69 protein-coding genes and 2 other annotated features (1 of these 71 running past the window's edge) are annotated in these 55,118 nt (G+C 51.3%); of the genes, 67 read left to right on the forward strand and 2 right to left on the reverse strand.

Annotation, left to right across the window (positions count from 1 at the left end):
- Positions 1–261 precede the first annotated feature (261 nt).
- The 9 genes from ACI7RC_RS20355 to pssA all read left to right on the forward strand — a co-directional run bounded on the left by ACI7RC_RS20355 (position 262) and on the right by pssA (position 10,250).
- The gene (locus ACI7RC_RS20355; protein WP_408110035.1) at positions 262–1,374 is read left to right on the forward strand and encodes an MGDG synthase family glycosyltransferase; all 1,113 of its coding nucleotides are present in this window, start codon (positions 262–264) and stop codon (positions 1,372–1,374) included.
- Between the two features lie 3 nt (positions 1,375–1,377).
- Complete coding sequence (locus ACI7RC_RS20360) at positions 1,378–2,049, forward strand: HAD hydrolase-like protein (RefSeq protein ID WP_408110036.1); 672 nt, start codon at positions 1,378–1,380, stop codon at positions 2,047–2,049.
- Between the two features lie 222 nt (positions 2,050–2,271).
- Complete coding sequence (locus ACI7RC_RS20365; RefSeq protein WP_408110037.1) at positions 2,272–2,736, forward strand: CtsR family transcriptional regulator; 465 nt, start codon at positions 2,272–2,274, stop codon at positions 2,734–2,736.
- A gap of 9 nt (positions 2,737–2,745) precedes the next feature.
- Positions 2,746–3,285, forward strand: coding sequence for a protein-arginine kinase activator protein McsA (gene mcsA / locus ACI7RC_RS20370; RefSeq protein ID WP_408110038.1), 540 nt, complete (start codon positions 2,746–2,748; stop codon positions 3,283–3,285).
- A gap of 21 nt (positions 3,286–3,306) precedes the next feature.
- On the forward strand, positions 3,307–4,377 hold the full coding sequence (mcsB, locus tag ACI7RC_RS20375; RefSeq protein WP_408110039.1) for a protein-arginine kinase McsB: 1,071 nt from the start codon (positions 3,307–3,309) through the stop codon (positions 4,375–4,377).
- A 25-nt stretch (positions 4,378–4,402) separates the two neighbouring features.
- Complete coding sequence (locus tag ACI7RC_RS20380; protein WP_408110040.1) at positions 4,403–6,862, forward strand: ATP-dependent Clp protease ATP-binding subunit; 2,460 nt, start codon at positions 4,403–4,405, stop codon at positions 6,860–6,862.
- Between the two features lie 118 nt (positions 6,863–6,980).
- Positions 6,981–8,348: a DNA repair protein RadA gene (gene radA / locus ACI7RC_RS20385; RefSeq protein ID WP_408110041.1), complete on the forward strand. Its 1,368-nt coding sequence runs from the start codon at positions 6,981–6,983 to the stop codon at positions 8,346–8,348.
- 3 nt (positions 8,349–8,351) lie between these two features.
- Positions 8,352–9,428 carry a DNA integrity scanning diadenylate cyclase DisA gene (disA, locus tag ACI7RC_RS20390; protein ID WP_408110042.1) on the forward strand — a complete coding sequence of 359 codons (1,077 nt, stop codon included), beginning with the start codon at positions 8,352–8,354 and terminating at the stop codon, positions 9,426–9,428.
- Positions 9,429–9,521: 93 nt separating this feature from the next.
- A complete protein-coding gene (pssA, locus tag ACI7RC_RS20395; RefSeq protein WP_408110043.1) occupies positions 9,522–10,250 on the forward strand; it encodes a CDP-diacylglycerol--serine O-phosphatidyltransferase in 729 nt (242 codons plus the stop codon).
- Between the two features lie 103 nt (positions 10,251–10,353).
- On the opposite strand, the gene ACI7RC_RS20400 is transcribed toward pssA, so the two are convergent.
- The gene (locus ACI7RC_RS20400; protein WP_408110044.1) at positions 10,354–10,749 is read right to left on the reverse strand and encodes a DUF1573 domain-containing protein; all 396 of its coding nucleotides are present in this window, start codon (positions 10,747–10,749) and stop codon (positions 10,354–10,356) included.
- A gap of 292 nt (positions 10,750–11,041) precedes the next feature.
- Between ACI7RC_RS20400 and ACI7RC_RS20405 the strand changes: the two genes are divergently transcribed.
- The 26 genes from ACI7RC_RS20405 to ACI7RC_RS20530 all read left to right on the forward strand — a co-directional run bounded on the left by ACI7RC_RS20405 (position 11,042) and on the right by ACI7RC_RS20530 (position 37,830).
- Positions 11,042–12,124: a PIN/TRAM domain-containing protein gene (locus ACI7RC_RS20405; protein ID WP_408110045.1), complete on the forward strand. Its 1,083-nt coding sequence runs from the start codon at positions 11,042–11,044 to the stop codon at positions 12,122–12,124.
- A 53-nt stretch (positions 12,125–12,177) separates the two neighbouring features.
- Positions 12,178–12,867, forward strand: coding sequence for a 2-C-methyl-D-erythritol 4-phosphate cytidylyltransferase (gene ispD, locus ACI7RC_RS20410; protein WP_408110046.1), 690 nt, complete (start codon positions 12,178–12,180; stop codon positions 12,865–12,867).
- A 6-nt stretch (positions 12,868–12,873) separates the two neighbouring features.
- The gene (gene ispF / locus ACI7RC_RS20415; protein ID WP_408110047.1) at positions 12,874–13,347 is read left to right on the forward strand and encodes a 2-C-methyl-D-erythritol 2,4-cyclodiphosphate synthase; all 474 of its coding nucleotides are present in this window, start codon (positions 12,874–12,876) and stop codon (positions 13,345–13,347) included.
- Between the two features lie 48 nt (positions 13,348–13,395).
- Complete coding sequence (gene gltX / locus ACI7RC_RS20420) at positions 13,396–14,862, forward strand: glutamate--tRNA ligase (RefSeq protein WP_408110048.1); 1,467 nt, start codon at positions 13,396–13,398, stop codon at positions 14,860–14,862.
- A gap of 15 nt (positions 14,863–14,877) precedes the next feature.
- Positions 14,878–15,142 (forward strand) — a binding site (T-box leader).
- 69 nt (positions 15,143–15,211) lie between these two features.
- Positions 15,212–15,877, forward strand: a complete 666-nt coding sequence (cysE, locus tag ACI7RC_RS20425) for a serine O-acetyltransferase (RefSeq protein ID WP_408110049.1) — start codon at positions 15,212–15,214, stop codon at positions 15,875–15,877.
- Positions 15,858–17,264 carry a cysteine--tRNA ligase gene (gene cysS, locus ACI7RC_RS20430; protein ID WP_408110050.1) on the forward strand — a complete coding sequence of 469 codons (1,407 nt, stop codon included), beginning with the start codon at positions 15,858–15,860 and terminating at the stop codon, positions 17,262–17,264. The genes cysE and cysS overlap by 20 nt, the downstream gene beginning before the upstream one ends.
- Positions 17,265–17,277: 13 nt before the next feature.
- The gene (locus tag ACI7RC_RS20435; protein ID WP_408110051.1) at positions 17,278–17,691 is read left to right on the forward strand and encodes a Mini-ribonuclease 3; all 414 of its coding nucleotides are present in this window, start codon (positions 17,278–17,280) and stop codon (positions 17,689–17,691) included.
- On the forward strand, positions 17,684–18,439 hold the full coding sequence (rlmB, locus tag ACI7RC_RS20440; RefSeq protein ID WP_408110052.1) for a 23S rRNA (guanosine(2251)-2'-O)-methyltransferase RlmB: 756 nt from the start codon (positions 17,684–17,686) through the stop codon (positions 18,437–18,439). Before ACI7RC_RS20435 ends, rlmB begins: the two co-directional genes overlap by 8 nt.
- A gap of 1 nt (position 18,440) precedes the next feature.
- The gene (locus ACI7RC_RS20445) at positions 18,441–18,965 is read left to right on the forward strand and encodes an NYN domain-containing protein (RefSeq protein WP_408110053.1); all 525 of its coding nucleotides are present in this window, start codon (positions 18,441–18,443) and stop codon (positions 18,963–18,965) included.
- Between the two features lie 77 nt (positions 18,966–19,042).
- Positions 19,043–19,693 (forward strand): RNA polymerase sporulation sigma factor SigH, encoded by a 651-nt coding sequence (gene sigH, locus ACI7RC_RS20450; protein ID WP_026074628.1) that lies wholly within the window; start codon positions 19,043–19,045, stop codon positions 19,691–19,693.
- Positions 19,694–19,976: 283 nt separating this feature from the next.
- The gene (rpmG, locus tag ACI7RC_RS20455; protein WP_408110054.1) at positions 19,977–20,126 is read left to right on the forward strand and encodes a 50S ribosomal protein L33; all 150 of its coding nucleotides are present in this window, start codon (positions 19,977–19,979) and stop codon (positions 20,124–20,126) included.
- 33 nt (positions 20,127–20,159) lie between these two features.
- A complete protein-coding gene (gene secE, locus ACI7RC_RS20460; protein ID WP_408110055.1) occupies positions 20,160–20,375 on the forward strand; it encodes a preprotein translocase subunit SecE in 216 nt (71 codons plus the stop codon).
- A gap of 46 nt (positions 20,376–20,421) precedes the next feature.
- Positions 20,422–20,958, forward strand: coding sequence for a transcription termination/antitermination protein NusG (nusG, locus tag ACI7RC_RS20465; RefSeq protein ID WP_408110099.1), 537 nt, complete (start codon positions 20,422–20,424; stop codon positions 20,956–20,958).
- Between the two features lie 177 nt (positions 20,959–21,135).
- The gene (gene rplK / locus ACI7RC_RS20470) at positions 21,136–21,561 is read left to right on the forward strand and encodes a 50S ribosomal protein L11 (RefSeq protein ID WP_019123553.1); all 426 of its coding nucleotides are present in this window, start codon (positions 21,136–21,138) and stop codon (positions 21,559–21,561) included.
- Positions 21,562–21,665: 104 nt separating this feature from the next.
- On the forward strand, positions 21,666–22,349 hold the full coding sequence (gene rplA / locus ACI7RC_RS20475) for a 50S ribosomal protein L1 (RefSeq protein WP_408110056.1): 684 nt from the start codon (positions 21,666–21,668) through the stop codon (positions 22,347–22,349).
- 48 nt (positions 22,350–22,397) lie between these two features.
- Positions 22,398–22,549: a sequence feature (ribosomal protein L10 leader region), on the forward strand.
- A gap of 32 nt (positions 22,550–22,581) precedes the next feature.
- Entirely contained in the window at positions 22,582–23,097 is a 516-nt protein-coding gene (rplJ, locus tag ACI7RC_RS20480; protein WP_408110057.1) for a 50S ribosomal protein L10, read from the forward strand.
- 29 nt (positions 23,098–23,126) lie between these two features.
- Positions 23,127–23,492 (forward strand): 50S ribosomal protein L7/L12, encoded by a 366-nt coding sequence (gene rplL, locus ACI7RC_RS20485; protein WP_408110058.1) that lies wholly within the window; start codon positions 23,127–23,129, stop codon positions 23,490–23,492.
- A 98-nt stretch (positions 23,493–23,590) separates the two neighbouring features.
- Positions 23,591–24,187 carry a class I SAM-dependent methyltransferase gene (locus ACI7RC_RS20490; RefSeq protein ID WP_408110059.1) on the forward strand — a complete coding sequence of 199 codons (597 nt, stop codon included), beginning with the start codon at positions 23,591–23,593 and terminating at the stop codon, positions 24,185–24,187.
- Positions 24,188–24,520: 333 nt separating this feature from the next.
- Positions 24,521–28,060, forward strand: a complete 3,540-nt coding sequence (rpoB, locus tag ACI7RC_RS20495) for a DNA-directed RNA polymerase subunit beta (protein ID WP_408110060.1) — start codon at positions 24,521–24,523, stop codon at positions 28,058–28,060.
- Positions 28,061–28,088: 28 nt separating this feature from the next.
- The gene (gene rpoC / locus ACI7RC_RS20500; RefSeq protein ID WP_408110061.1) at positions 28,089–31,715 is read left to right on the forward strand and encodes a DNA-directed RNA polymerase subunit beta'; all 3,627 of its coding nucleotides are present in this window, start codon (positions 28,089–28,091) and stop codon (positions 31,713–31,715) included.
- Between the two features lie 138 nt (positions 31,716–31,853).
- Entirely contained in the window at positions 31,854–32,108 is a 255-nt protein-coding gene (locus ACI7RC_RS20505; RefSeq protein WP_408110062.1) for a 50S ribosomal protein L7ae-like protein, read from the forward strand.
- A 176-nt stretch (positions 32,109–32,284) separates the two neighbouring features.
- Entirely contained in the window at positions 32,285–32,722 is a 438-nt protein-coding gene (gene rpsL, locus ACI7RC_RS20510; protein WP_019123545.1) for a 30S ribosomal protein S12, read from the forward strand.
- 52 nt (positions 32,723–32,774) lie between these two features.
- Positions 32,775–33,245 carry a 30S ribosomal protein S7 gene (gene rpsG, locus ACI7RC_RS20515; protein ID WP_408110063.1) on the forward strand — a complete coding sequence of 157 codons (471 nt, stop codon included), beginning with the start codon at positions 32,775–32,777 and terminating at the stop codon, positions 33,243–33,245.
- A gap of 70 nt (positions 33,246–33,315) precedes the next feature.
- On the forward strand, positions 33,316–35,394 hold the full coding sequence (fusA, locus tag ACI7RC_RS20520) for an elongation factor G (protein ID WP_408110064.1): 2,079 nt from the start codon (positions 33,316–33,318) through the stop codon (positions 35,392–35,394).
- 128 nt (positions 35,395–35,522) lie between these two features.
- The gene (gene tuf, locus ACI7RC_RS20525; RefSeq protein WP_408110065.1) at positions 35,523–36,713 is read left to right on the forward strand and encodes an elongation factor Tu; all 1,191 of its coding nucleotides are present in this window, start codon (positions 35,523–35,525) and stop codon (positions 36,711–36,713) included.
- A gap of 220 nt (positions 36,714–36,933) precedes the next feature.
- Entirely contained in the window at positions 36,934–37,830 is an 897-nt protein-coding gene (locus ACI7RC_RS20530; RefSeq protein ID WP_408110100.1) for a DMT family transporter, read from the forward strand.
- Between the two features lie 24 nt (positions 37,831–37,854).
- Here ACI7RC_RS20530 and ACI7RC_RS20535 read toward each other — a convergent pair whose 3' ends face one another.
- Entirely contained in the window at positions 37,855–38,256 is a 402-nt protein-coding gene (locus ACI7RC_RS20535) for a globin domain-containing protein (RefSeq protein ID WP_408110066.1), read from the reverse strand.
- A gap of 345 nt (positions 38,257–38,601) precedes the next feature.
- Between ACI7RC_RS20535 and rpsJ the strand changes: the two genes are divergently transcribed.
- From rpsJ to ACI7RC_RS20695, 32 genes are all read left to right on the forward strand, one after another.
- Complete coding sequence (gene rpsJ, locus ACI7RC_RS20540) at positions 38,602–38,910, forward strand: 30S ribosomal protein S10 (protein ID WP_003333796.1); 309 nt, start codon at positions 38,602–38,604, stop codon at positions 38,908–38,910.
- A gap of 206 nt (positions 38,911–39,116) precedes the next feature.
- Positions 39,117–39,743 carry a 50S ribosomal protein L3 gene (gene rplC, locus ACI7RC_RS20545; protein WP_408110067.1) on the forward strand — a complete coding sequence of 209 codons (627 nt, stop codon included), beginning with the start codon at positions 39,117–39,119 and terminating at the stop codon, positions 39,741–39,743.
- A 17-nt stretch (positions 39,744–39,760) separates the two neighbouring features.
- On the forward strand, positions 39,761–40,384 hold the full coding sequence (gene rplD, locus ACI7RC_RS20550; RefSeq protein ID WP_408110068.1) for a 50S ribosomal protein L4: 624 nt from the start codon (positions 39,761–39,763) through the stop codon (positions 40,382–40,384).
- Positions 40,384–40,674, forward strand: coding sequence for a 50S ribosomal protein L23 (gene rplW / locus ACI7RC_RS20555; protein WP_408110069.1), 291 nt, complete (start codon positions 40,384–40,386; stop codon positions 40,672–40,674). Before rplD ends, rplW begins: the two co-directional genes overlap by 1 nt.
- Before the next feature lie 33 nt (positions 40,675–40,707).
- Positions 40,708–41,538, forward strand: a complete 831-nt coding sequence (gene rplB / locus ACI7RC_RS20560; protein ID WP_408110070.1) for a 50S ribosomal protein L2 — start codon at positions 40,708–40,710, stop codon at positions 41,536–41,538.
- A 49-nt stretch (positions 41,539–41,587) separates the two neighbouring features.
- Positions 41,588–41,869, forward strand: a complete 282-nt coding sequence (rpsS, locus tag ACI7RC_RS20565; protein ID WP_408110071.1) for a 30S ribosomal protein S19 — start codon at positions 41,588–41,590, stop codon at positions 41,867–41,869.
- A 32-nt stretch (positions 41,870–41,901) separates the two neighbouring features.
- Positions 41,902–42,234: a 50S ribosomal protein L22 gene (gene rplV, locus ACI7RC_RS20570; protein ID WP_408110072.1), complete on the forward strand. Its 333-nt coding sequence runs from the start codon at positions 41,902–41,904 to the stop codon at positions 42,232–42,234.
- A gap of 13 nt (positions 42,235–42,247) precedes the next feature.
- Positions 42,248–42,910, forward strand: a complete 663-nt coding sequence (gene rpsC / locus ACI7RC_RS20575) for a 30S ribosomal protein S3 (protein ID WP_408110073.1) — start codon at positions 42,248–42,250, stop codon at positions 42,908–42,910.
- Positions 42,911–42,912: 2 nt separating this feature from the next.
- Positions 42,913–43,347, forward strand: a complete 435-nt coding sequence (rplP, locus tag ACI7RC_RS20580) for a 50S ribosomal protein L16 (RefSeq protein WP_019123532.1) — start codon at positions 42,913–42,915, stop codon at positions 43,345–43,347.
- Complete coding sequence (rpmC, locus tag ACI7RC_RS20585; protein ID WP_019123531.1) at positions 43,337–43,534, forward strand: 50S ribosomal protein L29; 198 nt, start codon at positions 43,337–43,339, stop codon at positions 43,532–43,534. Before rplP ends, rpmC begins: the two co-directional genes overlap by 11 nt.
- Before the next feature lie 21 nt (positions 43,535–43,555).
- Positions 43,556–43,822, forward strand: coding sequence for a 30S ribosomal protein S17 (rpsQ, locus tag ACI7RC_RS20590; RefSeq protein ID WP_019123530.1), 267 nt, complete (start codon positions 43,556–43,558; stop codon positions 43,820–43,822).
- Between the two features lie 42 nt (positions 43,823–43,864).
- On the forward strand, positions 43,865–44,233 hold the full coding sequence (gene rplN, locus ACI7RC_RS20595) for a 50S ribosomal protein L14 (protein WP_019123529.1): 369 nt from the start codon (positions 43,865–43,867) through the stop codon (positions 44,231–44,233).
- Positions 44,234–44,282: 49 nt separating this feature from the next.
- On the forward strand, positions 44,283–44,597 hold the full coding sequence (rplX, locus tag ACI7RC_RS20600) for a 50S ribosomal protein L24 (RefSeq protein ID WP_019123528.1): 315 nt from the start codon (positions 44,283–44,285) through the stop codon (positions 44,595–44,597).
- A 26-nt stretch (positions 44,598–44,623) separates the two neighbouring features.
- Complete coding sequence (gene rplE / locus ACI7RC_RS20605) at positions 44,624–45,166, forward strand: 50S ribosomal protein L5 (protein ID WP_408110074.1); 543 nt, start codon at positions 44,624–44,626, stop codon at positions 45,164–45,166.
- 24 nt (positions 45,167–45,190) lie between these two features.
- On the forward strand, positions 45,191–45,376 hold the full coding sequence (locus ACI7RC_RS20610) for a type Z 30S ribosomal protein S14 (RefSeq protein WP_408110075.1): 186 nt from the start codon (positions 45,191–45,193) through the stop codon (positions 45,374–45,376).
- A gap of 27 nt (positions 45,377–45,403) precedes the next feature.
- Positions 45,404–45,802, forward strand: a complete 399-nt coding sequence (gene rpsH / locus ACI7RC_RS20615; protein ID WP_408110076.1) for a 30S ribosomal protein S8 — start codon at positions 45,404–45,406, stop codon at positions 45,800–45,802.
- 30 nt (positions 45,803–45,832) lie between these two features.
- On the forward strand, positions 45,833–46,369 hold the full coding sequence (rplF, locus tag ACI7RC_RS20620; protein ID WP_408110077.1) for a 50S ribosomal protein L6: 537 nt from the start codon (positions 45,833–45,835) through the stop codon (positions 46,367–46,369).
- Positions 46,370–46,402: 33 nt separating this feature from the next.
- Positions 46,403–46,765, forward strand: a complete 363-nt coding sequence (gene rplR, locus ACI7RC_RS20625) for a 50S ribosomal protein L18 (RefSeq protein ID WP_408110078.1) — start codon at positions 46,403–46,405, stop codon at positions 46,763–46,765.
- Between the two features lie 39 nt (positions 46,766–46,804).
- Positions 46,805–47,302, forward strand: a complete 498-nt coding sequence (rpsE, locus tag ACI7RC_RS20630) for a 30S ribosomal protein S5 (protein ID WP_408110079.1) — start codon at positions 46,805–46,807, stop codon at positions 47,300–47,302.
- Positions 47,303–47,319: 17 nt separating this feature from the next.
- Positions 47,320–47,508, forward strand: coding sequence for a 50S ribosomal protein L30 (rpmD, locus tag ACI7RC_RS20635; protein ID WP_019123521.1), 189 nt, complete (start codon positions 47,320–47,322; stop codon positions 47,506–47,508).
- Between the two features lie 30 nt (positions 47,509–47,538).
- Entirely contained in the window at positions 47,539–47,979 is a 441-nt protein-coding gene (rplO, locus tag ACI7RC_RS20640; RefSeq protein ID WP_408110080.1) for a 50S ribosomal protein L15, read from the forward strand.
- Positions 47,979–49,277, forward strand: a complete 1,299-nt coding sequence (gene secY / locus ACI7RC_RS20645) for a preprotein translocase subunit SecY (RefSeq protein ID WP_408110081.1) — start codon at positions 47,979–47,981, stop codon at positions 49,275–49,277. The genes rplO and secY overlap by 1 nt, the downstream gene beginning before the upstream one ends.
- 34 nt (positions 49,278–49,311) lie before the next feature.
- Complete coding sequence (locus ACI7RC_RS20650) at positions 49,312–49,956, forward strand: adenylate kinase (protein WP_408110082.1); 645 nt, start codon at positions 49,312–49,314, stop codon at positions 49,954–49,956.
- Positions 49,957–49,961: 5 nt separating this feature from the next.
- On the forward strand, positions 49,962–50,708 hold the full coding sequence (gene map, locus ACI7RC_RS20655; protein ID WP_408110083.1) for a type I methionyl aminopeptidase: 747 nt from the start codon (positions 49,962–49,964) through the stop codon (positions 50,706–50,708).
- Between the two features lie 60 nt (positions 50,709–50,768).
- Complete coding sequence (infA, locus tag ACI7RC_RS20660; RefSeq protein ID WP_003333772.1) at positions 50,769–50,987, forward strand: translation initiation factor IF-1; 219 nt, start codon at positions 50,769–50,771, stop codon at positions 50,985–50,987.
- A gap of 109 nt (positions 50,988–51,096) precedes the next feature.
- On the forward strand, positions 51,097–51,210 hold the full coding sequence (gene rpmJ, locus ACI7RC_RS20665) for a 50S ribosomal protein L36 (RefSeq protein ID WP_021296640.1): 114 nt from the start codon (positions 51,097–51,099) through the stop codon (positions 51,208–51,210).
- A 23-nt stretch (positions 51,211–51,233) separates the two neighbouring features.
- Positions 51,234–51,602 carry a 30S ribosomal protein S13 gene (rpsM, locus tag ACI7RC_RS20670; protein WP_408110084.1) on the forward strand — a complete coding sequence of 123 codons (369 nt, stop codon included), beginning with the start codon at positions 51,234–51,236 and terminating at the stop codon, positions 51,600–51,602.
- A 16-nt stretch (positions 51,603–51,618) separates the two neighbouring features.
- Positions 51,619–52,020, forward strand: a complete 402-nt coding sequence (gene rpsK, locus ACI7RC_RS20675; protein WP_134686811.1) for a 30S ribosomal protein S11 — start codon at positions 51,619–51,621, stop codon at positions 52,018–52,020.
- Between the two features lie 157 nt (positions 52,021–52,177).
- Entirely contained in the window at positions 52,178–53,122 is a 945-nt protein-coding gene (locus ACI7RC_RS20680) for a DNA-directed RNA polymerase subunit alpha (protein ID WP_408110085.1), read from the forward strand.
- Positions 53,123–53,153: 31 nt separating this feature from the next.
- Complete coding sequence (gene rplQ, locus ACI7RC_RS20685; RefSeq protein WP_408110086.1) at positions 53,154–53,516, forward strand: 50S ribosomal protein L17; 363 nt, start codon at positions 53,154–53,156, stop codon at positions 53,514–53,516.
- Positions 53,517–53,670: 154 nt separating this feature from the next.
- The gene (locus ACI7RC_RS20690; RefSeq protein ID WP_408110087.1) at positions 53,671–54,531 is read left to right on the forward strand and encodes an energy-coupling factor transporter ATPase; all 861 of its coding nucleotides are present in this window, start codon (positions 53,671–53,673) and stop codon (positions 54,529–54,531) included.
- Positions 54,507–55,118, forward strand: the 5' portion of a protein-coding gene (locus ACI7RC_RS20695) for an energy-coupling factor transporter ATPase (RefSeq protein ID WP_408110088.1). The gene runs 264 nt beyond the window's last position; 612 of the gene's 876 nt are visible here — the first part of the coding sequence; it begins with the start codon at positions 54,507–54,509; the stop codon falls past the right edge of the window. The genes ACI7RC_RS20690 and ACI7RC_RS20695 overlap by 25 nt, the downstream gene beginning before the upstream one ends.

Consider the following 55,118-nt stretch of genomic DNA (forward strand, 5'->3'; position numbering starts at 1 on the left):
CATTTCCCTTTGCTTGATTGCGTATCCGGTTTTGAAGGAATAATCATCCGAAAACGAAAAAGCAGGAGAGTTATCCAGAAGGTCTGTTTAAGACTTAAGGATCGCTCTCCTTTTTTACATGATGACCAATGCCCGAAATCGGGCAGTTTTTATGAGTAGTGTAAAATAATCAGGATGATACTTGCGGCTTTTTGTAACGTAGACTAACATGAAGGGGGGAGTGAAAATGGATTTTCATGAAAAAGTAGTGAGGAGACAGAAATGAAGAAGGTCTTGATTTTTTCCGCCTCGATTGGCAACGGCCACAACCAAGCTGCCAGGGCAATGCAGGAAAGCTTGGCGGAAATAGGATGCGCAACAATGATTATCGACACACTGGAATACATCAGTCCTACTTTTCACAAGATCCTCTTGGAGAGCTATACGAATTTGTTAAAAATATCCCCTAAAATGTGGGGAAGGATATACCACAACACAGAGAAGACCCGCTTTTTTGACATGAATGTCATTATGAACAAGTTGTTGGCTAATAATCTAAAAAAACTGATCAACAGTGCCAATCCGGACGCGTTCATAGCAACCCATCCGTTCGCCAGCTGCATGTTGTCGGTGCTCAAGGGCCGCAATGAATGGACAATGCCCATCTACACGATTATTACAGATTACACGATCCACCCCTCGTGGATTAACCATCATATTAATTACTACTTTATTGCCCATGAACAGCTTTACTACCTCGTCGATGTTTATCGTCACGACTACCAGAAGTTTAAGCCGATGGGGATTCCGATCATGAAAAAATTTAGCCTCCCTATAAACAAAAAGGACTTGATGGAGAAGTTCTCCCTGTTTCCTGACCAAAAAACCATCATTCTCTCGGGGGGCGGCCTGGGCCTTGGGCCAATGGACAAAGTTTTGCGCGGCTTGGATCAGATTGAGCAGCCGCTAAAAGTATTCGTGCTGACAGGGCTCAATCAAAAGCTGTATCGCAAGGTGATGAACAGCAGCTTCAGACACGATGTCGTTCCGCTGGGTTACGTCGACAACTTTCACGAGTACCTCGAGGTAACGGATTTGATCATTACCAAATCGGGAGGGTTAACCACTGCGGAGGTCCTCAGCAAACAGGTTCCGATGATCATCTACAACCCCCTGCCCGGACAGGAAGAGCGAAACAGCCATTTTCTGCTGAACAACGGGTGTGCTGTTCACGCCAATATGATTGAACAACTGATATACTTTATCGAAGAGTTGCTGCAAAATCCGACCAAGATTGATTATATGAAGCGGATGGCTCTGACCGTGGCAAAACCGGATGCTGCAAAGCAGATCGCACGATTTATCGCTAGGGATATGGAACTGAAAGGAAGATAGTCGATGACCATAAGGCACGCCATTTTTTTTGATATGGATGGAACATTACTGCAGACGGAGAAGCTGGCTGTTCCGGCTTTTAGGCGAACATTCGACGAACTTCGCGAGCGGAATCTCTGGTCGGATGAAACGCCTGAAGAAAGTCAATTGACCAATGTTTTGGGGATGACACTTGAGCAGTTGTGGGATACACTGCTGCCCGGGGCGAGTGATGAAGTAAAGACTCTCGCTGACGAATTAATGCTGCATTACGAAGTTGAGCTGCTGAGAGCCGGTGCTACAGAACTGTACCCTGGAGTCACAGAGCTTTTGCAGGCGTTTTATGACCAGGAGATAGCCCTGTTTGTCACGAGCAATGGACTGGAACATTACGTAGAGTCGATCTGTGAGCATTTTCAAATAAAGCACCTGTTTACCGATCTCTACTCGGCTGGCAGGTTCAAGACCGCGTCTAAAAAGGACCTTGTAGCTAAACTGCTGCAGGACTATTCAATCCAGGAAGCCGTGATGGTAGGGGACCGCCGTTCTGACGTTGAGGCAGGAAAGGCCAACCGCCTGTTTACGATCGGCTGTGATTTTGGATTCGCCAAACACGGGGAATTAGACGGAGCAGACGTTATCGTTCGCGAATTTGGTCAAATCGGTAACCATATCCCATTTTTTCACCGCGTGTAGACCAAAGGACCATTCCATTAATATGGGATGGTTTTGTTGTTTCAAAAGCCGATAATTCGTAAACAATAGAGGGGAGATAAGGTATTGTCAGGTGAAAAAAAACGTATTATAATTAAAGTCAAATATAGTCAAAGTCAATATGGTGTAAACACTTTCTATATGGCAAACAAGAAAGGTCGGGTTGACCGAAGATTGAAATAAGTTGAATGAGGAGGCAGCACCTTGCGTAACATTTCGGACGTGATTGAACAACATCTCAAGCGGATACTGCAGGAAAGTCCAACGGGGTCGATTGAGATCCAGCGTAGCGAGCTTGCCGATTTGTTTCAATGCGTGCCTTCACAGATCAATTATGTCATCAATACGCGTTTTACGATTGAAAAGGGATATATTGTAGAAAGTAAACGAGGTGGAGGCGGATTCATTCGCATACGCAAAGGGCAAATCGTCAATAGGGCAAAACTGCAGGAGCTGCTGACGGAGGAACTGATCGGAAACAGCATCTCGCAGTCGGTAGGGTACTCCATTATAGACCGGCTGTTGGAAGAAGGGATCATCAACTCTCGGGAAGCGCTGCTGATGAAGACGGCTACATCCCGTTCCGTGCTTGGCGTGGAGCTGGAGCTTCGCGATCAATTGCGGGCCAATATTTTGAAGCACATGATTGCAGTCATCTTGATAAGGTAGGTGAAAGGAATGAATTGCGAAGAGTGTGGCAAGCGTCCGGCAACCTTGCATCTGACAAAGATTATCAACGGTGAAAAAACGGAATACCATATTTGTGAACATTGTGCCAAGGAAAAAGGTGACGTCATCTCCGGTTTTAACAACTTCAGCATTCACAACCTGCTGTCCGGATTGCTTAACTTCGATCCGATGGGAAAAGGAAACGGACAGAGTTCGTCTTCCGCCCAGACGACGGCACAGGCAAAACAGCTTCGCTGCGAAACCTGCGGTCTTACTTACGCCCAGTTCAGCAAAAGCGGGCGCTTCGGCTGCAGTGACTGCTATCAGTATTTCGGCGAGCGGCTCGACCCGCTGTTCAGAAGAATACACGGGAATACCAATCACATAGGCAAAGTTCCGGAGCGGACGGGCGGCCAGATCAAGCTTCGCAAAGAACTGGAACAGCTCAAGACAGCATTGCAAAAGCACGTCTCCACTGAGGAGTTTGAAAAGGCTGCGGAAATTCGCGACCGAATTCGCGCTTTGGAGCAAAGAATCGCTCAGTCGTGACGAAAGGAGGTGAGGCAGCCCATGTCCTTGCAGCAGTTTATTGAGCATCCTTGGAGCAATTGGATGAAAGGCGTCGGCCCTGACTCTGACATCGTGATCAGTACCCGCCTGCGCATTGCGCGAAACTTGCAGCATCACCCCTTCCCTTTGCTCGCTACTGACACCCAGGCGGAAGAGGTGGTCCGCAAAGTATCGGAGGTGTGCCGGACTGATGCGATGAAGAAGATCACCCCGCTGGAAATGATCAGGATGGATCAACTGAATGCCTTGGAAAAACGGGTACTGGTGGAGAAACACCTGATCAGCCCCAACCTGGCCGAGGAGTCTCGCAAAGGCGCAGTCCTCTTGAGCAGCGACCAGTCTGTCAGCATCATGGTCAACGAAGAAGACCATATTCGGATCCAGGTGTTTTTGCCCGGCTTCCAGTTGACAGAAGCCTGGGAGGCGGGAAGCCGCATCGACGATATCTTCGAAAAGCACGTCAATTACGCGTTTGACGAGAAACGCGGGTACTTAACCAGCTGCCCTACCAACGTAGGAACAGGGATTCGGGCTTCCATCATGCTTCACCTGCCGGCATTGGTGATGACGCAACAAATCAGCCGGATCCTGCAGGCGATTAACCAGGTTGGTTTGGTCGTCCGCGGGCTCTACGGAGAAGGCAGTGAAGCATTGGGGAACCTGTTCCAGTTGTCCAATCAGGTAACGTTGGGCATGTCGGAAAATGACATCCTGTCAAACCTGTACAGCGTGGCGAAACAGATCATTGAACAGGAGCGGGCAGCCCGCCGTTATCTCCAGGAAAACTCCCGTACTGCCCTGGAAGACAGGATCTGCCGTTCGTACGGCATCCTGCTTTACGCCCGTACAGTGGAATCAAAAGAAGCTGCCCAACGGCTTTCCGACGTTCGCTTGGGCATTGATCTGGGTATCATCAAAAACGTATCAGCGTTCGCATTGAATGAGCTGCTGGTTATGACGCAGCCGGGTTTCCTGCAGCAGCATGCAGGTCAGAAGCTGACGCCGGAACAGCGCGATGAGCGCAGAGCTCGGCTGATCAGGGAACGATTATCTGTCGATCAACGATCTTAAAAAAGATTTTGGAGGTGCAACAGATATGATGTTTGGTCGTTTTACAGAACGTGCACAAAAGGTATTGGCACTTGCTCTGGAGGAGGCAGTTCGCTTAGGCCATAAGGATATCGGGACAGAACACGTGCTGCTCGGCCTGATCCGCGAAGGCGACGGGATTGCCGCCAAAGCGCTTCAGTCGCTTGGACTCGGACTGGATAAGATCCAAAATGAGGTAGAATCCTTGATCGGCCGCGGTTCTGAGCAGCCTGCAGCCGGCACCGCCAACTATACGCCAAACTACACCCCCAGAGCGAAAAAAGTCATCGAGCTGTCCATGGATGAGGCCCGCAAGCTGGGACATACCTACGTCGGAACGGAACATATCTTGCTGGGGCTGATCCGGGAGGGCGAAGGGATCGCTGCCCGCATCATGAACAACCTCGGCGTCAGTCTAAACAAAGCTCGCCAACAAGTACTGCAGCTTCTGGGCAGCTCGGAGATGATGTCTTCCCATCAGACCTCCGGCAGCAGTCCAGCGGCAAACACGCCGACGCTCGACAGCCTGGCCCGCGATCTGACTGCTATTGCCCGTGAAGGAGGCTTGGATCCGGTCATCGGCCGTCAGAAAGAAATTGAGCGCGTCATCCAAGTGCTCAGCCGCCGCACCAAGAACAACCCGGTGCTGATCGGGGAACCGGGTGTCGGGAAAACAGCGATCGCAGAAGGATTGGCGCAAAAAATCGTCAACAACGAGATTCCCGAAACGCTTCGCGACAAACGCGTCATGACGCTGGATATGGGAACCGTCGTGGCAGGAACCAAGTACCGCGGCGAATTTGAAGATCGGTTGAAGAAAATCATGGACGAAATTCGTCAGGCAGGGAACATCATCCTGTTTATCGACGAGCTTCATACGTTGATTGGTGCCGGTGGCGCCGAGGGAGCGATCGACGCTTCCAATATCCTCAAGCCGGCGCTGGCCAGGGGCGAACTGCAGTGCGTCGGGGCGACAACACTCGACGAATACCGCAAGTATATCGAGAAGGACGCCGCGTTGGAGCGCCGTTTCCAACCGATTCAAGTCGACCAGCCGACGGTTGAGGATGCCATCAAAATCCTGCACGGCCTGCGGGATCGCTATGAAGCCCATCACCGCGTAAAAATCACCGACGAGGCGATCGAACAAGCGGTCCGCCTGTCTGATCGATACATCACCGATCGCTTCCTGCCCGACAAAGCGATCGACCTGATCGACGAAGCCGCCTCCAAGGTACGCCTGCAGTCGTTTACCGTTCCGCCTAACCTCAAGGAGCTGGAGGCCCACCTAGAGGAGGTTCGCAAAGAGAAAGATGCCGCTGTGCAGTCCCAGGAGTTCGAAGAAGCGGCTTCGCTGCGGGACAAGGAACAAAAACTGCGGGATGAGCTGGAGACGACCAAAAAGGACTGGAAAGAACGGCAGGGCAAGCTGAACATGGAAGTGACGCCGGAAGACATCGCCCATGTTGTAGCGAACTGGACCGGCATCCCGGTAGTAAAACTGAAAGAAGAAGAGACCGAGCGCCTGTTGAAGATGGAAGAAATTCTTCACGATCGCGTCATCGGCCAAGAAGAAGCGGTCAAATCGATCTCCAGAGCGATCCGCCGCGCCCGTGCCGGGCTAAAGGATCCGAAGCGGCCGATCGGCTCGTTTATCTTCCTCGGACCGACCGGGGTAGGAAAAACGGAGCTGGCCAGAGCTGTGGCAGAAGCCCTGTTCGGAGACGAGGACGCGATGATTCGGGTCGACATGTCCGAGTACATGGAAAAACACTCGACCTCCCGTTTGGTAGGAGCACCTCCAGGGTACGTCGGATACGACGAGGGAGGCCAATTGACGGAAAAGGTTCGCCGCAAACCCTACTCTGTCATCCTGCTTGACGAGATTGAGAAAGCCCACCCGGATGTATTTAACATCTTGCTGCAGGTCTTGGATGACGGGCGGCTGACCGATTCCAAGGGGCGCACGGTAGATTTTCGCAACACCGTGGTCATTATGACCTCTAACGTCGGGGCCAATATGATTAAGAAGAATACTTCACTTGGATTTACCACAGGAGAAGCGGAGAAGAAGTACCAGGACATGAAGGATAAAGTCATGGATGAGCTGAAACGCACCTTCCGTCCGGAATTTCTCAACCGTATCGACGAAGTGATCGTATTCCACTCCTTGGAGCAAGAGCACATCGAGCAAATCGTATCCTTGATGACCGAAGAGCTTCGCAAGCGCCTAAAGGAGCAGGATATTCACTTCAAATTGACGGATGAAGCGAAAAAAGTGCTGGCGAAAGAAGGCTTTGATCCGGCATATGGAGCCCGTCCGCTCCGCAGGGCGATTCAGCGCAACATTGAAGATCGCCTGTCGGAGGAGCTGCTGAAAGGAACGATTAAAAAAGGAGATACAGTCAGTATCGACGCGGAAGACGGCAAACTGGCCGTAAACCGCCTGGAACCCAGTACAATTTGATTGTTCTCATCCCCGGATGGCCGGGGATTTTTCTTTTTGTGTCCCTTGCCAGAGAAGGAGAACGGAAAAAATAGACGAATCTTAGGTAGAATGAAATCGTAATAACAGGAGTATACCTATGTCAAAGTATAAATCGAAATACGCATGTCAAGAATGTGGCTATGAAAGCCCCAAGTGGTTGGGAAAATGTCCGGGTTGTCAGCAGTGGAATACCCTGGTCGAGGAGATCGCCGTAAAAACCTCCGCCGGAAACCGCAGCAAAAGCGTGTTTTCCAAGCAAATGGCCCAGCCTCTCGCTGAGGTAGTCGGAGCGGAAGAGCCGCGGTTCGATACGACGATCGGTGAATTGAACCGCGTGCTCGGAGGAGGCCTGGTCCCCGGTTCACTGGTGCTGGTCGGAGGCGATCCCGGGATCGGCAAATCGACCCTGCTGCTCCAAACGTCATGTACGCTTGCGGCTCAAGGCCAAAAGGTGCTGTATATCTCCGGCGAGGAATCAGCCAAGCAGATCAAGCTGCGGGCCGACCGCCTAAGCGTAAAGAGCGATCAATTGTACGTCGTTGCCGAAACAGACCTCGAACAGATAGAAGAACAGATCAACGCGGTGGACCCTTCCGTGATGGTCGTCGATTCGATTCAAACCGTGTTTCATCCCGCTGTCACCTCGGCGGCGGGCAGTGTGGCCCAGGTGCGCGAGACCACAGCCCATCTGATGAGAATTGCCAAAGGGAAGGGGATTGCAACCTTTATCGTCGGCCACGTGACGAAGGAAGGGGCCATCGCCGGACCGCGAATGCTTGAACACATGGTAGATGCGGTACTCTACTTTGAAGGTGAGCGGCACAATACGTACCGGATTCTGCGGGCTGTCAAGAATCGGTTTGGCTCCACCAATGAAATGGGTATTTTTGAAATGAAAGATCGGGGATTGGAAGAGGTGACCAACCCCTCAGAAATTTTCTTGGCAGAGCGCCCTGTCGGCGTATCCGGTTCTACTGTCGTTGCCAGTATGGAAGGGACCCGGCCCGTATTGGTCGAGCTGCAAGCGCTGGTTTCGCCCACCAGTTTTGTCACGGCCCGGCGGATGGCTACCGGCGTCGATCACCAGCGGGTCTCCATGCTGATGGCCGTGCTGGAAAAACGGGTGGGACTGATGCTGCAAAATCAGGACGCCTATGTCAATGTCGCCGGCGGTGTCAGGCTTGACGAGCCTGCCGTCGACCTGGCCATTGTCGTAAGTCTCGCCAGCAGCTTTCGCGACGTTCCCGCCAGGCCGTTTGATGTTGTCATCGGCGAGGTGGGGCTGACTGGTGAAGTGAGAGCAGTCTCCCGGATCGATCAACGAATTCGCGAGGCACAAAAGCTGGGTTTTAAACGGGTGATCGTCCCGGAGAAAAACATGCGCGGCATTGAACCGCTGCAGGATATCGAAGTTGTCGGCATACGTAACGTGGAAGAGGCGCTGCACGAGGTGTTAAGGGGGTAAATCATGCAGGATACATCTAAGAAAGAGCTCCAAGTTAGCAATGTTTTGCGACTTGTTGCCCCCGGTTCGCCGCTCCGGGAAGGTTTGGAAAACGTCCTTCGGGCAAAAACTGGTGCTTTGATCGTCATTGGTTTCGGCCAAGAAATGAAAAATATGATTGACGGCGGTTTTTCCATTAATTGTGAGTTTACACCAGCCCATTTATACGAATTAGCAAAGATGGATGGGGCGATTATACTAAGTGAAGACGTTCGGCGGATTTTGTACGCCAACACCCAGCTGCTCCCCAGTCAACAGATCCCGTCGATGGAGACGGGAACGAGGCACCGCACGGCTGAACGAGTAGCGAAACAGACCAATCATCTGGTCATCGCCATTTCGCAGCGGCGCAATATTATCACGCTGTACCGCGGCAATTTTCGCTACGCCTTAAAGGATATCGGCGTCATACTGACAAAAGCGAACCAAGCCGTTCAGACGTTAGAGAAGTACAAATCGGTCTTGGATCAATCCCTGACGAATCTGGGGGCGCTCGAATTTGAGGAATTGGTGACTTTGTCCGAGGTCGTTGCCGTGATGCAGCGCATCGAAATGGTGCTCAGGGTAAAGGAAGAAATCATCAAGTACATCAACGAGCTCGGCGTAGAAGGACGATTGATCAGCATGCAGCTTGTCGAATTGGTGGCCAACATCGAGGAGGAGGCCTATCTGCTGATCCGGGATTACAGCCGGGACTTACAGGTTGACGGGTATCGGGTACTTGCCGAAATGAAAAAAATGCCGTCGGAGGAACTTCGCGATTCGACATCCCTGATCCAACTTCTTGGTTATTCAGCGAACACAAATCCGCTGGAGGAGCTGGTCTCCCCGCGCGGTTATCGGATCTTAAGCAAAATCCCGCGCTTGCCTTCCGGTATCGTGGTAAACCTAGTGGACCATTTTCACAATCTGCCACGTATTATGATGGCAACAATCGAGGAACTGGACGAAGCAGACGGCGTGGGAGAGGTTCGCGCGCGAGCCATTAAAGATGGACTAAAGCGGATCCAGGAGCAGGTGTTCATTGACAGGCACATTTAGAGTACAATAGTATAGAATATTATCCACTGTCAGCAATGAAACACCCTCGCGTTAGCTGTTCAAGTTTTAACCACTTATTCAGGAGGTAGTCCAATGTTCGTGAAGGCTTTTCCGAGCATGTTGACTGTTGGGAATTTATTTCTGGGAGTTATTGCAATCATATTTGCATTTCAGGGAGACCACTATGTCGATTATGCGGCAATTACCGTTATTATAGGGATGCTTCTAGACGGGTTGGACGGGCGTGTAGCGAGAATGCTGAATGCGCAAAGCGAATTCGGCAAAGAATTGGATTCGCTGTCCGATGTCATAACCTTTGGCGTCGCGCCTGCTTTTATCATGTACGTCGTCTCCCTGCAGGATATGAACTGGCTGGGTATACTGGTAACAGCTTCTTTTCCAATTTGCGGAGCGCTGCGCCTTGCCCGTTTTAATGTACAGGCAGGAGTACCCGGGTACTTTATCGGTTTGCCAATTACCGCAGCAGGCGGCGTATTGGCGACACTAGCCTTGTACCACAAGTGGTTCTCGCCAGTGGTCCTGCTGCTCGGCATGCTGCTGTTGGCGTTTTTGATGGTTTCCAACATCAAGTATCCTAACTTCAAAAAAGTGGGTATCCCGAAAGCGGCTTATTGGATTACGCCACTGATCGTCATTGTTGTCGTCGGCGTCGCGATCAGGTACCCGAGTGAATTCCCGAAAATCGTATTTTTGCCGCTTGCGCTGTACGCTCTTTACGGGATAAAAAAAAACGTTGACCTTTCCTTGAAAAAAACGCGGAAGAAAGAGGTATCCGAAGAGGAACCGTTGCCGTTTGACTAAAAAAAGCCCCTGTTGAAATGATTCAACCGGGGCTTTTTGCAACTTTCGGGGCGACTTGCACGTAATACTTAGGGACGGGAGGAATTGGTTCTGCTGATCATCCTCAGGAGAGATTAAATACGCCCAGGGTATTCAGCCGCTCTCCTTCGCTTTTTAATACGTCGGCAAATTTGATCTCCGCGATGTTGCATAGCGCCGTCAGGTAAAACAGATTTTTTCCCAGTTCTTCCGTCAAAACATCCCGGCAGTGCTCACATAAGTGGCCGGAAAAATGGGTATCCAAGTGCTCGCGGTTTTCCTCCAGGCTCTTGCTCGTATCGTAAGGTTGCTTTTTCGCCGTTATTTGAACGCAGCCACATTCGGTTATCGCTTTGGTCAGCGCTCGATTGATACGAGCTGTGGACTCTTGGGTTTTGGAAAGTACGTCCAGTACGCTGCGGTGTCGGATGAGCAACTGAGAAACTTGTTCTTGAAATTCGCCAAGAATGTTTTCGCCCAACATGTATCACCTCTGAATTAAGATAGGGCCGTCGTCAGAATTTTTGATCTCCTTTTACTGCTCATTATAATGATCTTCGCTGTAGGCTGTCAAATGAGGAAAAAGAGATTGCAGAGCGGTTTATATTGACTGTGATTCTGAGTCTGTGGTAAAATTTTTAGCCTATTTGACACCAGAAAAATTTTTCTGATATAGTGAGGGATAAGATTAATGAAAACTAATCTGACACTTTCTTACATGACAGGGTTTTTCTTGAGTTCTTCTGTCTATATTAATAAAAGGAGGTGAACCCATGTTAAAGCGTGCTGTAAAAATACTATTTCTTGTTGTTGGTGGTTTGTTGGGGTACCAATTCGGTCCGGGACTCTTCCATCTGTTGAATTCACTGCTCAAAATCGGGATGCCGCCGGCCGGGGTGACACCTTATATCGGGATCGTAATCGGGCTAGTCGTCTTCTACTTTTTGAGCAATTGGTTGGTTGAGTACGTCGTCAACACCGTGCGTTGGGGAGAGGAAATGCTCGTTAAGCTTCCGATTACAGATGTCATGTTCGGAGCGATGGGATTGATCATTGGACTTATTGTAGCCTTTTTATTATTCCTGCCCATCAATAGCATTCCTATCCCGTTCCTGCCCTTGATTGTTTCCGGACTGCTCGGCTACCTGGGATTTCAGGTAGGCTTCCGCAAAAAGGAAGAGATTATGTCCGTGTTTTCGATCGGTAGAAAAGAAAAGGCGAAAAAAGATACGAGCGTCGCTGCCAACGTCGAACATAAAATTCTCGATACCAGCGTGATTATTGACGGAAGGATCGCTGACATCTGCCGCACAGGATTTATTGAAGGAGCCTTGGTCATTCCGGGATTCGTTCTGGAAGAGCTGCAGCATATCGCCGATTCGTCGGACGTGCTGAAGCGGAATCGCGGCCGGCGCGGTCTGGACATCTTGAACAAAATTCAAAAAGAGTTAAAAGTCAAAGTTCAGATTTATGAAGGGGATTTTGAGGAAATTAGCGAAGTAGATAGTAAGCTGATTAAGCTCGCGAAGGTATTAAACGGAAAAGTAGTCACCAACGACTTCAACCTCAATAAAGTATGTGAGCTGCAAGGCGTCCCCGTACTCAACATCAATGATCTGGCGAATGCCGTGAAGCCGGTCGTGCTGCCTGGTGAGGAATTGCACGTGCAGGTCATTAAAGACGGGAAGGAATACGGACAAGGCGTAGCGTACCTGGATGACGGCACGATGATTGTCGTAGAAGGCGGAAGGGAGTACATCGGATCGGAAGTCGATGTGCTGGTGACGAGCGTGCTGCAGACTTCGGCGGGCAGGATGATATTTGCCAAACCGAAGCTGCTGGAAAAGGCGCTGTAAGCGTATTGCGACGTTTCCGATACCTTTAAAGATGAGATGTGGAGAGGATTTGCGTGGATACGGGCGTGGTTATCGTAGCGGCTGGTACCGGGAAACGCATGGGTGCGGGCCGCAACAAATTGTGGCTGCCGCTGGGAGGCAAGTCAATCTTGGCTCATACCGTAGAGCGGTTTGCAACCCACCCGGAAATTGGAGAAATCGTACTCGTCGTACACGAGTCGGATATGTCGGAAGTAAAAGCCTGGTTGAAGCACGAATCTTATCAGGTAAAATTGGCCATCGGCGGCGCAGAGCGTCAGGACAGCGTCAGGTCCGGTCTGGCTTTGCTCTCTGAAAAGATATCATATGTTTTGGTACACGATGCTGCGAGGCCTTTCGTTACACAGGAACAGATCAGTGCAACCATTTCCAAGGTGCGGACAGAGGATGCAGTGATTATGGCGGTCCCGGTCAAGGATACGATCAAGATTGTAAACCCTACGGGAATCGTTGAGGCAACGCCGGCACGTGAGAGCTTGTGGGCGGTTCAAACCCCACAAGCTTTTCGTGTTTCCCTGCTGTTAAAAGCCCACATCGAAGCGTACCAGGCGGGGAAGCAGGGAACGGATGACGCGATGCTGGTAGAGTGGCTGGGCTACAAGGTATCTGTCATTCCTGGAAGTTATGAAAATATCAAGATAACCACTCCGGATGACCTCTGGTTTGGTGAAGAGATACTGCGGAGAAGAAGGGAGCGGGAGTAGAAAGTGATGAGAATTGGACAAGGATTCGACGTACATCAGCTGGTTGAAGGCCGTCCGTGCATTATCGGCGGGGTGACCATTCCTTATGAAAAAGGGCTGCTTGGCCATTCGGATGCAGATGTGCTGCTGCATGCCATCTCCGATGCGCTGCTCGGAGCGATCGGCGAGGGAGATATCGGGCGCCATTTTCCTGATACGGATCCTGCCTTTAAAGACGCTGATAGCCGGGAGCTGCTGCTTCAGGTCTGGCAGCGGGTCAAGCAGCAGGGCTACGTCCTCGGCAATTTAGACGCGACGATTATCGCCCAGGCGCCAAAAATGGCCCCGTATATTCCGAGCATCCAAAAGTGCGTGGCCGAAGCCCTGGAAGCGGAGACATCGCAGGTCAACATTAAGGCGACGACGACCGAGCAGCTGGGTTTTACCGGCCGGGGAGAGGGAATTGCTGCCCAGGCTGTTTGTTTGCTTGTCAAGGCGTGAACGTGGTAGTATGATTTTTATTGTCAGATGAAATAAGGATGGTGCATCATGTCAAACGAGATCCGGTTACGTTATGCTCCCAGCCCTACAGGACATCTCCATATAGGCGGGGCCCGTACTGCTCTGTTTAACTATTTGCTCGCACGCCGCCTCGGCGGAAAGTTTATCGTGCGGATTGAAGATACAGACCAAACCCGTAATGTAGAGAATGCAGCGGAAAAGCAGATGGAGAATTTGAAATGGCTCGGCGTTGAGTGGGATGAAGGCGTCGACATCGGCGGCCCGTACGCTCCGTACCGTCAGATGGACCGTTTGGACATCTACCGCAGGTACATTGACCAACTGCTCGCAGAAGGCAAAGCCTACTACTGCTGGGCGACGAAGGAAGAGCTGGATGCCGAACGCGAAGAGCAGCTTGCCCGCGGGGAGACTCCGCGAATCGCAGAAAAGCATCGCCATGTCACTCCCGAGCAAAAAGCCGTGTATGAACAAGAAGGACGCGTGCCTTCCGTTCACTTTCTCGTTCCGGATGACCGGGAGTACGTCGTCAACGATTTGATTCGCGGCGAAGTACGCTTTGAATCAAACGGCATGGGCGACTTCGTCATCTGTCGTCCCGACGGCATCCCTACCTATAACTTTGCCGTCGTCATCGATGACTATCTGATGAAGATCAGTCACGTCATCCGCGGGGAGGAACACCTGTCCAACACTCCGCGGCAACTGATGATTTACGAAGCCTTCGGATGGGAACCGCCGCAGTTTGCCCACCTGGCCCTGATTTTAAATCAGGATGGCAAAAAAATGAGCAAACGCGACGAGAGCATCATTCAATTTATCGAACAGTACCGCGACCTGGGATTCTTGGCGGAAGCGATCGTCAATTTCCTGGTCCTGTTGGGCTGGTCTCCGGGCGGAGATGCCGGGGAAGAAGAGATCTTCTCCAAGGAAGATTTGATCAAGCTCTTTTCCCTGGAACGCGTCAGCAAGTCTCCGGCTGTCTTCGATGCAGCCAAGATGAATTGGATGAACAACCACTATCTCAAGGAACAGCCTTTGGATTTCATTGTGGAGCTGTGCTTGCCGCATTTGCAGAAGGCCGGTTTTATTGAGAATGACCCTAGTCGGGAAGAATACGAAAGAGTGCGGGAGATTGTCGCTTTGTATCAGGAGCAGATGTCGTATTGTGCGCAAATTGTTCCGTTGGCAGCTCTTTTCTTTCTCGATGAGGTCGTTTATGATGAGGAGGCAAAGGGTATTTTGCGCGAGCCGCAGGTACCGGAAGTCCTTGCTGCCTTTAAACGGCACCTTGAGGAAGCCCCCGAATACAATGTGGAAAGCATCAAGGCATCCTTGAAGAATGTACAGAAAGAGACCGGGCATAAAGGCAAAGCGCTGTTCATGCCGGTGCGGGTGGCTGTCACCGGTCAGGAGCACGGCCGCGATCTTGACAAAACCTTGTATTTGATCGGCCGGGAACAGGTGTTGAACCGTTTGGCGCGTGTCTTGTCATAGAAAACAGCAATAAGCGCAAAGGCGTTGATCGGGAGAAGTACAAATGGTGATCGTCCACAGAGAGGGCAGAACAGGTGGGAGCTGCCCGGCGCAACCGTTTGGAAATGCACCCGTGAGCCGTTCCTTGAACCCTGTTGGGCAACCCTCAGGCAGTAGGGGGAAAACGGTATCCTCCGTTAACGGGAAAAAAGCGAGGGCTTGCCGCGGCTTTTCCATGACTTAAGGTCGGAGAGCGGGCAGTCCTAAGCAGAGTGGAACCGCGGTACGAACCGTCTCTGAGCCGAGTTGATCCGGCTATGGGGCGGTTTTTGTTTTGCGATTTGTCATGAGCAGGCAGGAGGGATCACTGATGTGGAAGTATCTCAAAGACGATATTGAAGCGGTGTTTGAGCGGGATCCGGCCGCACGCAGCACGCTGGAAGTGGTTCTGACCTACTCTGGCTTGCACGCGCTGTGGGGATACCGCATTTCCCACAAATTATGGAATGCCAGATGGTATACAACGGCACGGATGGTTTCGCAATTTACCCGTTTTTTGACCGGGATTGAGATTCATCCGGGAGCACGGATTGGCAGACGCCTGTTCATTGACCACGGCGCCGGCGTGGTGATTGGAGAAACCTGTGAAATCGGAGATAATGTCACGATTTATCAGGGGGTAACGCTCGGCGGTACCGGAAAAGAAAAAGGTAAGCGGCACCCTACGGTAGGCAATAACGTAATCATCGCATCGGGAGCCAAGGTCCTCGGTTCGTTTACGATCGGAGACAATTCGAAAATCGGGGCTGGTTCCGTTGTCCTGCAGGAAGTTCCGCCTAATTCGACGGTGGTGGGGATTCCAGGCAAAATCGTCATACAGGATGGCAAGCGGGTAGCGAACGATTTGGACCATGCCAACCTGCCGGACCCGGTATCCGATTTGTGCAGACAGCTGCAGCGGCAAATCGACGAGCTGAAGCAAGAAGTGAAGGAGCTTAAGGAGGCTGCACGTAAAAATGAGCATTCAACTATATAATACGCTGACTCGAAAGAAAGAAGAGTTTGTTCCGCTCGAGCCGGGCAAAGTAAAAATGTACGTATGCGGACCTACTGTCTATAACTACATCCACATTGGCAATGCGCGTCCGTCCATCGTCTTCGATACCCTTCGCCGTTACTTGCAGTATCGAGGATATCAGGTGACGTATGTGCAAAATCTGACAGACGTGGACGATAAGCTGATTCGGGTGGCCAATGAAGAAGGCGTGACTGTTCCGGAAGTGGCTGACCGCTACGCCAATGCCTTTAATGAAGACCTGCAGTCGCTGAATATCCTGCCGCCGGATATTCAACCTCGCGTGATGCAGACAATCCCGGACATCATCCAATTTGTTGAGGGATTAGTGGAAAAAGGGTATGCCTACGAAAGTGCGGGCGATGTCTATTTTCGCACTGGCCGGTTTACGGAATACGGCAAGCTGTCCCACCAGCCGCTTGATGACTTGCAGGCAGGAGCTCGTATCGAAGTAAATGAAAAGAAGGAGAACCCGCTTGATTTCGCTCTGTGGAAAGCGGCAAAACCCGGGGAGATCGCCTGGGAGAGTCCGTGGGGCGAGGGGCGGCCGGGCTGGCATATTGAATGTTCGGCCATGGTTTTAAAATTCTTGGGCCCGTCGATCGACATCCACGCCGGCGGATCCGATCTGATTTTTCCGCATCACGAAAATGAGATTGCCCAGTCGGAGTGCCTGACCGATCAGGTGTTTGCCCATTACTGGCTGCACAACGCGATGCTCAACATCAATAATGAGAAGATGTCCAAATCACTCGGCAACTTCCTGCTGCTGCGCGATATCCTGGAGAAGTACAGCGGACAGCTCATCCGCTTTTTCATGCTAAGCGGGCACTACCGCAGTCCGATCAACTTCAGCGACGAAATGTTGGAGCAGGCCAAAGCTGGGCTGGAGAGGATTAAAACGGCGTACGCCAATCTGCAGCACCGGATGGCCACAGCCCGCCCCGAGGAAGCAGCGGCTGTCGCTGAAGAGCAGGCGGCTGTCATCGCCAGACTGCGCACCGCGTTCATTCGGGAAATGGACGATGATATCAATACGGCAAACGGGATTACTGTGCTGTACGAATTGGCCAAAGAGGCGAACTTGTACATGCGGAATACGAATGTAGGGGCTCGGCAGCTTCAGGCCTACACGGGGTTGTTTGAGGAGTTTGCCGGGGTGCTGGGGCTTGTGCTCGAAGAAACGGAAGAACTGCCGGGTGATCAGATAGAAGCGTTGATCGCCGAACGGACGGAAGCGCGGAAACAGCGCAATTTTCAGCGGGCCGACGAAATCCGCGACCTGTTGGCGAATCAAGGAATCATCCTGGAAGACACTCCGCAAGGGATTCGCTGGCGGCGCAAATGAGGAGGCAGCATACGTGCAAAAAGAACGGCTAACCCGCGACCCCAAGCAGACGAACCCGCTGGTGCTGGCGTTTTTGGGGGATGCCACCTACTCCCACTGCGTTCGCTATCACTTGATTGCCCGCGGACTGGTAAAACCGCATGAGCTGCACACGGAGGCGAAGCGATACGTGTCGGCAAGAGCGCAGGCACACGTGCTTTTGACGCTCATGCCGAGCTTGACGGAAGCCGAACAGGCGATCGTCAAGCGGGGGCGCAACGCCAAGTCGGGATCTGTTGCCAAAAACGCAGATATTATCGACTATCGGCATGCAACAGCTTTCGAAGCATTGATTGGTTATCTCTACTTGGACGCACAAGAAGAGCGATTGGCGGAGCTGGTTGAACAAGCATTTGCGATAGTGGAAGGGGACGGCGGACATGAATGAAGAGTGGATTGCCGGCAAAAATCCGGTGATAGAAGCGCTCCGCTCCGGGCGGACGATTAATAAAATATGGATAGCGGAAGGTGTAAACAAAAATTTGATGGGACCGGTCTTTTCCCTTGCCAAGGAACAGGGGGTTGTGGTCACCACAGCGAATCGCAAAAAGCTTGACCAGCTGGCCGGTACGGACAACCACCAGGGAGTCATCGCTTCCGTTGCCGCTTACGAGTACGTCGAAGTTGACGATATATTGGCCCGTGCTGCCAAGAGGCAGGAGGCTCCCTTCCTGTTGATCCTGGACGAATTGGAGGACCCCCACAACCTCGGCTCTATTTTGCGGACGGCAGATGCCGCCGGAGTACACGGAGTCATCATCCCCAAGCGCCGGTCTGTGGGCCTGACGGCGACCGTTGCCAAAGCGTCCGCCGGGGCGATCGAATACATTCCGGTCGCACGCGTGACGAACATCGTCAGGACGATGGAAGAACTCAAAGAACAAGGGGTTTGGATCGCCGGTACTGACGCCCGGGGGGATCAGGATTTTCGCCAAGGTGATTATGCGATACCGCTCGCACTCGTCATCGGCAGTGAAGGAAAGGGGATGAGCCGCCTGGTTCGCGAGCACTGCGATTTCCTCTATCGCCTGCCGATGGCAGGACAGGTGACTTCGCTCAATGCTTCTGTCGCGGCGGCGTTGTTGATGTACGAGGTATACCGCGCAAGGAGTCCGCTTCGTGCCCGGGTGAAGTAACATGGCAAGAAAAAAAAGCAAACAGCTGCTCCTCGTGGACGGCTACAACATCATCGGAGCCTGGCCCGATTTGCGCGTGCTGAAAGATCAGGAACGCATGGACGAAGCGCGCGACCTGCTTATCTCCAAACTGGCCGAGTACCAGAGTTTCTCCGGGGTCAAGGTGATCGTCGTCTTTGATGCGTACAAGGTCCCTGGGATTGGCCGCAAGCAGAAACAGTACCAGATCGAGATTTACTTTACCAAAGAAAAAGAGACGGCCGATGAAAAAATCGAGAAGCTGGTCTATGAACATTACGAAAAAAATCGACAAATTTATGTAGCTACTTCCGATTACACTTCGCAGCGGGTCATTTTTGGCCAGGGTGCCCTGCGGAAATCAGCCAGGGAACTGCTGCTGGATATAGAAAGTACAGGTAAAGAAATCGAGGAAAAGGTAAAAGAATCACGGGATAATACGTTTCGATCAGGGATTCCCCTGAGTGAAGAAATGGCAAAAATATTCGAAAAATGGCGAAGGGAATAATGTTACCTTAGTTGACGCTTTTTTATGGAATCATGTATAATGACGGTATCGAATGGACAGATGTCGGAGGGATGATGGTGAGTGTTGACCTCAAGGAATTAAAACATACCCAGTTTGACCTGATGTCCGATGAAGAATTGGTGGACCTCGTACGTGACAACGATGCCGATGCTTTAGAATATTTGATTAACAAGTATAGAAATTTTGTGCGCGCCAAAGCTCGTTCGTACTTTTTGATCGGTGCTGATCGGGAAGATATTGTCCAAGAAGGTATGATCGGGCTCTACAAATCCATTCGCGACTTCCGTGGGGACAAGCTTACCTCTTTCAAAGCCTTTGCCGAACTGTGCATCACCCGTCAGATCATTACAGCGATTAAGACGGCGACCCGCCAGAAACACATCCCGCTAAACTCTTACGTATCTTTGGACAAGCCCATATACGATGAAGATTCTGATCGTACCTTGCTGGACGTTATCTGCGGTACCAAGGTAACCGATCCGGAAGAATTGTTTATCAACCGAGAAGAGTTTGATGATATAGAAGGCAAAATCAGCGAAATTCTCAGCGACCTCGAGCGGCAAGTGCTGATGCTCTACCTCGATGGGAGATCCTATCAACAGATCGCTGTAGATTTAAAGCGTCATGTAAAATCGATCGACAATGCGCTACAGCGCGTCAAAAGGAAACTGGAGCGTTATCTGGAAGGAAGGGAGATCAATCTGTGAACGGTCTCCCTTTTCTTTTTACAGGATATAGCGCCGTCTTCGAAAGGGCTTCAATGGCAGTGTTTCATGTATTTTCATCTGATGGAACAATTGTCCGCCCTCTTGTCAAGGTGTTTTGTTGACACGGACTATATCGTGTGATAAATTTGTTTAGGTAGCCATGGAGATATTCTATGGTTACTTCTTTAAGTTGACTTCAGGAAAAAAAGTAGCGGTTTTTTCCGTGATGTTATGTAAAGTTTAGAATTTGGCACAGGTATGAGACGAGACGGAGGTGGCAATCATGCGAGTAAACGTGACGTTGGCTTGCACCGAATGCGGTGAGCGCAATTACATCTCAACGAAGAACAAGCGCACCAATCCGGAGCGCATTGAGCTGAAAAAATTCTGCTCCCGTGACAACAAACATACACTCCATCGCGAGACGAAGTAATGATGGAGACAACCGAGTCCGGGGGGTGGCGCTGTGGGTTTCCTAGCTAGAATAGGAGCTAGTTTCCGTCGTACAGGTACTTTTTTCGGTGATGTCGTATCCGAATTGAAAAAAGTCCGCTGGCCCAATCGCAAAGAGCTGGCAACCTATACAATTGTCGTGCTTGTAACGGTGGCTTTGCTGGCGATCTTTTTCTTCCTGATTGATCTGGGGCTTTCGGCCATCATTGATCTGATCATGGCTAAGTAATCATTCAAAACCTGGGAGGGACGGACGGATTAACGTCCTTGTGGATATGGAAAAAGCGTGGTATGTCGTTCATACTTACTCTGGGTATGAAAACAAGGTGAAAACAAATCTGGAAAAGCGCGTCGAATCGATGGGCATGGAGGACAAGATCTTCCGCGTGCTCGTTCCTACCGAGGAAGAGGTAGAGACGAAAGACGGCAAGAAGCGCACCGTTACAAAAAAGGTGTTCCCAGGTTACGTCCTTGTTGAAATGGTGATGACGGACGATTCGTGGTATGTCGTACGCAACACCCCTGGGGTTACTGGCTTTGTCGGGTCCACAGGAGCCGGCTCTAAGCCGACAGCCCTACTGCCTCAGGAAGCGGATGGAATTCTTCGCCACATGGGGATTGAAGCGCCGAAGATCAAAGTGGATTTCGCTCTCCGTGACATGGTTCAGGTCAATGACGGTCCGTTTTCCGGCCGTTCGGGAGAAATCATTGAAATTCAGCCTGACAAGCAAAAAGTCCGGGTGCTACTGGACATTTTTGGCCGTGAAACCCCAGTCGAACTGGATTTCACGCAAATTCATAAAATGGATTAGGAATCATCTTGAAAAGTACGGATTCATATGGTACATTTCTTGTTGTTTCTGGAATCTGCTAACTATGCGGTTCCCGACTCTCACTATAACTGAAAGCCCTTTACATAAGGCTTTCCATAGAAGAGTGGGAGGGGGTTTTCCCCCGCATTACCACATTCGATGAAGGAGGTGTCTTACGTGGCTAAGAAAGTTATCCGCGTAATTAAATTGCAAATCCCAGCAGGTAAAGCGAATCCTGCACCTCCAGTAGGTCCGGCTCTCGGTCAAGCTGGTGTGAATATCATGGGCTTCTGCAAAGAGTTCAACGCTCGTACAGAAAGCGAAGCAGGAATGATCATTCCGGTAGAGATTACCGTTTATGAAGATCGTTCTTTCACTTTCATCACCAAAACTCCTCCGGCAGCGGTTCTGTTGAAAAAGGCTGCTGGTATTGAGTCCGGTTCCGGCGTTCCGAACAAGACGAAAGTCGCTACGCTGAAGCGCGACAAAGTCCGCGAAATCGCCGAACTGAAACGCCCTGACCTGAATGCGGCTTCTGTTGAAGCGGCAATGCGCATGGTTGAAGGGACTGCCCGTTCCATGGGCATCGTGATCGAGGACTAATCTCGTCTTTGATCATGTTTGGCAAAGGGGGTACAAGCTTTGTGCCCCTGCTGCCTTGTGGGAGGACTAAACCGCTACGACCACAATGAAGGGAGAAAACAAATATGCCGAAACACGGTAAAAAGTATCAAGAGGCTGTAAAGCTTGTTGATAAAAACAAAGTGTATGAAGTGAACGAAGCCATTGAGCTCGTGAAGAAAGCGGCATCTGCCAAATTCGACGAGACAGTGGAAGCGGCATATCGCTTGGGCGTTGACCCGAAGCGCGCCGATCAACAAATTCGCGGTGCGGTTGTTCTGCCGCACGGTACTGGTAAAGTTCAGCGCGTACTCGTATTCGCCAAAGGCGAAAAAGCAAAAGAAGCGGAAGCTGCTGGTGCTGATTTCGTCGGCGACGCTGACATGATCGCCAAAATTCAAGGCGGCTGGTTTGATTTCGACGTCGTTGTCGCAACTCCTGACATGATGGGTGAAGTCGGTAAACTGGGTCGCGTGCTCGGTCCAAAAGGCCTGATGCCGAATCCGAAAACCGGTACGGTTACTTTTGACGTAACGAAAGCTGTGAACGAAATCAAAGCTGGTAAGATCGAATACCGCGTTGATAAAGCAGGGAACATCCACGCGCCGATCGGCAAGGTATCTTTTGATGCCAATAAGCTGGAGGAAAACCTTGCTGCCCTGACGGAAGCGCTGAACCGCGCGAAGCCGGCTGCGGCAAAAGGCGTGTACATGCGCAACGTCACTATCAGCTCGACGATGGGACCTGGCGTGCGTGTAAGCGTAAAATAATAACTGTTGACTTCCGATCTGGAAGTTGCTAATATATTTCCTGTTGATGAAATGAATATCGTCATGCCGTAGACAGAAGGTGCGAAGCTCCTGTGAGATTCGCTTAATATCCCTCCGAGGCGTGTAATGAATAAAAAGGTTTTATGCCTTTGCATACATTATGCCCTCGTGTGTCTGCGAGGGCATTTTTCATTGTTCATTGGCAGGTATATGATGCACGGGAGGTGTAATAATGGCAGAAATTCGTCCAACCGTTATTCGAGAAGAGAAAGTGCAAATCATCGACGAGATCGCAGGCAAACTGCGCGATAGCCAAACCACTGTCATCGCTGACTACCGCGGCCTGACAGTTGCTCAAGTTACTGAACTCCGCAAACAACTGCGTGAGGCAGGCATTGACTTCAAAGTGTACAAAAACACGATGGCTCGCCTGGCAACAGCAAAAGAAGGTTTGACTGAGCTGGACCAATATCTATTGGGACCAAACGCGATTGCTTTTTCGAAGGATGACGTTGTCGCCCCTGCGAAAATTTTGGTTGACTTCGCAAAGAAAAACGAAGCTCTCGAAATCAAAGGCGGCGTAATCGAAGGGAAAGTCGTCGGTGAGGATCAGATCAAAGCGCTGGCATCTCTGCCGTCCCGCGAAGGTCTGTTGTCCATGCTGCTTAGCGTGCTGCAAGCGCCGATGCGCAATGTTGCCCTTGCTGTCAAAGCAGTTGCCGAACAAAAAGAAGGCCAAGGCGCCTAATCCGTATCGAAGAATAGGAGGAAATAAATATGAGCAAAGAGCAAATCTTAGAAGCGATCAAAGGTATGTCTGTTCTTGAACTGAACGACCTGGTAAAAGCAATTGAAGAAGAGTTTGGCGTAACTGCAGCTGCTCCTGTAGCTGTTGTTGCAGGCGGCGGTGCTGCTGAAGCAGCTGCTGAACAAACCGAGTTCACTGTAAACCTGGTGAGCGGCGGCGCTTCCAAAATCAACGTTATCAAAGTTGTTCGCGAGCTGACCGGCCTTGGCTTGAAAGAAGCAAAAGACCTGGTAGACAACGCTCCGAAAGCGATCAAAGAAGGCGTATCCAAAGACGAAGCAGAATCCATCAAAGCAAAATTGGAAGAAGCCGGTGCAACTGTAGAACTGAAGTAACAGCCGCTTCCTTCTATATCAGATTCCCCTTGCCTGCGGCAGGGGGTTTTCTGTTCTTGACTCACATCACCTCCCAACTGTGAAAGGTGTGGATAGACGTGACAGATCACTATTACAGCAACCAGCCCAGTACCCCGCACGACGAACAAGAGTTCACTTTCGATTTGAACGGACGCACGTTCCGGTTTGTCACGGATGCAGGTGTATTTTCCCGGGATCGGGTTGATTTTGGCAGTTTGCTCCTGATCGAGACGATGGACTTTTCCGCAGACGCCAGCGTTCTCGACGTTGGCTGCGGATATGGACCGATCGGCCTGGCGGCAGCGGTTCGTGCCAGCCAGGGGCGGGTGACGATGATCGATGTAAACGAACGGGCGGTCATGTTGGCCCGCCGTAATGCCGAGCGAAACGGCATTGCGAATGTAGAGGTGCTCGTAAGTGATCTGTACAGCGAGGTCCGGGGGCGCACGTTTGACGTCATCTTGACCAACCCGCCGATTCGCGCCGGAAAAGACGTCGTTCACCGCATTTTTACGGAGGGGCGCGAGCTTTTGGCAGATGGAGGCCAGATGTGGGTCGTCATCCAGAAAAAACAGGGCGCTCCGTCTGCTTGGAAGAAGCTGCAGGAGATATATGCTAGCGTCGAAGAAGTGGAAAAGAAAAAAGGATACTCCATTTTTCGTGCCCGAAAGTGACGGAGACTTTGATAAATGATCCTTGACGGTGTAGAATGCTTATGATACCATTAGAAAATGTCAATATGGGTTTACTGTCTAGTTCGAAGAATTCCCGTTTTGTCAACCACTAATTTCTCCTTTTTTGTAAAAAAGAGGAATACGTGTATAGATTTTTGGGGATTCTTGTAGAATAGAGTTTCTTTCGCTAAAAAATGAGGTTATTGTATTAACCCATTTTTATTTTTTGCGTGAAAAGCGTCTAGACGTTTTTCATAGACCTTATGACCGCCTGGTCGCACAAAAAGGTCTTGACCGTTTTGTGTTGCAGCACAAACATGAGGGGTGAATGAGTTGGCAGGTAAATTGGTTCAAAGCGGCCGCCACCGTCAGCGTCGTACGTATTCTCGCATTAACGAAGTGTTGGGTCTGCCTAATTTGATCGAGATCCAGCAAAAGTCCTACCAATGGTTTTTGGATGAAGGGTTGCGTGAAATGTTTCAGGACATTTCTCCTATCCAGGATTTCACCGGGAACCTCGTGCTGGAATTTATCGATTATAGCTTAGGTGAACCAAAGTATGATGTTGATGAATCGAAAGAGCGCGATGTAACGTTTGCGGCTCCGTTACGGGTGAAGGTCCGTCTGCTTAACAAGGAGACGGGTGAAGTGAAGGAACAAGAGGTCTTCATGGGGGATTTCCCGTTGATGACCGACACCGGCACGTTCATCATCAACGGGGCGGAGCGGGTTATTGTCAGTCAACTTGTTCGTTCCCCAAGCGTTTACTATAACACGAAGGTAGACAAGAACGGTAAGCAGACGTTTACGGCTACGGTGATCCCGAACAGGGGAGCTTGGTTGGAACTGGAAACCGATGCAAAAGATATCATCTATGTTCGTATCGACCGGACGCGGAAGATTCCTGTTTCGGTTCTTTTGAGAGCGCTCGGTTTCAGCTCTGATATAGACATTCTCAATTTGCTCGGCGAAGACGAGTATATCAAAAACACGCTGGAAAAAGACAACACCGACTCTACCGAGAAGGCGTTGATCGAAATTTACGAGCGTTTGCGTCCCGGCGAACCGCCAACGACAGAAAACGCAAAGAGTTTGCTTGTCTCCCGTTTCTTTGATCCTAAGCGATACGATTTGGCCTCTGTTGGCCGCTATAAGATGAACAAAAAGCTGAATATCAAAACGCGCTTGTACAATCAACGCTTGGCAGAGACGCTCGTTGATCCGGCTACAGGCGAGATTATTGCCGAAGCGGGTCAAGTGATTGATCGCCGCTTGCTTGATCGTATCCAGCCGATGTTGGATGAGAGCGTCGGCTTTGTCGATGCCCACACGCACGGCGGCGTGCTGGAGGAAGATACAGTCCGCCTGCAATCGATCAGCATCTTCTCGCCAACCGAGGACGGCAAAGTCATTCGGGTTATCGGCAACGGCAACATTGATAAAACAGTCAAACACATCACGCCAGCAGATATCGTCGCAGCGATCAACTACTTCATCAACCTGCTGCACGGCATCGGCAATACAGATGATATCGACCACTTGGGCAACCGCCGCCTCCGTTCTGTCGGGGAACTGCTGCAAAACCAATTCCGTATTGGTCTTTCCCGCATGGAGCGCGTGGTTCGGGAACGGATGTCGATCCAGGATCAAAACCAGATCACTCCGCAGGCGTTAATCAATATTCGTCCGGTTATCGCCGCCATCAAGGAGTTCTTCGGCAGCTCCCAGTTGTCGCAGTTCATGGATCAGACCAACCCGTTGGCGGAATTGACGCACAAACGACGTCTTTCTGCGCTTGGACCAGGGGGCTTGACTCGTGAGCGGGCCGGGTTTGAAGTGCGCGACGTCCACCATTCCCACTATGGTCGGATGTGCCCGATCGAAACGCCTGAAGGTCCCAACATCGGGCTGATCAACTCGCTTTCTTCCTATGCCCGGATCAATGACTACGGCTTTATTGAGACGCCGCGCCGCAAGGTTGACCCGGAAACGGGCCGCGTCCTCAATGAAATCGTCTACCTGACAGCAGACGAAGAGGATGTGTACAACGTCGCCCAGGCAAACCAGCCGCTCGACGAAGAGGGCAATTTCGTCAACGAAGTGGTTATTTGCCGCCGGAAGGGTGAAATTCTCAGCGTTCCTCGCGACAAAGTCGACTTTATGGACGTTTCGCCGAAACAGGTCGTCTCGGTAGCGACAGCACTGATCCCGTTCCTGGAAAACGACGACGCCAACCGTGCCCTGATGGGATCCAACATGCAGCGGCAAGCTGTGCCGCTCCTGGTGCCGCAGGCGCCGTTCGTCGGTACCGGCATGGAGCACAAAGCCGCACAGGATTCCGGTGTGGCCGTGGTAGCGAAGTGGCCTGGTCAGGTTGAGCGCGTTTCCGCCAAAGAGATCTGGGTCCGCCGCTACAAAGAGATCAACGGCAAGCAGGTGGCCGGCGATCTTGACAAGTATAAATTACAGAAGTTTATTCGTTCTAATCAGGGAACGTGCATAAATCAGCGTCCCATCGTGAAAAAAGGAGATTGGGTCGAGCCAGGTGACATCATCGGCGACGGTCCGTCTACGGAAAAGGGCGAATTGGCTCTCGGCCGCAACGTCATCGTCGCGTTCATGACCTGGGAAGGGTACAACTACGAGGATGCCATCCTGCTCAGCGAGAAGCTGGTCAAGGACGACGTCTACACCTCCATCCACATCGAAGAGTACGAATCGGAAGCGCGCGACACCAAGCTGGGACCGGAAGAGATTACCCGCGACATCCCGAACGTAGGTGAGGATGCGCTGAAAAACCTCGACGAACGCGGAATCGTCCGCGTCGGTGCAGAGATTCAGGACGGCGATATCCTCGTTGGTAAGGTAACGCCAAAAGGCGTGACCGAACTGACGGCGGAAGAACGTCTCTTGCATGCCATCTTCGGTGAAAAAGCTCGTGAAGTTCGCGACACTTCGCTGCGCGTACCACACGGCGGATCCGGGATTATCGTCGACGTCAAGGTGTTTACCCGCGACAACGGCGACGAATTGCCGCCGGGCGTAAACCAGTTGGTGCGCGTCTACATCGCCCAAAAACGGAAGATTTCCGTGGGTGACAAGATGGCAGGCCGCCACGGTAACAAAGGGGTTATTGCCAGGATCATGCCGGAAGAAGATATGCCGTTCTTGCCGGATGGATCGCCGGTTGAAATTGTCCTCAATCCGCTGGGGGTTCCGTCGCGGATGAACATCGGACAGGTGCTTGAGACACACTTGGGCATGGCGGCGAAAATGCTGGGCATTCACGTGGCGACTCCTGTCTTTGACGGAGCGCGCCAAGACGACGTGTTCGACACGTTGGAGGAAGCCGGATTGGACCGAGACGGAAAAACAATTCTGTACGATGGACGTACCGGTGAACCATTCGACCGCCGTGTAACGGTAGGTTGTGTCTACATGTTGAAACTGGCCCACTTGGTGGACGATAAGATTCACGCCCGTTCTACCGGTCCATACTCGCTCGTCACACAGCAGCCGCTGGGAGGTAAAGCCCAGTTTGGCGGCCAGCGCTTCGGCGAGATGGAGGTATGGGCATTGGAGGCATATGGTGCGGCCTATACCTTGCAGGAAATTCTCACCGTTAAGTCCGATGACGTCGTTGGTCGCGTGAAGACCTACGAAGCGATCGTCAAAGGGGAGAACGTGCCGGAGCCGGGCGTTCCTGAGTCGTTTAAAGTGTTGATCAAGGAATTGCAAAGCTTGGGTATGGACGTGAAGATTCTCTCTGAAGACGAACAAGAAATCGAGATGCGCGAGATTGACGATGAGGACGAAGGCAGCGGTGAAAAGCTGAACCTCGTGCTAGAAGGCGGAAGCTTGGACGAAGAGTAAGATTCCGGACTAAGGGAGGTAACGCCCTGTGATAGACGTCAACAATTTTGAATACATGAAAATAGGTCTGGCCTCTCCAGACAAAATTCGCTCCTGGTCGTACGGTGAGGTAAAGAAGCCGGAGACGATCAACTACCGAACACTAAAACCAGAAAAAGACGGGTTGTTCTGTGAGCGCATTTTCGGTCCGACAAAGGACTGGGAGTGCCACTGCGGAAAGTACAAGCGCGTCCGTTACAAAGGTGTTGTCTGCGACCGCTGCGGCGTGGAAGTGACCCGCGCCAAGGTGCGCCGCGAGCGCATGGGGCACATTGAGCTGGCTGCTCCTGTGTCGCATATCTGGTACTTCAAAGGGATTCCCAGCCGCATGGGGCTCGTGCTCGACATGTCGCCGCGTTCCCTTGAGGAAGTCATCTACTTCGCTTCCTACGTAGTGACTGATCCGGGAGATACGCCGCTCGACAAGAAGCAGCTGCTCTCGGAAAAAGAGTACCGCAATTACCGAGAGAAGTACGGTTACTCCTTCCAAGCCATGATGGGTGCTGAAGCGATCAAGCGGTTGCTTGCTGAAATCGACCTGGATAAAGAAGTGGATTTCCTGAAGGAAGAACTGCGGACGGCACAAGGCCAACGCCGCAATCGCGCCATCAAGCGATTGGAAGTGCTTGAGGCGTTCCGCAACTCGGGAAATCGCCCGGATTGGATGGTCTTGGACGTGCTGCCGGTCATCCCGCCGGAGCTTCGTCCGATGGTACAGCTGGACGGCGGACGCTTTGCCACGTCCGACTTGAACGATCTGTACCGCCGCGTGATCAACCGGAACAACCGACTGAAGCGTCTGTTGGAATTGGGCGCTCCCGACATCATCGTGCAAAATGAAAAGCGCATGCTGCAGGAAGCTGTTGACGCACTGATCGACAACGGCCGCCGCGGGCGCCCCGTTACCGGACCGGGCAACCGTCCGTTGAAATCGCTCAGCCACATGCTGAAGGGCAAGCAAGGGCGCTTCCGCCAAAACCTGTTGGGTAAACGTGTTGACTACTCCGGCCGTTCCGTTATCGTCGTCGGACCGAACCTCAGAATGTACCAGTGCGGTCTGCCGAAGGAAATGGCATTGGAGCTGTTCAAGCCGTTTGTGATGAAGGAATTGGTGTCGAAAGGGCTCGCCCACAACATCAAGAGCGCGAAGCGGAAAGTCGAACGGGTTCAACCGGAAGTATGGGATGTGCTCGAAGAAGTGATCCGCGAGCATCCGGTGCTTTTGAACCGCGCTCCTACGCTTCACCGTTTAGGGATTCAAGCGTTCGAACCAGTGCTGGTCGAAGGTCGGGCGATTCGCCTCCATCCGCTCGTTTGTACGGCGTACAACGCGGACTTCGACGGCGACCAAATGGCTGTGCACGTGCCGCTGTCCGCTGAGGCGCAAGCCGAAGCGCGAATCCTGATGCTGGCTGCACAAAACATCCTGAACCCAAAAGACGGAAAACCGGTCGTTACGCCGTCGCAGGACATGGTCTTGGGTTCTTACTACCTGACCCTGGAGCGCGAAGGCGATAAGGGTGAAGGCAATGTCTATCGGAATCCGAGCGACGCGATTGCCGCATACCAAAACGGCTATATCAGTCTGCACACGCGAATTGCCGTTCCGGCCAAGAGCCTCAATAAGACTTCGTTTACGGAGAAGCAGCAGGATGCCTTGCTGTTTACCACGGTAGGGAAAATCATTTTCAATGAGATCTTCCCGCCGGAGCTGCCGTTCATCAATACACCGTCGAAAGCCAACTTGCAAAATCAAGTGCCTGATGAGTACTTCGTCTTTGACAAGGGCGTCGACCTGAAAGAATTTGCAAAGAAACTTCCGGATCACGGTGCAGTGAAGAAAGGCTTCCTCGGCACCATTATCGCCGAATGCTTCCGCCGTTTCGGAACGACGCAGACCTCTGTGATCCTTGATAAGATCAAAGAGCTTGGGTTTGCCTACTCTACAAAAGCCGGTATTACGATTGCCGTATCTGACATTGTCGTACCGGAACAGAAAAAAGAGATTCTGGGCGCAGCGGACGAGAAGGTAGCGACCGTTTTGGCTCAGTACCGCCGCGGTTTGATTACCGAAGATGAGCGCTATGACCGCGTCATTTCCATCTGGTCGAAAGCCAAGGACGAAGTTACCGAAGTCTTGATGAAGTCCATGGATAAGTTTAACGCGCTGTTTATGATGGCGAACTCCGGTGCCCGCGGTAACGTTTCGCAGATTACCCAGCTTGCTGGTATGCGCGGACTGATGGCGAACCCGTCAGGTCGGATCATCGAGTTGCCGATCAAATCCAATTTCCGTGAAGGCCTGACCGTGTTAGAGTACTTTATCTCTACTCACGGCGCCCGGAAAGGACTTGCCGACACAGCGCTGCGTACGGCCGACTCCGGTTACCTGACACGCCGGCTCGTCGACGTGGCCCAGGACGTGATCGTTCGCGAAGAGGACTGCGGTACGGATAAAGGGATTCGCGTCAGCGCCATCACCGATGGCAAAGAGGAGATCGAAAAACTGTTCGACCGCCTCGTCGGCCGCACTTGCTTTGAAACCGTCCGCCATCCCGAGACGAAGGAGATCCTGATTGGCCGCAATCAGGAAATCACGGAAGAAATCGCCGAAGAAATCGTCAAAGCCGGCATCAAGGACGTCTACATCCGCAACGTGCTCGCCTGCCGCACCAGCCACGGCGTCTGCAAACAGTGCTACGGACGCAACCTGGCCACAGGTGCAGAGGTGGAGATCGGGGAAGCGGTTGGCATCATCGCCGCCCAGTCGATCGGTGAACCTGGTACCCAGTTGACCATGCGTACGTTCCATACCGGGGGCGTGGCCGGTGACGACATCACCCAAGGTTTGCCGCGGATCCAAGAGCTGTTTGAAGCTCGCAATCCGAAAGGGCAGGCTGTCATCACCGAGATCGACGGTGAAGTGGTCGACATTCGCGAGGGCAAGGATCGACGCGAAATCGAGATTCGCGGAGATGCGGAGAACAAGATTTACGCCGCTCCGTACGGCGCGCGAATCAAAGTATCCGTTGGCATGATACTCAGTGCTGGCGACGAGTTGACAGAGGGCTCTGTCGATCCGAAGGAAATGCTGAAGGTTCGTGGCCTGCGCGGCGTATCCAACTACATCCTGCAGGAAGTGCAGAAGGTGTACCGGATGCAGGGGGTAGAAATCAACGACAAGCATATCGAGGTCATGATCCGTCAAATGCTTCGCAAGGTACGCGTAGCGGACAGCGGGGATACGGATTTGCTGCCTGGTTCTTTTGTCGAAGTCCACGAGTTCGAACTGGCTAACGCCAAGGTTTTGATGGAAGGACGCAATCCGGCAGTTGGACGCCCGGTACTGCTCGGTATCACCAAGGCGTCGCTGGAGACCGATTCGTTCCTCTCTGCGGCCTCCTTCCAAGAGACGACTCGCGTGCTCACCGACGCTGCGATCAAGGGCAAGGTGGACCGTTTGCTCGGCTTGAAGGAGAACGTCATTATCGGAAAACTGGTACCTGCGGGTACAGGCATGTCCCGCTATCGGAATACCAAGGTGCTCACGCAGCAAGAGCAAGAGGCTCTGGAGGCCGAACAGGTCGAGCGGGAAGCAGTTTCGATGGCCGAATAAGATCAAGCGGGTTGGTGCTCATCAAATAGATGGGCACCATTCCTTGCAAAAACAAATAGTTTCTGTTGACATGCTGAAATCAAGCTGATATTATATTCAAGTGTGCCTGATACACTTTGCTTTGGAGGATATGATCACATGTCTTATGAAAAAGTAGAGCGGGCCAAAGAGTTGATGATCGGAGTTAATCGGACGTTAAAAGCGGTTGAGAGCGGGCAGGCCGAAGAGGTCTACATCGCCCAGGACGCAGACAAGCGTCTGACACAGAAAGTCGCAACTCTGTGCAAGGAGAAGGGTGTGCCAGTAGTCTACGTAGATTCCATGCGACGCCTCGGCAGAGCGTGCAGAATTGAAGTAGGCGCAGCTGCGGCTGCAATCAAAAAAAGTGGTTAAAACCGTTTTTGTCAAAAGCGTTTTATTGCTCTCTGGCAAAAGCTTTCTATTTGACCCAAAAATGACTCACCTGGATCTGTGGTCTTAAAGCGCAAGGTTGAAAAGTGCCGGACGGCAATCGTCACTGGACTGTTTCAGCTTTCGCATTAGAGAGGAAGAGGAAGGAGGTCTACAATATGCCTACAATGAACCAATTGGTACGCAAAGGCCGTACTGACAAGGTCGTGAAGTCGAAGTCCCCTGCATTGCAAAAAGGGTACAACAGCTTCAAGAAATCCCTGACGAACCAAAGCTCTCCGCAAAAACGTGGTGTTTGTACCCGCGTAGGTACCATGACCCCGAAGAAGCCAAACTCCGCATTGCGTAAATATGCGCGTGTACGTTTGACCAACGGTATCGAGGTTACAGCTTACATCGGCGGTATCGGTCACAACCTGCAAGAGCACAGCGTTGTTCTGGTTCGCGGCGGCCGTGTAAAGGACTTGCCAGGGGTTCGTTACCACATCGTTCGCGGTGCGCTTGACACTGCCGGTGTTAACAACCGTATGCAAGGCCGTTCCAAATACGGTACCAAGCGTCCGAAAGCAGGAAAAGACGCAGCGAAGAAAAAATAAGCTCGCCTAGGCGATTCGTCACAAACATATTTACACAAAGGAGGGGAATAGGATGCCACGTAAAGGCCCAGTTGCTCGTCGGGACGTTCTTCCTGACCCGATTTACAATAGCAAACTCGTTACCCGGCTTATCAACCGCATGATGCTGGACGGTAAGCGAGGTGTTGCGCAAAACATCCTCTATAACTCGTTTAACATCATTCAAGAACGTACAGGCCGCAATCCGATGGAAGTGTTTGAAGAAGCACTGAAAAACATCATGCCTGTACTGGAAGTAAAAGCACGCCGTGTTGGTGGTGCAAACTACCAAGTACCGATCGAAGTAAAACCGGAGCGCCGTACTACTCTTGGTCTGCGTTGGTTGGTTAACTACGCCCGCACTCGCGGTGAGAAGACCATGGAACAGCGTTTGGCTAACGAGATCATCGATGCAGCAAACAACACTGGCGCAGCCGTGAAAAAACGTGAGGACACTCACAAAATGGCTGAAGCAAACAAAGCGTTTGCACACTATCGCTGGTAGAATGTTAAGCGGGTATCCTTGCTGGACGCCCGCATATTCCCACACATGAGTTAAGGAAGGAGCATACCTGATGGCTCGCGAGTTCTCTCTGGCGAATACGCGCAATATCGGAATCATGGCTCACATCGATGCCGGTAAGACGACAACTACTGAGCGTATTCTCTTTTACACCGGTCGCGTTCACAAAATTGGCGAGACGCACGAAGGTGCGGCTACCATGGACTGGATGGAGCAAGAACAAGAGCGCGGTATCACCATTACATCTGCTGCGACAACGGCTCAGTGGAAAGGCCATCGCATCAATATCATTGACACGCCAGGGCACGTAGACTTTACTGTTGAGGTTGAACGTTCCCTTCGCGTACTTGATGGTACGGTTGCGGTATTTGATGCCAAGGGTGGCGTTGAGCCTCAATCCGAAACCGTCTGGCGTCAAGCAGACAACTATGGCGTACCTCGTCTCTGCTATATAAACAAGATGGACATCATCGGCGCGAACTTTGACATGTGCGTCGACCAAATTCGCAATCGTCTGGGTGCCAATCCGGTACCGATTCAATATCCGATCGGTGCGGAAGACCAATTCGTCGGAATGGTTGACCTGATCAACATGCAGGCTATCATCTATACCGATGACTTGGGCAAAACATCCGACGCTCGCGAAATCCCAGCTGAGCTGAAAGACAAGTGCGAAGAGCTCCGCCTGCAAGTGATCGAGGCGGCAGCCGAGCAAGATGAAGAATTGATGATGAAGTACCTCGAAGGTGAGGAGCTGACTGTAGAAGAGATCAAGAAAGGCCTGCGCAAAGGCACCATCGAGTGCAAACTTGTGCCAGTCCTCTGCGGTTCTTCCTACAGAAACAAAGGGGTTCAGCCGATGCTTGACGCGGTGGTTGACTTCCTGCCGGCTCCAATCGATATCCCGGCAATCAAAGGTCATCTGCCGGATTCGGAAGACGAGGTAACTCGTGAAGCTGACGACAATGGCCCGTTCTCGGCATTGGCGTTTAAGATTATGACAGACCCGTACGTCGGTAAGCTGACGTTCTTCCGCGTTTATTCCGGTACGCTCTCTTCCGGTTCGTACGTGTTGAACTCTACCAAAGGCAAGCGCGAACGCATCGGCCGTATCTTGCAGATGCACGCCAACCACCGTCAAGAGATTGACATGGTATACTCCGGCGATATCGCCGCTGCAGTAGGTTTGAAAGATACGACGACCGGGGACACCCTCTGCGATGAGAAGTCACCGGTTATTCTCGAATCGATGACCTTCCCGGATCCGGTTATCGAGGTTGCGATCGAGCCGAAGTCCAAAGCAGACCAAGACAAAATGGGTATCGCACTCGGCAAACTGTCCGAGGAAGATCCGACATTCCGCGCCCGGACCGACGAAGAAACCGGTCAGACCATCATCGCCGGTATGGGTGAGCTTCACCTTGAGATTATCGTTGACCGCCTGAAGCGTGAATTCAAGGTTGAAGCAAACGTAGGGGCACCGCAGGTTGCTTACCGCGAAACCTTCCGCGGCACGGCAAAAGTGGAAGGGAAATTCGTTCGCCAATCTGGTGGCCGCGGTCAATACGGTCACGTTTGGGTGGAATTCTCCCCGCTCGAACCGGGTCAAGGCTTCGAATTCGAGAACAAGATTGTCGGTGGGGTCGTACCTCGTGAATACGTCCCAGCCGTTCAAAATGGTATCGAAGAATCGATGAAAAACGGTGTACTCGCTGGCTTCCCGCTGGTAGACATCAAAGCTGTTCTCGTCGACGGTAGCTACCACGATGTAGACTCCTCCGAGATGGCGTTTAAAGTAGCAGGTTCCTTGGCGCTGAAAGAAGCAGCCAAGAAGTGCGGCGCTGTGCTGTTGGAGCCTGTGATGAGAGTAGAAGTTACTGTGCCGGAAGAGTACATGGGTGACGTTATGGGTGACCTGAACTCCCGCCGTGGCCGCATCGAAGGGATGGAAGCTCGTGCCAATGCACAAGTGATCCGTGCCATGGTGCCGCTCTCCGAGATGTTCGGATACTCTACGACTCTGCGTTCCCGTACACAAGGCCGCGGTACCTACTCAATGTTCCTCGACCACTACGAAGAAGTGCCGAAGAGCATCGCTGAAGAGATCATCAAGAAGTCGAAAGGCGAGTAATAGGCCCGCTAGACCCCTTTATCTTCAATCGAGAAAGGTTTACAATATTATACGGACAGCCGCCCGATAATGGGTAAACCTTTCTTTATTTAATACTTACCCTTACTTTTAAGGAGGATTACATTCTCATGGCAAAAGAAAAATTTGAGCGGAATAAACCGCACGTAAACATTGGCACAATCGGTCACGTTGACCACGGTAAAACCACTTTAACTGCTGCTATCACCACTGTTTTGGCACAACAAGGCCAAGCAAAAGCTATGGCTTATGACACGATCGACGCTGCTCCGGAAGAAAAAGAGCGCGGTATTACGATCAACACCTCCCACGTTGAGTACGAAACAGCTAACCGTCACTATGCACACGTTGACTGCCCAGGCCACGCCGACTATGTTAAAAACATGATCACTGGTGCTGCTCAAATGGACGGCGCGATCCTCGTGGTATCCGCTGCTGACGGTCCGATGCCGCAAACTCGCGAGCACATCCTGCTCTCCCGCCAGGTAGGCGTACCTTACATCGTCGTATTCATGAACAAGTGCGACATGGTTGATGATGAAGAGTTGCTGGAACTGGTTGAAATGGAAATTCGCGACCTGCTCTCCCAATACGAGTTCCCAGGCGACGATATCCCTGTTATCAAAGGTTCCGCAAAAGAAGCACTCGACAATCCAACCGGCGACTGGGCTAAGAAAGTCGTTGAATTGATGGAAGCTGTTGACACCTACATCCCGACTCCTGAGCGCGCAACCGACAAGCCTTTCTTGATGCCGGTTGAGGACGTGTTCACGATCACTGGTCGCGGTACAGTTGCTACCGGTCGTGTAGAGCGCGGTATCGTAAAAGTTGGGGACCAAGTAGAAATCGTTGGTCTGGCTGAAGAAACTCGTTCCACTACGGTAACAGGTGTTGAGATGTTCCGTAAACTTCTCGACCAAGCTCAAGCTGGTGACAACATCGGTGCTCTGCTCCGCGGTGTTGAGCGTAAAGACATCGAGCGCGGTCAATGTTTGGCAAAACCGGGTTCCGTTAACCCGCACACCAAATTCCGTGCAGAAGTATACGTTCTGTCCAAAGAAGAAGGTGGACGTCACACTCCTTTCTTCGCTAACTACCGTCCACAATTCTACTTCCGTACCACTGACGTTACTGGCATCATCCAACTGCCTGAAGGCGTTGAAATGGTAATGCCTGGCGACAACACTGAGTTCACTGTTGAACTGATCGCACCTGTAGCAATGGAGCAAGGTACTCGTTTCGCTATTCGCGAAGGCGGACGTACTGTAGGCGCTGGCGTTGTTGCATCGATCATCGAGTAGTCATTTGACGTAAAACCCGGTAGCTTGCGCTATCGGGTTTTCTTATGCCACAAAGTAGGTGGATGGGTTTGGCAGCACTCGTCCTCATCATCAATTTTCATCACTCTCATCAAAATTTTTCAATAATTACGAAGCTGAGCGTGTGATACAATACGATTTGGAGTAGGAGATAAAGAAACGGAGGGAAATTTGACTGAAAGAACGGACGATTTATCTGCTTCTGTCGGCTGTGGTAACCATGTGGGGTCTTAATGTCGTGATGGTGAAGTATCTAACGTTTTTTCCGCCCCTGCTTATCTCGGCGATTCGCATGTCGGTCGCAGCTGTAGCGCTGCTGCCCATTGTATTGTGGAATATCAAAAGGGTCAGGCTTTCGCGCGGCGACTGGTTGCTGATCGGGTTGGTAGGTTTGACATCCGTCACGCTGCACCAGGTATTATTGTCATTAGGTGTACAGCAAACGACGGCAGGAACCACATCGCTTATTTTGGGGTTAAATCCATTGGCTACGGCGCTGCTGGCGGTACCCTTACTGGGAGAACCGCTGACCAGGCGCAAGGGAATCGGCATTACCCTTGGTTTCAGCGGAGTTCTGCTCGTGGTGGCGACGCAGAGCCGGATTCACTTTAGCGGTTGGGGGGACTTGTTGGTTTTCGGTTCGATGCTGATGTATGTGATTGGCGGGCTTATTGTCCGCAAGGCGACTTCCAAAGGGATTCCTCCGCTGCTCATCACGGCATACTCACAAGTGATTGCTTCTATTATGTTGTGGCTGCTCGCCATAACCGTGTACCCTATCGAAGTGCTTGCCACAGTCGACACACATCCTTTCACCTGGCTGGTGATTTTTACTTCAGGCGTGCTTGCGACAGCACTTGGTTCACTTGGCTGGAACTTTGGGATCGGCCGTTTGGGAGCAGGCAGAACGGCAATCTTTCTAAATGGGATGCCGCTGGCCAGCTTGGTCTTTGCTGCCTTGCTGCTGGGCGAGGAGCTTCAGCCGATACATGCCGTTGCACTGCTGCTGATCGTACTGGGCGTATACCTCGGATCACAGGCAAGGGAAAAGCGGGTCTTGCTAACCGCACCAGAGAAAGTAAATAGCGTCAAAATGTAGAACGCAAAAAAGCGCAGGATGGGCCTACGCTTTTTCTTCGTTTTGCGGGGTGTTAATCATGTGGTAGGCGGTGAGAGTAAGGCGTTCAAAGATGCTTTTCCGAACCTCTCCCTCCATGCCGATCAAATCCATGGCTTCGCTCATGCAGGCCAGCCACGCTTCAGCCCGCTTTGGTGTAATGGGGAAGGGCATGTGTCTGGCTCTGAGCATGGGGTGGCCGCGCTGCTGGCTGTAAAGGGCGGGACCGCCGAGAAACTGCGTGAGAAACCAATACTGTTTCTGTCTCGTTTCGGTCAGGTCCTCCGGGAAAATGGGTGCCAGATCGGGATGCTTGGCGACCAACCCGTAAAAAACGTCGACAAGCCGTGCTACTGTTTTGTCTCCGCCGATCAGGTTGTACTGACTTTCTTCTATAATATCAGGCATTTGTTACAGGCTCCTTTTCGCAAGTCTGGTTCATACGGCTTCCGGGAAGAAAATACGCTAATGTCCTCTTATTTTACCATAAGGAGTCTGGTTGCCAGCCACTTCCGGTTGAAATTCTTATTCGTTTCCGGGTAAAATGGGCAAAGTTGCGGAAGTTTCCTGGCAAAACGCGAGAAAATTTCTTGCGTTGCCTATTCAATTTTAGTACAATAGTGAATGTTGGTCATGGACTTGCGATGATGTGGGAGGTTGCTGACACACCCGGCCCCTTTGCCATGGCTGGGGTGCAGGATATTTCCACTGAGAAATGTCCGTTATAAAATGGGCGAAAAAGGAGGGACTCAAATGGCAAAACAAAAGATTCGTATCCGTCTTAAAGCGTACGATCACAAAATCCTCGATCAATCCGCTGAAAAAATCGTGGAAACAGCGAAGCGTTCCGGAGCCAATGTATCTGGTCCGATTCCACTTCCTACGGAGAAAGCGGTGTACACGATCCTTCGTGCGGTGCACAAGTACAAGGATTCTCGTGAACAGTTCGAGATGCGTACACATAAGCGTCTGATCGACATCTTAAATCCGACACCGCAAACCGTCGATGCATTAATGCGTCTTGACCTGCCGTCGGGTGTAGACATCGAAATCAAACTGTAAGCGGAAATCGCGACACACGCGCAGGCGTTGTCTTAGGACAACAAGCGTTCATCGTCATACAAGCAAACAGCGACCCTGCACATCGGTAGGGACTTGATTCAACAAACGGAAGGCTTTGTTCGCGAAAGCGATGCGCCAGAGCCGCTGTTCGCAACATCTGAGTCTAGAAAAAGTGAAACAGGAATTATGCACAGGAGGTGGCACACATGACCAAAGGAATCTTAGGGAAAAAACTTGGGATGACCCAAGTGTTCGGTCCGAACGGTACGGCAATCGCTGTAACGGTTATCGAAGCTGGTCCTTGCGTTGTTCTTCAGAAGAAGGACCAAGCAAACGACGGTTACGAAGCGATCCAAATCGGTTTCGAGGACAAGAAAGAACATCGCGCGAACAAACCGGAAAAAGGTCATTCCGCGAAAGCTAATACAGCACCTAAGCGCTTCATCCGCGAAGTGAGCGGAGTAAACCTCGCTGAGTACGAGGTAGGTCAGGAATTAAAAGCAGATATTTTCGCCGCAGGAGAAGTTGTTGACGTATCCGGCGTGACGAAAGGAAAAGGATATGCAGGTTCGATCAAGCGCCACAACCAAGCGCGCGGTCCGATGGCTCACGGTTCCCGTTACCATCGCGGTCCAGGTTCGCTGGGTGCGATCGCTCCGAACCGCGTATTTAAAGGTCAAACCCTGCCAGGTCAAATGGGCGGCGACAACGTGACGATCCAAAACCTGGAAGTTATTAAAGTTGATGCTGATCGCAACCTCATTTTGGTGAAAGGTTCTATACCTGGACCCAAAAACAGCTACGTAGTCGTTCGTTCGGCTGTCAAGAAGTAAAGAAAGGAGGAACTGACATGCCAAAAGTAGCTCTCTATAACCAAGCAGGCTCACAGGTAGGCGAAATCGAACTGGCGGACAGCGTGTTCGGAGTCGAGCCTAACAATGCAGTCCTGTATGATGCGGTTATTATGCAACAGGCTTCCCGTCGTCAGGGAACTCATGATGTAAAAAATCGTTCGGAAGTTAGCGGCGGTGGTCGCAAGCCGTGGCGTCAAAAAGGAACCGGACGTGCTCGTCAAGGCTCCATTCGCTCTCCTCAATGGAAAGGCGGCGGTGTCGTATTCGGACCTACGCCTCGCAAGTACGGCTATAAGCTGAACCGCAAAGTTCGCCGTTTGGCTTTGAAATCGGCACTTTCCTCAAAAGTGCAAAACAATGAACTCCTGGTGCTGGATGCACTGAACATCGCTGCACCTAAGACGAAAGAAATGGTTGGAGTACTGACCAACCTGAAAGCAGATCGCAAAGTGCTGGTCGTTACCTCCGAGTTCGACCAAAACGTGGCGCTCTCTACCCGCAACATCCCGGGTGCCAAGTTCATCGATGCTGCCGGCATCAACGTGCTTGACCTCGTGGCTCACGACAAGGTAATCGTAACAAAAGATGCGGTTGCTAAAGTTGAGGAGGTGCTCGCCTAATGAAGAGCCAATTCGACCTCATTAAGCGCCCTATCATTACGGAGCGCACCACTGAAATGATGGCTGACAAGAAGTACGTTTTCGAAGTACCGATGAAAGCCAACAAAACCGAAATCAAGCAAGCTGTGGAAAAAGTATTCGGCGTAAAAGTGGAAGCAGTCAACACGATTCGTGTTCCTGCAAAACCGAAGCGCTATGGTAAATACTCTGGTTACACTTCTGAGTGGAAAAAGGCGATTGTCAAGTTGACTGCCGACAGCAAAGAGCTGGAATTCTACGAAGGCGTGTAAGCCCGACGACTTTTCCTAAGGAGGGTATAAAAAATGGGTATCAAGAAGTTTAAACCAACTTCTCCTGGTCGTCGCCAAATGACGGTATCTACCTTTGAAGAGATCACCACCTCCACTCCGGAGAAATCTCTGCTTGCGCCTCTTAGCAAGAAAGCGGGCCGCAACAATCAAGGTAGAATTACCGTTCGTCATCAAGGTGGCGGTCACAAGCGCAAATACCGCGTTATTGACTTCAAACGTAACAAGGACGGCATCATCGGCCGCGTTGCTACGATTGAATACGATCCAAACCGTTCTGCCAACATCGCTTTGATCAACTATGCAGACGGTGAAAAGCGTTACATCCTGGCTCCGCTGGGCCTGAAAGTCGGCGATCAGATCGTATCCGGTCCAGATGCTGATATCAAAACGGGGAACGCTCTTCCGCTGGAAAACATGCCAGTCGGTACGACGATCCACAACATTGAATTGAAGCCGGGCAAAGGCGGACAGTTGGTTCGTGCTGCTGGCGCTGAAGCTCAACTGTTGGGCCGTGACGGCGACTTCGTTATCGTACGCTTGGGCTCCGGAGAAATCCGCCGCATTCACAAAGAGTGCCGCGCGACGGTTGGCCAAGTCGGAAACCTCGATCACGAGTTGATCAACATCGGTAAAGCAGGACGTTCCCGCTGGTTGGGTGTCCGTCCGACTGTTCGCGGTAGCGTTATGAACCCGAACGATCACCCGCACGGTGGTGGTGAGGGCCGCGCTCCGATCGGTCGCAAATCCCCTGTTACACCTTGGGGTAAACCGGCACTTGGTCTCAAAACCCGCAAGAAGAAGAACAAATCCGATCAATACATTATCCGCCGCCGCAAGAAGTAAGGCAGGCTGAAAGAATAAGCAATCGCCTTAGGCGAAGGGAGGTTCACATATGGGACGCAGCTTGAAAAAAGGTCCTTTCGTGGATGACCACTTGATGAAAAAAGTTGTCGAACAGAACGAGAAGAACGAAAAGCGCGTGGTGAAAACCTGGTCGCGCCGCTCCACCATTTTTCCTGAGTTCGTTGGACACACGTTTGCCGTTTACGATGGCCGCAAACATGTACCAGTTTACGTATCGGAAGACATGGTCGGTCACAAATTGGGTGAATTTGCGCCAACTCGTACCTTCAAGGGTCACGTAGACAGCGACAAAAAATCCCGCAAGCGCTAATTTTTTCTCTTCACAGAGAGGAGGTACTACAGATGGAAGCTAAAGCAGTTGCTCGCTATATTCGCGTTGCTCCTCGTAAAGTTCGCCTGGTGGTTGACTTGATTCGAGGCAAACAAGTGGGCGAAGCGCTGGCGATTCTCAAGCACACGCCGAAAGCTGCTTCCCCGATCGTTGAGAAACTCATCAAATCGGCGATTGCCAATGCCGAGCACAATAATGAGTTGGATCCAAACAATCTCGTGGTGGGCAAGATCTTCGTTGATCAAGGCCCTACGTTGAAACGGTTCCGTCCTCGCGCAATGGGACGCGCCAGCCGCATTAATAAACGGACCAGCCACATCACAGTGGTATTAAACGAGAAATAAGGAGGGAACACGTGTGGGTCAAAAGGTAAGCCCAGTTGGTCTTCGCATCGGTATTATTCGCGACTGGGAATCGAAATGGTTTGCCGATAAAGATTTCGCTTCCTTGTTGCATGAAGATCTTCGTATCCGCAAGTATGTAAAAGACCGTTTAAAAGACGCTGCTGTCTCCACGATCGAAATCGAACGTGCAGCAAACCGCGTCAATGTAACGATTCACACCGCGAAGCCCGGTATGGTAATCGGTAAAGGCGGAGCTGAGGTAGAAGTACTTCGCAAATCCTTGACTGAAATGACCGGCAAGCGCGTTCACATCAATATCAACGAAGTGAAAAAGCCTGATTTGGACGCTACGTTGGTAGCAGAAAATATTGCTCGTCAATTGGAAAACCGCATCTCGTTCCGCCGTGCTCAAAAGCAGACGATCAGCCGCTGTTTGCGTGCAGGAGCGAAAGGTATCAAAACGTTGGTTAGCGGACGTCTTGGCGGCGCTGATATCGCCCGCTCCGAAGGGTACAGTGAAGGAACTGTTCCGCTTCACACCCTGCGTGCAGACATCGATTACGGTACTGCAGAAGCTCACACCACTTACGGCCGTATCGGCGTAAAAGTATGGATCTACCGTGGTGAAGTGCTTCCGACGAAAAAGAACGCTGCCACTGAGGAAGGAGGCAAGTAATTATGTTGTTGCCAAAGCGCGTAAAACACCGCAAACAACACCGCGGTCGCATGACAGGTAACGCCAAAGGCGGAACTACGGTAGCGTTTGGCGAATACGGCCTGCAAGCTCTCGAACCGTCTTGGATTACGAACCGCCAGATCGAGGCAGCTCGTATTGCAATGACTCGTTACATTCGCCGTGGCGGTAAAGTTTGGATTAAGATTTTCCCTGACAAACCGGTTACTCAAAAACCGTTGGAAGTGCGGATGGGTTCCGGTAAAGGTTCCCCGGAACACTGGGTTGCCGTTGTAAAACCTGGCAAGATCATGTTCGAACTTGCCGGCGTATCGGAAGAAGTAGCTCGCGAAGCAATGCGCCTTGCTATGCACAAACTGCCTGTGAAGTGCAAGTTTGTGAAGCGGGAAGAAGTGGGTGGTGACGCACATGAAGGCTAATGAATTTCGCAATCTGACCACTGCCGAGATCGAACAAAACGTCTCCTCTTTGAAAGAAGAGTTATTTAACCTTCGTTTCCAACTGGCTACCGGCCAACTGGAAAACACGGCACGGATCAAACAAGTGCGCAAGGATATCGCTCGTGCAAAAACCGTCCTGCGCCAGAGAGAACTGGGTATCGGCTAATAAAAGGAAGGAGGTTTGACGATGACGGCAGAACGCAATTTGCGTAGAACGATGCAGGGTCGTGTCGTATCTGACAAGATGGATAAAACCATCGTGGTGTTGGTTGAAACCTACAAAAAGCACCCGCTGTACGGAAAACGCGTGAAGTACTCGAAGAAGTTCAAGGCTCACGATGAAAACAACACTGCCAAGGTTGGCGATATCGTCGAGATCATGGAAACTCGTCCGCTTTCCAAGGACAAGAGATTCCGTCTGGTGAAGATCGTCCAAGAGGCTATTATCGTATAAGGAAGAATTCGGGTTCATTAAATCCGAAGGGAGGTTCTACTAATGATCCAAACTCAAACGAGACTGGCTGTAGCTGACAACTCTGGTGCGAAAGAGTTGATGTGCATTAAGGTGTTGGGTGGTTCCGGTCGGAAAACAGCCAACATCGGCGACGTTATCGTATGCTCTGTCAAATCCGCTACACCCGGAGGCGTTGTCAAGAAAGGTCAAGTAGTAAAAGCGGTTATCGTACGCAGCAAGAGTGGTGTCCGCCGCAATGACGGTTCCTATATCCGCTTTGACCAAAACGCAGCCGTAATCATTCGGGATGATAAATCTCCGCGTGGAACGCGTATCTTTGGACCGGTCGCTCGCGAACTCCGTGAAAAAGACTACATGAAGATTGTCTCCCTCGCTCCAGAGGTTCTCTAATCGGCAGAATTCAGATAAGCAGTTTGTTCGATAGGAGGTGCACCAAGCGATGCACGTTAAAAAAGGCGATACAGTTATCGTGATTACGGGCAAGGACAAAGGGAAGAAGGGCCGCGTACTGGCAGCTTACCCGAAGAAAGACCGTGTGCTGGTAGAAGGTGTGAACCTTGTTAAGAAGCACACTCGTCCGTCCCAAGCAAATCCGCAAGGCGGTATTGTGACACAAGAAGCGGCGATTCACGTTTCCAATGTGTCTTTGATTGATCCAAAGTCCGGTCAGCCAACTCGTGTTGGGTACAAGGTATTGGATAACGGTAAAAAAGTACGGGTAGCCAAAAAATCTGGCGAAGTAATCGATAAGTAGTCAGGTCGGAAGGGAGGTTGTCTTAGATGGCAGCAAGATTGAAAGAAAAGTACTTGAATGAAATCGTGCCTGCACTGATGTCGAAGTTTAACTACTCATCTGTCATGCAAGCACCGAAAGTAGAGAAAGTCATTATCAACATGGGTGTTGGTGAAGCGGTCGGAAATGCAAAAGCACTGGATAGTGCTGTTGAGGATTTGCAGCTGATCTCCGGTCAAAAGCCGGTTGTCACTCGTGCGAAAAAGTCCATCGCCGGTTTCAAACTGCGTGAAGGCATGCCGATCGGGGCAAAAGTGACGCTGCGCGGTGAGCGTATGTACCACTTCCTCGACAAATTGCTCAACGTTTCTCTGCCGCGCGTACGCGACTTCCGCGGGATCTCCTCCAAAGCGTTTGACGGTCGTGGAAACTACACACTTGGTCTGAAAGAACAGTTGATCTTCCCGGAGATCGAATACGATAAGATCGACAAAGTCCGCGGTATGGACATCGTCATTGTCACTTCTGCGAAAACGGACGAGGAAGCTCGTGAATTGTTAGTGCAAATGGGTATGCCATTCCGTAAATAAACCCTATCGTAAGGAGGGAAAAATGTGGCAAAGAAATCAATGATCGTGAAACAACAGCGTCAGCCGAAGTTTGCTGTCCGCGCTTATACGCGTTGTGAACGATGTGGCCGTCCGCACTCTGTGCTGCGCAAATTTAAACTGTGCCGTATTTGCTTCCGTGAACTGGCTTACAAAGGTCAGATTCCAGGCGTGAAAAAGGCCAGCTGGTAATATAGACGGGAAGGAGGTTTTTCTCTCATGGTTATGACTGATCCAATCGCCGATATGCTTACTCGCATTCGGAATGCTAATATGGTTCGCCACGAGAAAGTGGAGATTCCAGCATCCAACCTGAAAAAGGAAATCGCCCGTATCCTCAAGGAAGAGGGCTTTATCCGCGATGCGGAATTCATTGAAGACAACAAGCAAGGGATCATTCGTGTATTCCTTAAGTACGGTGCCAATAACGAGCGCGTTATTACAGGCCTGAAGCGCATCAGCAAGCCTGGCCTTCGCGTTTACGCTCAATCCACTGAAGTGCCTCGCGTGCTCGGAGGCTTGGGTATCGCGATTCTCTCCACTTCGTCCGGCGTGATGACAGACAAACAAGCTCGTCAAACACGCGTAGGCGGAGAAGTATTGGCTTACATCTGGTAATCTTAGATTTACGCACAGGAGGTGCAAGACATGTCACGTGTCGGTAGAAAACCGATAGCGATCCCTGCAGGCGTTACCGTTACCCTGAACGGTACGGAAATGACGGTAAAGGGCCCTAAGGGTACTCTGGTTCGCAGCTTTCATCCGGACATCACCATCAATGTAAGCGACAGCGAAATTGTGGTTGAGCGTCCTAGTGATAACAAAAATCATCGTTCCTTGCACGGTACGACTCGCGCACTAGTTGCAAACATGGTAACTGGTGTGTCTGAAGGCTTTACTCGTACGCTGGAACTGGTGGGCGTTGGGTACCGTGCAGCGAAAGCAGGCAAAGGTGTAACCCTCTCTCTCGGCTTCTCTCATCCGGTAGAAGTAGTTCCGGAAGAAGGCATTGAGATCGAAGTTCCCAACCAAACTACGCTGGTAGTAAAGGGAATTAACAAAGAACGCGTTGGTCAGGTAGCCGCTGAAATTCGCGCGATCCGCAAGCCTGAACCGTATAAAGGCAAAGGGATCAAGTACAGCGATGAAGTGGTTCGTCGTAAGGAAGGGAAAAAAGGTAAATAAGCTCCATAGTTTCACGAGAAGGGAGGCCGCTTAATGTTTACTAAAGCCGATAAAAACAAAGCACGGAAGAAACGCCATCTGCGCATTCGTAAACGGGTCTTGGGTTCTGCCGTACGTCCGCGTTTGAATGTTTTCCGTTCTTCCAAGCACATTTACGCTCAATTGATTGATGATGTTACAGGTGCTACTCTGGCATCTGCGTCTTCGCTCGATAAAGAACTCGGTCTGAAATCCGGCAGTAACAAAGAAGCTGCTGCTGCTGTTGGCTCATTGATCGCAAAACGCGCCCAAGATAAAGGTGTGACTGAGGTCGTGTTCGACCGCGGCGGTTACTTGTATCACGGTCGCGTGCAAGCTCTTGCAGAAGCAGCGCGTGAAGCTGGTCTGCAATTCTAAGGCAACAACAAGATGTTCTGTAAACAAGGAGGGTAAGGAATGCGTATCGACCCTAGCAAATTAGAGCTAGAAGAGAAAGTCGTCGCCGTTAACCGCGTTGCGAAAGTGGTTAAGGGTGGCCGCCGTTTCAGCTTCAGCGCGTTGGTCGTTGTTGGCGATAAAAACGGTCATGTAGGCGCTGGTATGGGGAAAGCCCAGGAAGTTCCGGACGCCATCCGCAAAGCAATTGAAGACGCAAAGAAAAACATGATTCGCGTCCCGATAAAAGGTACGTCCATCCCGCATGAGGTATTGGGCCAATTTGGATCCGGCAACGTACTGATCAAGCCGGCTGCAGAAGGTACGGGAGTTATCGCGGGCGGTCCGGTTCGCGCGGTGCTCGAGCTGGCTGGCGTAGGTGACGTGTTAAGTAAATCTTTGGGCTCCAACAACCCGATCAATATGGTCAACGCAACACTGGAAGGCTTGAGCCGCTTGAAAACAGCGGAAGAGGTTGCGAAATTGCGCGGAAAAACTGTTGAAGAGCTCTTAGGTTAAGAAGGAGGGATTGGGATATGGCTAATCAATTGCAAATCACCCTCAAGCGTAGCCTGATTGGTCGTACGAAAGACCAGCAGGAGACGGTGAAAGCCCTGGGCCTTCGCAAGATTCACCAAACCGTCGTGAAGCAGGACAACCCAGCTATGCGCGGGATGATTTTTAAAGTAAAGCACTTGGTTGAAGTTAAGGAACTCGAAGCATAAGAAAGACTCTTTTGTTAGGAGGTGCCAAGCATGAAACTGCATGAACTGCAACCGGCAGAAGGTTCCCGTCACGAGCGCAAGCGCATTGGACGCGGGATCGGAAGCGGCAATGGAAAAACCGCCGGTAAAGGTCATAAAGGTCAAAACGCTCGTTCCGGAGGCGGTGTACGTCCTGGTTTCGAGGGTGGTCAAAACCCGTTGTTCCGTCGTTTGCCGAAACGCGGCTTTACCAACATCAATCGCAAAGAATTTGCGATCGTGAGCCTGGATGCCCTGAACCGCTTTGAAGAGGGAACTGTCGTTACTCCTGAGCTCTTGAAAGAGACCGGCGTAATCAGTGCTCTTCGCGACGGTGTAAAAGTACTGGCTAATGGAGAATTGAATGTGAAGCTGACAGTGAAAGCTCACAAGTTCTCCGGCACGGCTGCTGAAAAGATTGCTCAAGTCGGTGGAACAGCCGAGGTGATCTAATGTTAGGGAGCCTCTCCAACATTTTTAGAATAGGCGACCTGCGTCGGAAGGTGATTTTCACTCTTTTGATGCTTGTCGTCTTCCGAATAGGAAGTCATGTTCCCGTTCCTAATATCAACATTACGCTGTTAGAACAAGGAGCATCCAACAACCTGTTTGGTTTGATCAATACGTTTTCCGGCGGGGCATTAAAGAAGTTCTCCGTTTTCGCAATGGGGATCATGCCCTATATTACGGCCTCTATTATCATGCAGCTTCTCTCGATGGAAGTTGTACCGAAGTTCACCCAATGGGCGAAGGAAGGAGAGGCAGGCCGCCGGAAAATTGCCCAATTTACCAGGTACGGAACCATCATTCTGGGCTTGATACAGGCATTTGGTTTGACCATTGGGTTTAACCGCTTGTATCCTGGATTGCTGAAGGATACGTCGGTAGGCAGCTACATCCTCGTTGCGCTGACGCTTACAGCAGGCACGGCGTTCTTGATGTGGCTGGGCGAGCAGATCACAGAAAAGGGAATCGGCAACGGGATTTCGATTATCATTCTGGGCGGAATCGTTGCGGCGATTCCGGAGGGGATCGAGACCATTCTGGCTTCCCAGTTTTCCGGTGAAACCAGCGGCACGCTGTTTTTCTCCATTATGAAGCTGCTCGTTGTACTCCTGGTGATTATTGCGATCATCATTGGCGTTATCTTCATGCAGCAAGGGATACGCAAAATTCCCGTCCAGTACGCAAAACGGGTAGTTGGCCGCAAGATGTACGGCGGTCAATCGACTCACATTCCATTGAAGGTGAATTCCGCAGGTGTGATTCCCGTCATCTTTGCGATCTCACTGGTGATGTTCCCATCGACGATCGCCAGCTTTTGGGTGACCAATACGGGAGGAATCGCCGATTGGATCTACAATAACTTTCAAGTGAGCCACCCGTTGGGCATGACGTTGTACGCTTTGCTCATCCTTGGATTTACGTACTTCTATACCTTCGTACAGATCAACCCTGTACAAATGGCAGAGAACATGCGTAAAAACGGGGGCTACATTCCGGGGATTCGACCTGGCAAGAACACAGAGGTTTACATTACACGTACGCTGAACCGCCTGACTTTGGCCGGCGCGCTATTCCTTATGATCATTTCCGTTTTACCGTTCCTCTTCAGTGCGTTGGCTAACCTGCCGCAGCAGATTTACATTGGGGGTACATCGCTCCTGATCGTTGTCGGTGTAACATTGGATACAATGAAGCAGATTGAAAGCCAACTCATCAAACGCCACTACAAAGGCTTCATCAAGTAGGGCTGAGTCGAACGGATGGATGGAGGAGTAGAACGTGAACGTAATTTTAATGGGCCTTCCTGGTGCCGGGAAAGGCACACAGGCAGAGCGTATCGTCAAAGAGTTCGGCATTCCGCACATTTCAACCGGTGATATGTTTCGCGCTGCCGTAAAGGACGAGACACCACTTGGACTCGAGGCTAAATCCTACATGGATAAAGGGCTGCTTGTTCCTGACGAAGTGGTCATCGGGATTGTACGTGAACGTCTTGGCAAAGACGATTGCAATAAAGGTTTTTTGTTGGATGGGTTTCCCCGGACAGTGCCGCAAGCTGAGGCACTGACAGCGACTCTTGAGGAGCTGGGGAAGAAGCTCGACCATGTGATTAACATCCAGGTCGCACGCGATGTGCTCATTCAGCGATTGACTGGTCGTTGGATTTGTCCAGTATGTGGCACGAGTTACCACACTTTGTTCAACCCGCCAAAAGAACCTGGCGTTTGTGATAAAGACGGCGGAAAACTGTTCCAAAGGGACGACGACAAGCTTGAAGTGGTAACACAGCGGCTTGATGTAAACATTGCGCAAACACAGCCTTTGATCGATTATTATGCGGGTCAAGGCCTGCTGCGCAACATCGATGGGGAACGGGATATTCCAGTTGTGTTTGCGGAAGTTTCCTCTTTATTGCGAGGGTAAGCCACATGATCATTCTTAAATCCAGAATGGAACTTGAGATAATGCGCGAGGCGGGACGCATCGTTGCTTTAACTCATCAGGAGCTTGCACGTGCGATAAAGCCGGGTGTGACAACAAAACAGCTTGATGAATTGGCCGAGACCTTTATTCGAAGCAAAGGGGCAGTACCTTCCTTTAAAGGCTACGGCGGCTTTCCGGGCAGTATCTGTGCTTCAGTCAATGAAGAACTCGTTCATGGAATCCCGGGAAAGCGGGTGCTTAACGAGGGGGATATCATCAGCCTCGATATCGGCGCCGAGTTCCAGGGATATCACGGAGATTCCGCTTGGACGTACGCGGTCGGCAAAGTTTCGGAAGAAGCGGAGCGATTGATGAGGGTGACAGAAGAGTCGTTGTACAAGGGTTTGGAACAAGCCAGACCGGATGCGCGCCTCTCTGACATTTCCCATGCGGTACAGGTTCATGCGGAAGCCGCAGGTTTTTCAATTGTCCGTGAGTATGTGGGGCATGGGGTCGGTCGCGATTTGCACGAAGACCCGCAGATCCCCAACTACGGTCCTCCAGGCCGGGGACCTCGATTGAAGCCGGGCATGGTCTTGGCGATCGAGCCAATGGTGAATGCCGGCGAACGGTATGTCCGTACGTTGGAGGACAAATGGACGGTCGTAACAGTGGATGGAAAGAATTGCGCTCATTACGAACACACCATCGCGATTACGGAAGAAGGCTATGAGATTTTGACTAAGCTGTAACCAGTTGGTGACGGCTGGGCTCATTGTCTGACTGAGGAACAGATGAAAGGAGAGAAGCGAGTGGCCAAGGACGATGTAATTGAAGTAGAAGGTACGGTAATAGAACCTTTGCCTAACGCAATGTTTCGGGTAGAATTGGAGAACGGGCACAAGGTATTGGCACACGTTTCGGGTAAGATTCGCATGCACTTTATTCGAATCTTGCCAGGTGATAAAGTAACGGTAGAACTGTCTCCGTATGACTTGACTCGCGGACGGATCACCTATCGCTACAAGTGACAACAGGAGTACGCTGACGGCGTTTTTGACCGCAACCGGTCTGATACGATTCGTTTGAAAAACGGAATGACGTTTTTCATTAAACCCCTAGAAAAGGGAGGCAAGAACCATGAAAGTGAGACCGTCGGTAAAACCGATCTGCGAAAAATGCAAAGTCATTCGTCGCAAAGGTAACGTAATGGTTATTTGTGAAAATCCTAAGCATAAGCAAAGACAAGGATAAATCTAAGGAGGTGCTTCTCGAGTATGGCACGTATTGCAGGCGTTGACTTGCCTCGCGAAAAACGCACGGAAATCGCGTTGACCTACATTTTCGGCATCGGCCGCCCTACCGCTAACCGCATTCTTGCGGCAACTGGTGTTAACCCTGATACTCGTGTTCGCGATCTGACGGAAGACGAAGTCAGCAAGCTTCGCGAATACATCGACAAGAACATCAAGGTTGAAGGGGATCTGCGCCGCGAAGTTTCTTTGAACATCAAGCGTCTGATGGAAATCGGCTGCTTCCGCGGCATTCGCCACCGCCGTGGTCTGCCTGTTCGCGGACAACGCACGAAAACCAATGCTCGTACGCGCAAGGGTCCTCGCCGTACTGTAGCGAACAAGAAAAAGTAAAGGAGGGTAATCTGACATGGCTAAAAGAAAACAAGCGACTGCTACTCGTACCCGTCGCCGTGACCGCAAGAACGTTGAAGTCGGCGTAGCGCACATTCGCTCCACTTTCAACAACACCATCGTGACGATCACTGATCCTCACGGCAATGCAATTTCTTGGTCCAGTGCGGGTGCCCTCGGATTTAGAGGTTCCCGCAAAAGCACGCCATTTGCTGCTCAAATGGCTGCCGAAACTGCGGCTAAAACTGCAATGGAACATGGCATGCGTTCTCTTGAAGTCCTTGTAAAAGGACCAGGTGCCGGTCGCGAAGCAGCGATCCGCTCTCTGCAAGCTGCTGGTTTGGAAGTTAACATGATTAAAGATGTTACCCCAATCCCGCACAACGGCTGCCGTCCACCAAAACGTCGCCGCGTGTAATCGGGTTTACAAAGTTCAGAACATGTCCATACTAGAATGGTAGATTCTGCTTTATCGGCTTGACATGCACGCAACGGTAAACCGCCGAAGGAAATTCCACTGGTGGGCTGTAACAAGCCCATCGGGAATTTCGACGTTTTGAAGGAGGGTTTGTTTAATGATAGAAATAGAAAAACCGAGAATCGAGGTTGTGGAGGCAGACGACAACAATCTGTACGGCAAGTTTGTCGTTGAGCCCCTTGAGCGTGGATACGGTACAACCCTTGGCAACTCACTCAGACGGATACTCCTCTCCTCATTGCCGGGCGCTGCCGTTACTTCAGTACAAATTGACGGCGTTTTGCATGAATTCTCGACGATCGAGGGTGTCGTGGAAGACGTAACGGAAATCATCCTCAACATCAAAGGGCTTGCTTTAAAGATTCACTCTGATGAAGAGAAGGTACTTGAAATTGACGCGGAAGGCGAAGGCACTGTAAAGGCGGGAGATATCCGTGCTGACAGCGATGTGGAAATCCTGAATCCGGATTTGCACATTGCTACTCTGGCAAGTGGCGGTCGTCTGCACATTCGCATGACAGCTGGACGCGGTCGCGGATATGTTCAAGCAGATGGTAACAAATCGGAGGATCAACCAATCGGCGTCATTCCGATTGATTCGATCTACACTCCGATTAAACGCGTTAACTTTCAGGTCGAAAACACCCGCGTCGGGCAAATGACGAACTACGATAAATTAACGCTGGAAGTCTGGACGAATGGCAGCATCCGTCCGGAAGAGGCTGTCAGCCTTGGCGCAAAGATCATGAACGAGCATCTCAACCTGTTCGTCGGGTTGACTGACGAAGCGAAAGATGCGGAAATCATGGTGGAGAAGGAAGAGGACAAGAAAGAGAAAGTTCTCGAGATGACGATCGAGGAACTGGATCTGTCTGTTCGTTCCTACAACTGTCTGAAACGGGCAGGGATCAATACCGTCCAAGAGTTGACCCAAAAATCGGAAGAAGACATGATGAAAGTGCGTAACTTAGGACGCAAATCCCTAGAAGAGGTACAGGAAAAGTTGCAAGAACTTGGCCTTTCCTTGCGCAATGACGACTAGGGGTTTCAGTCAGTAAGAGGGAGGTAAGGAAATGGCATACCGGAAGTTGGGGCGTAGAAGTGCGGCTCGCAAGGCGCTGTTCCGCGACTTGGTAACAGACCTGATCATCAACGAGCGCATCGAAACAACTGAGATGAAAGCAAAAGAGGTACGCTCGATTGCAGAAAAAATGATTACTCTCGCAAAGCGCGGTGACCTTCATGCTCGTCGCCAAGTAGCGGCTTACGTTCGCAAAGAAGTGGCAAACGCTGAAGGCCGCGATGCGGTTCAAAAGCTGTTTGATGAAATCGCGCCGCGTTTCTCCGAACGCAATGGCGGATATACCCGTATTCTTAAAGTGGGTCCTCGCCGCGGCGATGCTGCGCCAATGGCGTTCTTGGAACTGGTGGACTAAGAGTCCAGGGTTATCTTTATAAGAAGCTTTTTTAGAAAGGGTGAGGGCAGGGTCTGGTTGAAAGCTGGATTCTGATTCATGCCCTTTTTTTCTTTACAGGACTCGACTACTTCTCCGAGGAGGCTTTGAACGAAGCTTTTCTCAAAGGGATGTGATGAGCATCGTGATGCCTGAAACTGCGGTCGTATCGAAACAACTGGCATTTGGGTATCAAACCGGACAGGAGCCGCATTCGCTGGTCATCAAGGATCTTGATCTGGAGATTGAAACAGGACTGTTTGTATCTATTATGGGACACAATGGATCAGGAAAATCAACGCTGGCCAAGCTGCTGAACGGTTTGTTGACGCCAAGTTCGGGAGTACTGGTCGTCTGTGGATATGACGCGTCCAACCAGGAGACGGTTTGGGAGATCCGCCATCATGTCGGAATGGTCTTTCAGAATCCCGACAACCAAATCGTCGGTCCAACGGTGGAGGACGACGTGGCTTTTGGCCTGGAGAACAGAGGTGTACCCCCTGAGGAAATGAGAGTGCGAATCGACGAGGCACTCCAATCGGTGCAGATGCAATCTTTTTCACAAGCGCAGCCGCATCGTCTCTCAGGCGGACAAAAGCAGCGGGTCGCGATTGCCGGCATCATGGCGATTCGGCCATCTGTCATCATCCTGGATGAGGCTACGGCAATGCTTGATCCCATGGCAAGGAAAGAGGTCATGGCACTGGCCCATCGTCTGCATCGTGAAGAAGGAATTACCGTGATTAACATCACCCACTTTCCCGAGGATACACTGCATTCAGACCGCATCATTGTCATGCACGACGGCAAGGTGGTGCTTGACGGTACGCCTGCAGCCGTTTTTGCCGAGGCACCCCGCCTGCAGGCAATCGGACTTGATGTACCGCTCGCCGTTCGCCTTCGCCAGGCGCTTGTGTCCAACGGGGTAGCGATGCCGCTTGTCTTGGAGCGGGAGGAGTTGGTTCGCGAACTATGCAAATTACTCTCGAAAACGTAAGCCACATATACGGAAAAGGAACTCCGTTTGAAAAAACGGCTTTGACGAATGTTTCGTTGACCATACCGGCGGGGGGATATGTAGGGATCATTGGTCAGACCGGTTCAGGCAAATCGACGCTGATCCAGCATCTGAACGGCTTGTTAAAGCCCACATCCGGGCGATTGCGCATGGGAGAGTGGGAGATTACTCCTGAGACCAAACGGACAAGCGAATGGCGAAAGCGAGTCGGTCTGGTTTTTCAATATCCCGAGCACCAACTGTTCGAAGAGACGGTAGCCAAGGATGTGGCGTACGGGCCGCTCAATTTTGATTTACCGGAAGAACTGGCTTTGCAGCGGGCTAAAGAGGCGTTGGAAATTGTCGGATTGGATTACGAGGCGGTCAAAGACCGCTCTCCGTTTCAATTGAGCGGCGGCCAGATGCGCAGAGTGGCTATCGCCGGCGTGCTGGCGATGCAGCCGCGTGTCCTGGTACTAGACGAGCCGACCGCCGGGCTGGATCCCGCAGGCAGGAAATCCATTTTGGAGGGCATCTACAAGATTCATCAGGAACAGGAGCTTACCACTATCCTGGTCACGCACAGC

The organism is Brevibacillus sp. B_LB10_24 (assembly GCF_046036945.1).
Classification (GTDB): domain Bacteria; phylum Bacillota; class Bacilli; order Brevibacillales; family Brevibacillaceae; genus Brevibacillus_C.

Excerpts from the sequence above, each read along its gene's own strand:
- ACI7RC_RS20355 (WP_408110035.1), top strand. The coding sequence starts at position 262 with ATGAAGAAGGTCTTGATTTTTTCCGCCTCGATTGGCAACGGCCACAAC.
- ACI7RC_RS20360 (WP_408110036.1), top strand. The coding sequence starts at position 1,378 with ATGACCATAAGGCACGCCATTTTTTTTGATATGGATGGAACATTACTG.
- mcsA (WP_408110038.1), top strand. The coding sequence starts at position 2,746 with ATGAATTGCGAAGAGTGTGGCAAGCGTCCGGCAACCTTGCATCTGACA.
- mcsB (WP_408110039.1), top strand. The coding sequence starts at position 3,307 with ATGTCCTTGCAGCAGTTTATTGAGCATCCTTGGAGCAATTGGATGAAA.
- ACI7RC_RS20380 (WP_408110040.1), top strand. The coding sequence starts at position 4,403 with ATGATGTTTGGTCGTTTTACAGAACGTGCACAAAAGGTATTGGCACTT.
- radA (WP_408110041.1), top strand. The coding sequence starts at position 6,981 with ATGTCAAAGTATAAATCGAAATACGCATGTCAAGAATGTGGCTATGAA.
- disA (WP_408110042.1), top strand. The coding sequence starts at position 8,352 with ATGCAGGATACATCTAAGAAAGAGCTCCAAGTTAGCAATGTTTTGCGA.
- pssA (WP_408110043.1), top strand. The coding sequence starts at position 9,522 with ATGTTCGTGAAGGCTTTTCCGAGCATGTTGACTGTTGGGAATTTATTT.
- ACI7RC_RS20405 (WP_408110045.1), top strand. The coding sequence starts at position 11,042 with ATGTTAAAGCGTGCTGTAAAAATACTATTTCTTGTTGTTGGTGGTTTG.
- ispF (WP_408110047.1), top strand. The coding sequence starts at position 12,874 with ATGAGAATTGGACAAGGATTCGACGTACATCAGCTGGTTGAAGGCCGT.
- gltX (WP_408110048.1), top strand. The coding sequence starts at position 13,396 with ATGTCAAACGAGATCCGGTTACGTTATGCTCCCAGCCCTACAGGACAT.
- cysE (WP_408110049.1), top strand. The coding sequence starts at position 15,212 with ATGTGGAAGTATCTCAAAGACGATATTGAAGCGGTGTTTGAGCGGGAT.
- cysS (WP_408110050.1), top strand. The coding sequence starts at position 15,858 with ATGAGCATTCAACTATATAATACGCTGACTCGAAAGAAAGAAGAGTTT.
- rlmB (WP_408110052.1), top strand. The coding sequence starts at position 17,684 with ATGAATGAAGAGTGGATTGCCGGCAAAAATCCGGTGATAGAAGCGCTC.
- ACI7RC_RS20445 (WP_408110053.1), top strand. The coding sequence starts at position 18,441 with ATGGCAAGAAAAAAAAGCAAACAGCTGCTCCTCGTGGACGGCTACAAC.
- rpmG (WP_408110054.1), top strand. The coding sequence starts at position 19,977 with ATGCGAGTAAACGTGACGTTGGCTTGCACCGAATGCGGTGAGCGCAAT.
- nusG (WP_408110099.1), top strand. The coding sequence starts at position 20,422 with ATGGAAAAAGCGTGGTATGTCGTTCATACTTACTCTGGGTATGAAAAC.
- rplA (WP_408110056.1), top strand. The coding sequence starts at position 21,666 with ATGCCGAAACACGGTAAAAAGTATCAAGAGGCTGTAAAGCTTGTTGAT.
- rplJ (WP_408110057.1), top strand. The coding sequence starts at position 22,582 with ATGGCAGAAATTCGTCCAACCGTTATTCGAGAAGAGAAAGTGCAAATC.
- rplL (WP_408110058.1), top strand. The coding sequence starts at position 23,127 with ATGAGCAAAGAGCAAATCTTAGAAGCGATCAAAGGTATGTCTGTTCTT.
- ACI7RC_RS20505 (WP_408110062.1), top strand. The coding sequence starts at position 31,854 with ATGTCTTATGAAAAAGTAGAGCGGGCCAAAGAGTTGATGATCGGAGTT.
- rpsL (WP_019123545.1), top strand. The coding sequence starts at position 32,285 with ATGCCTACAATGAACCAATTGGTACGCAAAGGCCGTACTGACAAGGTC.
- rpsG (WP_408110063.1), top strand. The coding sequence starts at position 32,775 with ATGCCACGTAAAGGCCCAGTTGCTCGTCGGGACGTTCTTCCTGACCCG.
- fusA (WP_408110064.1), top strand. The coding sequence starts at position 33,316 with ATGGCTCGCGAGTTCTCTCTGGCGAATACGCGCAATATCGGAATCATG.
- tuf (WP_408110065.1), top strand. The coding sequence starts at position 35,523 with ATGGCAAAAGAAAAATTTGAGCGGAATAAACCGCACGTAAACATTGGC.
- ACI7RC_RS20535 (WP_408110066.1), bottom strand. The coding sequence starts at position 38,256 with ATGCCTGATATTATAGAAGAAAGTCAGTACAACCTGATCGGCGGAGAC.
- rpsJ (WP_003333796.1), top strand. The coding sequence starts at position 38,602 with ATGGCAAAACAAAAGATTCGTATCCGTCTTAAAGCGTACGATCACAAA.
- rplC (WP_408110067.1), top strand. The coding sequence starts at position 39,117 with ATGACCAAAGGAATCTTAGGGAAAAAACTTGGGATGACCCAAGTGTTC.
- rplD (WP_408110068.1), top strand. The coding sequence starts at position 39,761 with ATGCCAAAAGTAGCTCTCTATAACCAAGCAGGCTCACAGGTAGGCGAA.
- rplW (WP_408110069.1), top strand. The coding sequence starts at position 40,384 with ATGAAGAGCCAATTCGACCTCATTAAGCGCCCTATCATTACGGAGCGC.
- rplB (WP_408110070.1), top strand. The coding sequence starts at position 40,708 with ATGGGTATCAAGAAGTTTAAACCAACTTCTCCTGGTCGTCGCCAAATG.
- rpsS (WP_408110071.1), top strand. The coding sequence starts at position 41,588 with ATGGGACGCAGCTTGAAAAAAGGTCCTTTCGTGGATGACCACTTGATG.
- rplV (WP_408110072.1), top strand. The coding sequence starts at position 41,902 with ATGGAAGCTAAAGCAGTTGCTCGCTATATTCGCGTTGCTCCTCGTAAA.
- rplP (WP_019123532.1), top strand. The coding sequence starts at position 42,913 with ATGTTGTTGCCAAAGCGCGTAAAACACCGCAAACAACACCGCGGTCGC.
- rpmC (WP_019123531.1), top strand. The coding sequence starts at position 43,337 with ATGAAGGCTAATGAATTTCGCAATCTGACCACTGCCGAGATCGAACAA.
- rpsQ (WP_019123530.1), top strand. The coding sequence starts at position 43,556 with ATGACGGCAGAACGCAATTTGCGTAGAACGATGCAGGGTCGTGTCGTA.
- rplN (WP_019123529.1), top strand. The coding sequence starts at position 43,865 with ATGATCCAAACTCAAACGAGACTGGCTGTAGCTGACAACTCTGGTGCG.
- rplX (WP_019123528.1), top strand. The coding sequence starts at position 44,283 with ATGCACGTTAAAAAAGGCGATACAGTTATCGTGATTACGGGCAAGGAC.
- rplE (WP_408110074.1), top strand. The coding sequence starts at position 44,624 with ATGGCAGCAAGATTGAAAGAAAAGTACTTGAATGAAATCGTGCCTGCA.
- rpsH (WP_408110076.1), top strand. The coding sequence starts at position 45,404 with ATGGTTATGACTGATCCAATCGCCGATATGCTTACTCGCATTCGGAAT.
- rplF (WP_408110077.1), top strand. The coding sequence starts at position 45,833 with ATGTCACGTGTCGGTAGAAAACCGATAGCGATCCCTGCAGGCGTTACC.
- rplR (WP_408110078.1), top strand. The coding sequence starts at position 46,403 with ATGTTTACTAAAGCCGATAAAAACAAAGCACGGAAGAAACGCCATCTG.
- rpsE (WP_408110079.1), top strand. The coding sequence starts at position 46,805 with ATGCGTATCGACCCTAGCAAATTAGAGCTAGAAGAGAAAGTCGTCGCC.
- rpmD (WP_019123521.1), top strand. The coding sequence starts at position 47,320 with ATGGCTAATCAATTGCAAATCACCCTCAAGCGTAGCCTGATTGGTCGT.
- rplO (WP_408110080.1), top strand. The coding sequence starts at position 47,539 with ATGAAACTGCATGAACTGCAACCGGCAGAAGGTTCCCGTCACGAGCGC.
- secY (WP_408110081.1), top strand. The coding sequence starts at position 47,979 with ATGTTAGGGAGCCTCTCCAACATTTTTAGAATAGGCGACCTGCGTCGG.
- map (WP_408110083.1), top strand. The coding sequence starts at position 49,962 with ATGATCATTCTTAAATCCAGAATGGAACTTGAGATAATGCGCGAGGCG.
- rpmJ (WP_021296640.1), top strand. The coding sequence starts at position 51,097 with ATGAAAGTGAGACCGTCGGTAAAACCGATCTGCGAAAAATGCAAAGTC.
- rpsM (WP_408110084.1), top strand. The coding sequence starts at position 51,234 with ATGGCACGTATTGCAGGCGTTGACTTGCCTCGCGAAAAACGCACGGAA.
- rpsK (WP_134686811.1), top strand. The coding sequence starts at position 51,619 with ATGGCTAAAAGAAAACAAGCGACTGCTACTCGTACCCGTCGCCGTGAC.
- ACI7RC_RS20680 (WP_408110085.1), top strand. The coding sequence starts at position 52,178 with ATGATAGAAATAGAAAAACCGAGAATCGAGGTTGTGGAGGCAGACGAC.
- rplQ (WP_408110086.1), top strand. The coding sequence starts at position 53,154 with ATGGCATACCGGAAGTTGGGGCGTAGAAGTGCGGCTCGCAAGGCGCTG.
- ACI7RC_RS20690 (WP_408110087.1), top strand. The coding sequence starts at position 53,671 with ATGAGCATCGTGATGCCTGAAACTGCGGTCGTATCGAAACAACTGGCA.